Annotated in this window: 54 protein-coding genes and 1 pseudogene (2 of these 55 cut by a window edge); 34 read left to right on the forward strand and 21 right to left on the reverse strand. The window is 72.6% G+C overall.

The annotated features are described in order from the left end of the window. On the forward strand, positions 1-1,214 hold the 3' portion of the coding sequence (gene ptsP / locus LL648_RS29845; RefSeq protein WP_232666104.1) for a phosphoenolpyruvate--protein phosphotransferase. Its footprint begins 1,183 nt before the window's first position; 1,214 of the gene's 2,397 nt are visible here — the last part of the coding sequence; its start codon lies beyond the left edge, outside the window; its stop codon occupies positions 1,212-1,214. 21 nt (positions 1,215-1,235) lie between these two features. Here ptsP and LL648_RS29850 read toward each other — a convergent pair whose 3' ends face one another. Then, entirely contained in the window at positions 1,236-2,099 is an 864-nt protein-coding gene (locus tag LL648_RS29850) for a LysR family transcriptional regulator (RefSeq protein WP_308190417.1), read from the reverse strand. Positions 2,100-2,182: 83 nt separating this feature from the next. On the opposite strand from LL648_RS29850, the gene LL648_RS29860 reads away from it, so the two are divergent. Then, positions 2,183-3,058 (forward strand): TIGR03564 family F420-dependent LLM class oxidoreductase, encoded by an 876-nt coding sequence (locus LL648_RS29860; RefSeq protein ID WP_232666105.1) that lies wholly within the window; start codon positions 2,183-2,185, stop codon positions 3,056-3,058. Here LL648_RS29860 and LL648_RS29865 read toward each other — a convergent pair. Then, complete coding sequence (locus LL648_RS29865) at positions 3,047-4,312, reverse strand: amidohydrolase family protein (protein ID WP_232666106.1); 1,266 nt, start codon at positions 4,310-4,312, stop codon at positions 3,047-3,049. The two genes, LL648_RS29860 and LL648_RS29865, sit on opposite strands and share 12 nt — an antisense overlap. A 61-nt stretch (positions 4,313-4,373) precedes the next feature. On the opposite strand from LL648_RS29865, the gene LL648_RS29870 reads away from it, so the two are divergent. After that, a complete protein-coding gene (locus LL648_RS29870) occupies positions 4,374-4,874 on the forward strand; it encodes a MarR family winged helix-turn-helix transcriptional regulator (RefSeq protein ID WP_232666107.1) in 501 nt (166 codons plus the stop codon). 121 nt (positions 4,875-4,995) lie between these two features. Here LL648_RS29870 and LL648_RS29875 read toward each other — a convergent pair whose 3' ends face one another. Beyond that, on the reverse strand, positions 4,996-5,511 hold the full coding sequence (locus LL648_RS29875; protein ID WP_232666108.1) for a flavin reductase family protein: 516 nt from the start codon (positions 5,509-5,511) through the stop codon (positions 4,996-4,998). Between the two features lie 120 nt (positions 5,512-5,631). Between LL648_RS29875 and LL648_RS29880 the strand changes: the two genes are divergently transcribed. After that, positions 5,632-7,107 (forward strand): aldehyde dehydrogenase, encoded by a 1,476-nt coding sequence (locus LL648_RS29880; protein WP_232666109.1) that lies wholly within the window; start codon positions 5,632-5,634, stop codon positions 7,105-7,107. A 132-nt stretch (positions 7,108-7,239) separates the two neighbouring features. Here LL648_RS29880 and LL648_RS29885 read toward each other — a convergent pair whose 3' ends face one another. Beyond that, positions 7,240-8,325, reverse strand: coding sequence for a sigma-70 family RNA polymerase sigma factor (locus tag LL648_RS29885; protein ID WP_255686814.1), 1,086 nt, complete (start codon positions 8,323-8,325; stop codon positions 7,240-7,242). A gap of 212 nt (positions 8,326-8,537) precedes the next feature. Further along, the gene (locus tag LL648_RS29890; RefSeq protein WP_232666111.1) at positions 8,538-9,704 is read right to left on the reverse strand and encodes an alpha/beta fold hydrolase; all 1,167 of its coding nucleotides are present in this window, start codon (positions 9,702-9,704) and stop codon (positions 8,538-8,540) included. 164 nt (positions 9,705-9,868) lie between these two features. On the opposite strand from LL648_RS29890, the gene LL648_RS29895 reads away from it, so the two are divergent. The 3 genes from LL648_RS29895 to LL648_RS29905 are packed head-to-tail and all read left to right on the forward strand — an operon-like array spanning position 9,869 to position 12,254. Continuing rightward, positions 9,869-11,542 (forward strand): PHA/PHB synthase family protein, encoded by a 1,674-nt coding sequence (locus tag LL648_RS29895; protein WP_232666165.1) that lies wholly within the window; start codon positions 9,869-9,871, stop codon positions 11,540-11,542. Between the two features lie 7 nt (positions 11,543-11,549). Next, complete coding sequence (locus LL648_RS29900; protein WP_232666112.1) at positions 11,550-11,939, forward strand: helix-turn-helix domain-containing protein; 390 nt, start codon at positions 11,550-11,552, stop codon at positions 11,937-11,939. Positions 11,940-11,996: 57 nt separating this feature from the next. Beyond that, on the forward strand, positions 11,997-12,254 hold the full coding sequence (locus tag LL648_RS29905; RefSeq protein ID WP_232666113.1) for a hypothetical protein: 258 nt from the start codon (positions 11,997-11,999) through the stop codon (positions 12,252-12,254). Positions 12,255-12,434: 180 nt separating this feature from the next. Here the strand turns inward: LL648_RS29905 and dtd are convergent, their stop codons facing one another. Further along, positions 12,435-12,860 (reverse strand): D-aminoacyl-tRNA deacylase, encoded by a 426-nt coding sequence (dtd, locus tag LL648_RS29910; RefSeq protein ID WP_232666114.1) that lies wholly within the window; start codon positions 12,858-12,860, stop codon positions 12,435-12,437. After that, positions 12,857-14,341 (reverse strand): annotated as a pseudogene (locus tag LL648_RS29915) (DUF7782 domain-containing protein). Before LL648_RS29915 ends, dtd begins: the two are co-directional and overlap by 4 nt. 64 nt (positions 14,342-14,405) lie before the next feature. Here LL648_RS29915 and LL648_RS29920 point away from each other — a divergent pair. Both LL648_RS29920 and LL648_RS29925 read left to right on the forward strand, forming a co-directional pair. Next, positions 14,406-14,933 (forward strand): DUF3592 domain-containing protein, encoded by a 528-nt coding sequence (locus LL648_RS29920; RefSeq protein WP_232666115.1) that lies wholly within the window; start codon positions 14,406-14,408, stop codon positions 14,931-14,933. Then, positions 14,930-15,514 (forward strand): HhH-GPD-type base excision DNA repair protein, encoded by a 585-nt coding sequence (locus LL648_RS29925; RefSeq protein WP_232666116.1) that lies wholly within the window; start codon positions 14,930-14,932, stop codon positions 15,512-15,514. Before LL648_RS29920 ends, LL648_RS29925 begins: the two co-directional genes overlap by 4 nt. 38 nt (positions 15,515-15,552) lie before the next feature. On the opposite strand, the gene LL648_RS29930 is transcribed toward LL648_RS29925, so the two are convergent. Beyond that, positions 15,553-16,068 carry an SRPBCC family protein gene (locus LL648_RS29930; protein WP_232666117.1) on the reverse strand — a complete coding sequence of 172 codons (516 nt, stop codon included), beginning with the start codon at positions 16,066-16,068 and terminating at the stop codon, positions 15,553-15,555. A 114-nt stretch (positions 16,069-16,182) separates the two neighbouring features. Here LL648_RS29930 and LL648_RS29935 point away from each other — a divergent pair, with 114 nt between their 5' ends. Both LL648_RS29935 and LL648_RS29940 read left to right on the forward strand, forming a co-directional pair. After that, positions 16,183-16,581 (forward strand): ArsR/SmtB family transcription factor, encoded by a 399-nt coding sequence (locus tag LL648_RS29935; RefSeq protein WP_232666118.1) that lies wholly within the window; start codon positions 16,183-16,185, stop codon positions 16,579-16,581. 50 nt (positions 16,582-16,631) lie between these two features. Then, a complete protein-coding gene (locus LL648_RS29940) occupies positions 16,632-16,955 on the forward strand; it encodes a DUF3099 domain-containing protein (protein WP_232666119.1) in 324 nt (107 codons plus the stop codon). 47 nt (positions 16,956-17,002) lie between these two features. Here the strand turns inward: LL648_RS29940 and LL648_RS29945 are convergent, their stop codons facing one another. Both LL648_RS29945 and LL648_RS29950 read right to left on the reverse strand, forming a co-directional pair. Beyond that, positions 17,003-17,839: a carbohydrate kinase family protein gene (locus tag LL648_RS29945; protein WP_232666120.1), complete on the reverse strand. Its 837-nt coding sequence runs from the start codon at positions 17,837-17,839 to the stop codon at positions 17,003-17,005. Further along, entirely contained in the window at positions 17,836-18,771 is a 936-nt protein-coding gene (locus LL648_RS29950) for a pseudouridine-5'-phosphate glycosidase (protein WP_232666166.1), read from the reverse strand. The genes LL648_RS29945 and LL648_RS29950 overlap by 4 nt, the downstream gene beginning before the upstream one ends. A 10-nt stretch (positions 18,772-18,781) precedes the next feature. Between LL648_RS29950 and LL648_RS29955 the strand changes: the two genes are divergently transcribed. The 4 genes from LL648_RS29955 to LL648_RS29970 all read left to right on the forward strand — a co-directional run bounded on the left by LL648_RS29955 (position 18,782) and on the right by LL648_RS29970 (position 21,722). After that, positions 18,782-19,030, forward strand: a complete 249-nt coding sequence (locus LL648_RS29955; RefSeq protein ID WP_232666121.1) for a DUF3039 domain-containing protein — start codon at positions 18,782-18,784, stop codon at positions 19,028-19,030. 14 nt (positions 19,031-19,044) lie between these two features. Then, positions 19,045-19,704 carry a class I SAM-dependent methyltransferase gene (locus tag LL648_RS29960; protein WP_232666122.1) on the forward strand — a complete coding sequence of 220 codons (660 nt, stop codon included), beginning with the start codon at positions 19,045-19,047 and terminating at the stop codon, positions 19,702-19,704. A gap of 101 nt (positions 19,705-19,805) precedes the next feature. Continuing rightward, the gene (locus LL648_RS29965) at positions 19,806-20,813 is read left to right on the forward strand and encodes a polyprenyl synthetase family protein (protein ID WP_232666123.1); all 1,008 of its coding nucleotides are present in this window, start codon (positions 19,806-19,808) and stop codon (positions 20,811-20,813) included. A 39-nt stretch (positions 20,814-20,852) separates the two neighbouring features. Continuing rightward, a complete protein-coding gene (locus LL648_RS29970; protein WP_232666124.1) occupies positions 20,853-21,722 on the forward strand; it encodes an SAM-dependent methyltransferase in 870 nt (289 codons plus the stop codon). A gap of 100 nt (positions 21,723-21,822) precedes the next feature. Here LL648_RS29970 and LL648_RS29975 read toward each other — a convergent pair whose 3' ends face one another. Together LL648_RS29975 and LL648_RS29980 are read right to left on the reverse strand one after the other, a co-directional pair. After that, on the reverse strand, positions 21,823-23,430 hold the full coding sequence (locus LL648_RS29975; protein ID WP_232666125.1) for a PHA/PHB synthase family protein: 1,608 nt from the start codon (positions 23,428-23,430) through the stop codon (positions 21,823-21,825). Then, positions 23,427-24,371: a YihY/virulence factor BrkB family protein gene (locus LL648_RS29980; protein WP_232666126.1), complete on the reverse strand. Its 945-nt coding sequence runs from the start codon at positions 24,369-24,371 to the stop codon at positions 23,427-23,429. The genes LL648_RS29975 and LL648_RS29980 overlap by 4 nt, the downstream gene beginning before the upstream one ends. 69 nt (positions 24,372-24,440) lie before the next feature. Here LL648_RS29980 and LL648_RS29985 point away from each other — a divergent pair, with 69 nt between their 5' ends. Next, positions 24,441-26,285, forward strand: coding sequence for a DEAD/DEAH box helicase (locus tag LL648_RS29985; RefSeq protein ID WP_232666127.1), 1,845 nt, complete (start codon positions 24,441-24,443; stop codon positions 26,283-26,285). 312 nt (positions 26,286-26,597) lie between these two features. On the opposite strand, the gene LL648_RS29990 is transcribed toward LL648_RS29985, so the two are convergent. Beyond that, positions 26,598-26,783, reverse strand: coding sequence for a DUF7455 domain-containing protein (locus tag LL648_RS29990; RefSeq protein WP_232666128.1), 186 nt, complete (start codon positions 26,781-26,783; stop codon positions 26,598-26,600). Positions 26,784-27,219: 436 nt separating this feature from the next. On the opposite strand from LL648_RS29990, the gene LL648_RS29995 reads away from it, so the two are divergent. Then, positions 27,220-27,939: an EamA family transporter gene (locus LL648_RS29995; RefSeq protein ID WP_232666129.1), complete on the forward strand. Its 720-nt coding sequence runs from the start codon at positions 27,220-27,222 to the stop codon at positions 27,937-27,939. Between the two features lie 110 nt (positions 27,940-28,049). Here LL648_RS29995 and ppk2 read toward each other — a convergent pair whose 3' ends face one another. Next, positions 28,050-28,931, reverse strand: a complete 882-nt coding sequence (ppk2, locus tag LL648_RS30000) for a polyphosphate kinase 2 (protein ID WP_232666167.1) — start codon at positions 28,929-28,931, stop codon at positions 28,050-28,052. Between the two features lie 299 nt (positions 28,932-29,230). On the opposite strand from ppk2, the gene LL648_RS30005 reads away from it, so the two are divergent. The 7 genes from LL648_RS30005 to LL648_RS30035 all read left to right on the forward strand — a co-directional run bounded on the left by LL648_RS30005 (position 29,231) and on the right by LL648_RS30035 (position 36,935). Further along, positions 29,231-30,349, forward strand: coding sequence for a sugar ABC transporter substrate-binding protein (locus LL648_RS30005; RefSeq protein WP_232666130.1), 1,119 nt, complete (start codon positions 29,231-29,233; stop codon positions 30,347-30,349). Positions 30,350-30,429: 80 nt separating this feature from the next. After that, on the forward strand, positions 30,430-31,203 hold the full coding sequence (locus tag LL648_RS30010; protein ID WP_232666131.1) for an ATP-binding cassette domain-containing protein: 774 nt from the start codon (positions 30,430-30,432) through the stop codon (positions 31,201-31,203). Next, complete coding sequence (locus LL648_RS30015; protein ID WP_232666132.1) at positions 31,203-32,687, forward strand: sugar ABC transporter permease; 1,485 nt, start codon at positions 31,203-31,205, stop codon at positions 32,685-32,687. The genes LL648_RS30010 and LL648_RS30015 overlap by 1 nt, the downstream gene beginning before the upstream one ends. A gap of 244 nt (positions 32,688-32,931) precedes the next feature. Next, the gene (locus LL648_RS30020) at positions 32,932-34,119 is read left to right on the forward strand and encodes an ROK family protein (RefSeq protein WP_232666133.1); all 1,188 of its coding nucleotides are present in this window, start codon (positions 32,932-32,934) and stop codon (positions 34,117-34,119) included. 272 nt (positions 34,120-34,391) lie between these two features. After that, positions 34,392-35,417, forward strand: a complete 1,026-nt coding sequence (locus LL648_RS30025; RefSeq protein WP_232666134.1) for an ABC transporter substrate-binding protein — start codon at positions 34,392-34,394, stop codon at positions 35,415-35,417. Further along, entirely contained in the window at positions 35,414-36,172 is a 759-nt protein-coding gene (locus LL648_RS30030; protein ID WP_232666135.1) for an ABC transporter permease, read from the forward strand. Before LL648_RS30025 ends, LL648_RS30030 begins: the two co-directional genes overlap by 4 nt. Continuing rightward, positions 36,165-36,935 carry an ABC transporter ATP-binding protein gene (locus LL648_RS30035; protein ID WP_232666136.1) on the forward strand — a complete coding sequence of 257 codons (771 nt, stop codon included), beginning with the start codon at positions 36,165-36,167 and terminating at the stop codon, positions 36,933-36,935. Before LL648_RS30030 ends, LL648_RS30035 begins: the two co-directional genes overlap by 8 nt. Positions 36,936-37,006: 71 nt before the next feature. On the opposite strand, the gene LL648_RS30040 is transcribed toward LL648_RS30035, so the two are convergent. After that, positions 37,007-37,492 (reverse strand): hypothetical protein, encoded by a 486-nt coding sequence (locus LL648_RS30040; RefSeq protein WP_232666137.1) that lies wholly within the window; start codon positions 37,490-37,492, stop codon positions 37,007-37,009. 90 nt (positions 37,493-37,582) lie between these two features. Further along, positions 37,583-38,347: a tetratricopeptide repeat protein gene (locus LL648_RS30045; protein ID WP_232666138.1), complete on the reverse strand. Its 765-nt coding sequence runs from the start codon at positions 38,345-38,347 to the stop codon at positions 37,583-37,585. Between the two features lie 161 nt (positions 38,348-38,508). Between LL648_RS30045 and LL648_RS30050 the strand changes: the two genes are divergently transcribed. Beyond that, positions 38,509-38,739: a hypothetical protein gene (locus LL648_RS30050; RefSeq protein ID WP_232666139.1), complete on the forward strand. Its 231-nt coding sequence runs from the start codon at positions 38,509-38,511 to the stop codon at positions 38,737-38,739. Here the strand turns inward: LL648_RS30050 and LL648_RS30055 are convergent. Beyond that, on the reverse strand, positions 38,736-39,737 hold the full coding sequence (locus LL648_RS30055) for a LacI family DNA-binding transcriptional regulator (protein WP_232666168.1): 1,002 nt from the start codon (positions 39,735-39,737) through the stop codon (positions 38,736-38,738). The two genes, LL648_RS30050 and LL648_RS30055, sit on opposite strands and share 4 nt — an antisense overlap. Before the next feature lie 244 nt (positions 39,738-39,981). On the opposite strand from LL648_RS30055, the gene LL648_RS30060 reads away from it, so the two are divergent. Genes LL648_RS30060 through LL648_RS30070 form a run of 3 tightly spaced genes read left to right on the forward strand, consistent with a single transcriptional unit; the run spans position 39,982 to position 45,973 of the window. Beyond that, positions 39,982-42,783, forward strand: a complete 2,802-nt coding sequence (locus tag LL648_RS30060) for a family 78 glycoside hydrolase catalytic domain (protein ID WP_232666140.1) — start codon at positions 39,982-39,984, stop codon at positions 42,781-42,783. Beyond that, positions 42,780-43,937: an L-rhamnose isomerase gene (gene rhaI / locus LL648_RS30065; RefSeq protein WP_232666141.1), complete on the forward strand. Its 1,158-nt coding sequence runs from the start codon at positions 42,780-42,782 to the stop codon at positions 43,935-43,937. Before LL648_RS30060 ends, rhaI begins: the two co-directional genes overlap by 4 nt. Further along, complete coding sequence (locus tag LL648_RS30070; protein WP_255686819.1) at positions 43,925-45,973, forward strand: bifunctional aldolase/short-chain dehydrogenase; 2,049 nt, start codon at positions 43,925-43,927, stop codon at positions 45,971-45,973. Before rhaI ends, LL648_RS30070 begins: the two co-directional genes overlap by 13 nt. A 318-nt stretch (positions 45,974-46,291) precedes the next feature. On the opposite strand, the gene LL648_RS30075 is transcribed toward LL648_RS30070, so the two are convergent. Beyond that, a complete protein-coding gene (locus LL648_RS30075) occupies positions 46,292-47,947 on the reverse strand; it encodes a CocE/NonD family hydrolase (RefSeq protein WP_232666142.1) in 1,656 nt (551 codons plus the stop codon). Between the two features lie 251 nt (positions 47,948-48,198). On the opposite strand from LL648_RS30075, the gene LL648_RS30080 reads away from it, so the two are divergent. From LL648_RS30080 to LL648_RS30095, 4 genes are all read left to right on the forward strand, one after another. Next, entirely contained in the window at positions 48,199-48,612 is a 414-nt protein-coding gene (locus LL648_RS30080) for a hypothetical protein (protein ID WP_232666143.1), read from the forward strand. Between the two features lie 74 nt (positions 48,613-48,686). Next, positions 48,687-49,871, forward strand: coding sequence for an acyl-CoA dehydrogenase family protein (locus tag LL648_RS30085; protein ID WP_232666144.1), 1,185 nt, complete (start codon positions 48,687-48,689; stop codon positions 49,869-49,871). Further along, positions 49,864-50,997 (forward strand): acyl-CoA dehydrogenase family protein, encoded by a 1,134-nt coding sequence (locus LL648_RS30090; protein WP_232666145.1) that lies wholly within the window; start codon positions 49,864-49,866, stop codon positions 50,995-50,997. Before LL648_RS30085 ends, LL648_RS30090 begins: the two co-directional genes overlap by 8 nt. A 156-nt stretch (positions 50,998-51,153) precedes the next feature. Then, entirely contained in the window at positions 51,154-52,284 is a 1,131-nt protein-coding gene (locus LL648_RS30095; RefSeq protein ID WP_232666146.1) for an ABC transporter ATP-binding protein, read from the forward strand. Here LL648_RS30095 and LL648_RS30100 read toward each other — a convergent pair. Both LL648_RS30100 and LL648_RS30105 read right to left on the reverse strand, forming a co-directional pair. Further along, positions 52,276-52,788, reverse strand: a complete 513-nt coding sequence (locus LL648_RS30100) for an O-acetyl-ADP-ribose deacetylase (protein WP_232666147.1) — start codon at positions 52,786-52,788, stop codon at positions 52,276-52,278. The genes LL648_RS30095 and LL648_RS30100 overlap by 9 nt on opposite strands. 116 nt (positions 52,789-52,904) lie before the next feature. Continuing rightward, positions 52,905-53,405, reverse strand: coding sequence for an Lrp/AsnC family transcriptional regulator (locus LL648_RS30105; RefSeq protein ID WP_232666148.1), 501 nt, complete (start codon positions 53,403-53,405; stop codon positions 52,905-52,907). Positions 53,406-53,464: 59 nt separating this feature from the next. Here LL648_RS30105 and LL648_RS30110 point away from each other — a divergent pair, with 59 nt between their 5' ends. Continuing rightward, positions 53,465-53,893: a DUF2000 domain-containing protein gene (locus LL648_RS30110; protein WP_232666149.1), complete on the forward strand. Its 429-nt coding sequence runs from the start codon at positions 53,465-53,467 to the stop codon at positions 53,891-53,893. Next, positions 53,890-54,501, forward strand: coding sequence for a LysE family translocator (locus LL648_RS30115; protein ID WP_232666150.1), 612 nt, complete (start codon positions 53,890-53,892; stop codon positions 54,499-54,501). The genes LL648_RS30110 and LL648_RS30115 overlap by 4 nt, the downstream gene beginning before the upstream one ends. A 7-nt stretch (positions 54,502-54,508) precedes the next feature. Here LL648_RS30115 and LL648_RS30120 read toward each other — a convergent pair whose 3' ends face one another. Next, a protein-coding gene (locus LL648_RS30120; protein ID WP_232666151.1) for a DUF3040 domain-containing protein crosses the window boundary here: on the reverse strand, positions 54,509-54,787 show its 3' portion. It continues 36 nt past the right edge of the window; 279 of the gene's 315 nt are visible here — the last part of the coding sequence; the start codon falls outside the window, past its right edge; its stop codon occupies positions 54,509-54,511.

Below are 54,787 nucleotides of genomic sequence, written 5' to 3' on the forward strand. Positions count from 1 at the left end.
CCGCGGACGTCCGCGCGGTCGGCACCCAGGTGCTCACGGCGCTCGCCGGGCCCGCAGCCGCTCCTGCGGTGCCCGCCGGTGCGGTGCTCGTCGCGCCCGACCTCACCCCCGCCCAGGCGGCCACACTCCCCGCCGTTGCCGGGGTGGTGCTCGGCGCCGGCAGCCCGACGTCGCACGCCGCGATCCTGCTGCGCGCCCGCGGCGTCCCGGCCGTGCTGGCCGCGCTCGATGTCGACGACGGGATCCTGCTCGCGTTCGACGGCGCCACCGGCGAGCTGGCCGTCGACCCGGCACCGGAGGTGCTCGCCCGCTTCCGCGAACGCGCGACCGACCAGCAGGAGCGACGCCACGCCGCGCTCGCCCGCGCCGCGGAAACGGCCGTGACCCGCAACGGCGTGCCCGTGCTGGTCGGTGCGAACGTCGGCTCGGCGGCGGACGCGACCGCGGCCGTCGGGGCCGACCTGGTAGGGCTGCTGCGCACCGAGTTCCTCTTCCTCGACCGCCCCGAAGCCCCCGGCGTCGACGAGCAGGAGGCCGCCTACCGCGCCGTCGCCGAGGCGATGGGCGGGCGGCGGGTCACGCTGCGCACGCTCGACGCGGGCGGCGACAAGCCGCTGCCGTACCTCGCGCTGCCGGCCGAGGCCAACCCGTTCCTCGGGCTGCGGGGGATCCGCCTGGCGGCCCGGTGGCCGCAGCTGCTCGCCGACCAGCTGCTCGCCGCCGTCCGGGTCGCGCACGACACGCCGCTCAGCATCATGTTCCCCATGGTCAGCGTGCTCGACGAGCTGCTGGACGCCCGCCGTGCGCTGGAGGAGGCGATCGCGGCGGAGGGCCGCGGCACCCCGCCCGAACTGCAGGTGGGGATCATGGTCGAGGTGCCGGCCGCCGCGCTGAAGGCCGAGCAGTTCGTCCCGCACCTCGACTTCCTCTCGATCGGCACCAACGACCTGACGCAGTACGCGCTCGCCGCCGAGCGCGGCAACGCCGCCGTCGCCGCGCTCGCCGATCCGCTCGACGCCGGCGTGCTGCGGCTCGTCGACGCCGTCTGCCGTGCAGCGGGCGACCGCGCGCTCGTTGCGGTCTGCGGTGAGGCGGCGGCGGACCCGAGCGCGGCGCAGCGGTTCGTCCGGCTCGGGGTGCGGGAGCTCAGCGTGGCGCCCGCGCTGGTCGCGGAGACGAAGCAGACCGTGCGCGGGCTCGACCTGCGGGAATGAGCTCCAGACAATAGGCGCAGGTCAAGCGAATGCGGCCTCGAGCTGGGCCATGCACGCCGGCTCGCCTGCGGAGGCGAGCACGACGAGCTGTCCCGGGACGCTCAGCGCCGGCTGCAGCGGCCGCACAGCCGCGACGTCGAGCACTGCGGCAGGAACACTGCCGTAGACCGCGGTCCACTCCGGCGCGCCGCTGCCGATCTCGACGACGGCGTCCTCGATCGACGTGATCGGGCGGCCCAGCTCCGGCGTGAAGCCGGCATCGCGGCACGCGGTGAGCACGGTGTCGTGCAGAGCGGGTTCGGCGCGGCGCGGCGGGAGCCGCAAGCGCAGCTCGGCGAGCTCGGCGATGGGCACGGCCGCCGCAGCACTCCGGTCGGGTGGCACGACGGCGACGAGCGGTTCCCGCCACAGCTCGGTGGCCCGCAGCCCGGCCCGTGGGCTCGCGCCGCGGACGAGCGCGGCGTCGAGCGCACCGGAGCGCACGGCCGTCAGGTGCTGTGCTGTCGTGCCGTCGACGAGCACCAGCCCGAGGTCCGGCGTGGTGGAGCGCAACGCGCCGATCGCCCGGTGCACGCGCTCGCCCATGCCGGGACCGGTGCCGAGCCGCAGGGTCGCGGCCCGTCCGGCGGCCAGGTCGGCGGCGACGACCGTGACGCGGTCGGCCGCGGCGAGCACCCGCCGCGCCTCGGTGAGGAGGCGGCTGCCGTCGCCGGTGAGCGTCACGCGGCGCGGGGTGCGGTGCAGCAGCCGCACGCCCAGCTCGCGTTCCAACCGTCCGATCTGCTGGCTGACGGCGGGCTGGACGATGTCGAGCCGCTGCGCGGCACGGCCGAAGTGCAGCTCCTCCGCGACTGCGACGAAGTAGCGCAGCTGGCGCAGCTCCACGGCCTGCTCCGATCACGATTCGTTATCGCTGCGCAGCGTAGTCGCTCATTGCTGACGCCGGCCCGGCGTCGTTGGCTGGGGACATGGAGATCGGATTGTGGGTCGACGAGAACCGGCCCTTGCCGGAGGTGCTCGCCGCCGTCGACGCCGTGGCGAGCAGCGGGGTGTCGAGGTTGTGGATCGCGCAGCGGTTCGGGTGGGACGCGCTGACGGTGCTCGCGGCCGTGGGCGGCCGGGCGCCGGGCGTCCAGCTGGGGACGTCGGTGGCGATGCTCTTCCCGAAGCACCCGATCACGCTCGCGCAGGAGGCGCTGACGGTGTCCGCAGCCACTGGGGGGCGCTTCACCCTCGGTATCGGGCCTGGTCATCGGCACGACATGGAGGGTGTCTACGGCTACCCGTGGGAGCGGCCCGCTGATCGCGTCCGGGAGCGCCTGCAGGTGCTCATGCCCTTGCTGCGCGGGGCGGGGGGCTCGGCGGTCGCGCAGCTCAGCACCCCGCAGGCGCCGCCGCCGCCCGTGCTGCTCTCGGCGCTGGGGCCGGTGATGCTGCGGATCGCGGGGGAGCTGGCCGACGGCACGATCACGGCGTGGGCCGGTCCGCGGGCCCTCGACGAGTACATCGTGCCGCGGCTGACCGCCGCCGCGGCCGGCCGGCCCACGCCGCAGGTGGTCGCCGGGATGTGCGTGTGCGTCACCGGCGATGCCGAGGGTGCGCGGCAGCGGCTGACCAGGCTGTTCGGCCGGGCGTCGGAACTGCCGAGCTACCGCGCGGTGCTCGACCGCAGTGGCTACGCCACCGCCGCCGACGCCGCGGTCGTCGGCGACGAGGAGACGGTGGCGCGCGAGCTGCGCCGCTACGTCGACGCGGGCGCGACGGAGGTGCAGGTCGCGATGGTCGGCTCGGCAGAGGAGAACGTCCGCACGCTCGTGCTGCTGGGCGACCTATCAGGGCGCTGAGAAGCGGGTGGCCGCTTCCCGTCCCGCGTCCAGCACATCTTTCAGGCCGCTGTGTACGAGCTTCCCGTCGCGCTTGGCGAACTCGCCGGCCACCAGCACCGTGTCGACGACACCCGGGTGCGCGTTGACGACGATCCCGACCGGGTCGTGCCCGCCGACGGTGCTGACCGTGTCGGTGCGCAGCAGCACGATGTCGGCCTGCTTGCCGACGCGCAGCGAGCCGATCCGGTCGGCCATCCCGAGCGCCGCGGCGCCGCCCATCGTCGCGGCGTGCAGGATGTCGGCGGCCGGCACACGGCCCTCGCCGCTCGCGTCGGTTGACATCAGCGCCGCCCGCATCACGGAGAACATGTCGCCGGGGGTGGACGTGACGACGTCCACGCCGAGCGCGGCGGGCACCCCGAGCCGGCGGACGCGTCCGAGCGTCGGACCGCCGACGTCCATGCGCGCCTCGATCGCGGGCGTGATCGACAGGGCGCCACCGGTGTCGGCGATCATCGTGAGCTCGTCGTCGGGCAGCGAGTTGCCGTGCACGTAGACGGTGCCCGGCCGCGCGAGCCCTTCGGCGTGCAGCGCGGCGATCGGGGTGGACGACTCCGGGCCGGCGCCGACGTGGACGGCGATCCGCAGGCCGAGCTCCTCGGCGAGCGCCCAGTCCTCCTTCACGGCCGGCATCGGGTGGTACGACGGGCCCATCGCCGCCAGCATCATCGTGACCAGCGCGTCGTCGGAGGGCAGGAGCTGCTCGCGCACCCGCCGGGCGTCGTCGTGGCGCCAGGGTTCGTCGGTGGCGAAGACGGGACGCCCGTACGCGACGGCGGCGCGCACGCCCGCGGCGGTGAGCCCGCCGATCACGGCATCCGCGTGGGCGGGGGAGTGCATGATGTGGGCGTAGTCCTGCAGGGTCGTGATGCCGGCGTCGAGGCACTCCAGCCCGGTCAGCTCAGCGGCCACGGCGAGGTCGGCGGCGCCGACCTGGTTCGCGAACCGGCCGTTGACCAGCTCCATGTAGCCCATGATGTCGACGTCCATCGCCACCGCCCGCAGGATCGACTGCCAGCCGTGGCGGTGCGTGTCGACGAATCCCGGCAGCACGATCCGGTCGGTCGCGTCGAGCACCTCGGCGCCGGTCGCATCCAGGTCGGGGCCGACGGCCACGATCCGGCCGTCCTCGATCAGCACGTCGGTGTTGCGGTGCACGGTCGGGTGCGGCTCGGTGTTGATGACACACCCGTGTCTGATCAGCAGCTTCACGATGACTCGCTTTCCAGGTTGCTTTTCAGAAAGCTATCACGACAGTGACTATCCTCGCACCATGAAGATCCGCACCGACCCCGTCGACGCCATCATCGCGGCGTGGACCGCCGAGCTGCCCGACGTGCTCGGCCCGGAATCGGAGCTGGTCAAGCGGGTGCTGCTGCTCTCGGGAGCGTTCGGGAACGCAACGGCGGCCCAGCTGCCGCGCCTCGGCCTCACGAGCGCCGAGCTCGACGTCCTCATCGCGCTGCGCCGCTGCGGGGCGCCGTACGCGCTCAAGGCGAACGAGCTCAGCAGATCGCTCCTGCTCTCCTCGGGGGGCACGAGCAACGTCGTCAACCGGCTCGTCGCGCGCAAGCTCGCCGAACGCCGCCCCGATCCCGACGACGGCCGCGGCACCCGGGTCGCGCTCACACCGGAGGGCGTCGAGCTGGCGGAACGGGCCGTGCGCGCGACCACACGCGCGCACTCCGAGGTGCTGCGGGGCGTGCCGCCGGAAGCGCTCACGGCGGCAGCGGATGCCCTACGAGCGGTCTTCGCAGCCCTCCCGGAGCGCTAGCCGTCGGGTGCCGCCGTCGGCGGGGAGGGCAGGAAAGCCACTTTCCTGCCCTGTGAGGGCCGGAAAGTGGCTTTCCTGCCCTCGCGTGGCGGGACGCCCGCCTCCCCGAGGGTGGTGCGGGTCAGTGCGGCTCGTCGCTCTCGGCCGTCACGCCGTACTGGCCGCGGTAGTACAGCAGCGGCGCGCGGCTCGGGTCGGCGCCGAGGTCGAGCACCTCGCCGACGGCGATCGTGTGGTCGCCGCCGTCGTGCTCACCCCACAGCCGGCAGTCGATCCACGCGCTCACGCCCTCCAGCACCGGCGCCCCCGACGGCGCGGGGCGCCAGTTGACGCCGGCGAACTTGTCGAGGTGGCCCGGCCGGGCGAAGCCGACGCTGACGTGCTCGTGGTCGGCCGCGAGCACGTTCACGCAGAACGCGCCGACCTTGCGGATCCGCGGCCACGTCGTGGACGAGCGCGCCGGGGCGAAGCTGATCAGCGGGGGGTCGAGCGAGAGCGACGCGAAGCTCTGGCACGTGAAGCCGAGCGGGCCGCCGTCGCCGCTCGCGGTGATCACCACGATGCCCGAGACGAAATGCCCGAGCACCTCGCGCATGACGGCGGGGGACACCGGGCCAGGAGGCGCGCTTCCCGTCATGCGTCGACCCTATGCACCACCACGGTCCCCCACCATTCCGGGCGGCCGCCGCGCGCATGGCGCTCGCCCACAGGCGCGGACGTAGCGTGCGGCGTACGTCGGACGTCAGGGAGGACGGCCATGGCGGACCTCGAACGCTTCTCGATGCTGATCGGCGGCAAGCCGGTCGACGCGCTGTCCGGGCGGACCTTCGAGTCGGAGAACCCCTACACAGGACGTCCGTGGGCGGTTGTCCCCGACGGTGGCCCCGAGGATGTCGACGCCGCCGTGGCGGCCGCGCGCGCCGCGCTGGAGGGGGAGTGGGGTGCGCTCACCGGGTTCGCGCGGGCGGCGCTCCTGCGCAGGCTCGGCGACCTGATCGGCGAGAACGCCGAGCGGCTCGCCCGGATGGAGGTGCGCGACTCCGGGAAGCTCTACCGGGAGATGATCGGCCAGCTGACCGGCCTCGGCGGCTGGTACCACTACTACGCGGGCCTCGCGGACAAGATCGAAGGCCGGCAGATCCCGACGCCGAACCCCGCTTACCTCGTCTACACGCGGCGCGAGCCGGTCGGCGTCGTCGCGGCCATCACGCCGTGGAACTCGCCGCTGTTGTTGATGACGTGGAAGCTGGCGCCGGCCCTCGCCGCGGGCTGCACGGTGGTCGTCAAGCCGTCCGAGCACTCCCCGGCGTCGACGCTGGCGTTCGCGGAACTGATCGAACGGGCAGGGTTTCCTGCCGGCGTCGTGAACGTCGTCACAGGGCTGTCCAGGGAGACGGGCGCCGCGCTCGCGGGGCACCCCGGCGTCGACAAGGTCGCGTTCACCGGCTCCACCGCAACGGGGCGGGCCGTGGCGAAGGCGGCTGCCGAGAACATCAACAAGGTGACGCTCGAGCTGGGCGGCAAGTCGCCGCAGATCGTGTTCCCCGACGCCGACCTGCCCGCCGCGGCCAACGGCATCGTCGCGGGTGTCTTTGCGGCCACCGGGCAGACCTGCATGGCCGGCTCCCGGCTGATCGTCCACGCCGACGTGCACGACGAGCTGGTCGCGCTGGTGAGCGAGCGGGCCGCCCGGATCACGCTCGGCGACCCGGAGGACGCGGCGACGGAGATGGGGCCGGTGGCGAACCGGCCGCAGTACGAGAAGGTGCTCGGCTACCTGTCCACCGCGCGCGAGGAGGGCGCGCAGGTGGCCACCGGCGGCGGCGCCGACGAGGGCCTCGGCGGCTACTTCGTGCGCCCGACCGTGCTCACCGGCGTGGACGTCGACGCGACGGTCGTGCGCGAGGAGGTCTTCGGGCCGGTGCTCGCCGCGCTGACCTTCACCAGCGAGGACGAGGCGCTGAAGATCGCCAACGACACGCCGTACGGACTTGCGGGCGCCGTCTGGACGAAGGACGTGCACCGCGCCCACCGGGTGGCGGCGAAGCTGCGCACCGGCACGGTCTGGATCAACGCCTACCGCGTGGTCGGGCCCAGCGTGCCGTTCGGCGGCGTCGGCGCGAGCGGCAGCGGGCGCGAGAACGGCATGGACGCGATCGGCGAGTACTTGGAGAACAAGTCGGTCTGGGTGGAGCTGACCGGCGGCACGAGGGACCCGTTCACGTTGGGGTGAAAACACCGCGAACCCGGCCGGTCGGGTTCCGTCGCCCTAGCGGCAACCGGTAGACAAGGCGACGACCGGCGCCGTCCGTGCTCACGGGGAGCCCAACGAACGGCGCCGGTCAGGCCAGCGTTGTCGATTTCCTTACGACGCGTAGGCGCGCAGCCGGTCGGCCCGCTCGCCGATCCGCAGCTTGCCCATCACCTCGCGCTCGATCTGGCGCACCCGCTCGCGGGAGAGCCCGAAGCGGCGCCCGATCTGGTCGAGCGTGCACGGCTGTCCGTCGTCGAGGCCGTAGCGCATCCGGATCACCAGCTGCTCCCGCTCCTCGAGGGTGGCCAGCACCCTGCGCAGGTCGTCGTGCAGCAGCCGCGAGATCACGGTGGTCTCGGCGTCGGTCGCCTCGCCGTCCTCGATGAAGTCGCCCAGCGGCGCCTCCTCCTCGGACCCGACCGGCATGTCGAGGCTCACCGGGTCGCGGGCGTGGTCGAGCAGGTCGGCGATCTTCTCCTCGGGGATGCCCGACTCGGTCGCCAGCTCCTCGTGGGTCGCGTCGCGGCCCAGCTTCTGGTGCAGGTCGCGCTTGATCCGCGCCAGCTTGTTCACCTGCTCCACGAGGTGGACGGGGAGCCGGATCGTGCGGGCCTGGTCGGCCATGCCGCGTGTGATCGCCTGCCGGATCCACCACGTGGCGTACGTGGAGAACTTAAATCCCTTGGAGTAGTCGAACTTCTCCACCGCGCGGATCAGACCGAGGTTGCCCTCCTGGATGAGATCCAGCAGTGGCATCCCGCGGCCCGTGTAGCGCTTGGCGAGCGAGACGACCAGCCGGAGGTTCGCCTCCAGCAGGTGGTTGCGCGAACGCCGGCCGTCGCGGACGACGGCCCGCAGGTCGGCCGCGTACTGCCGCTCCAGCTCGCGTCCCTCGGTGGCCGCGGTGTCGATCACGTGCTGCGCGAAGACGCCCGCCTCGATGCGCTTGGCCAGATCGACCTCCTGCGCGGCCGTGAGCAGCGCGGTCTTGCCTATGCCGTTCAAGTACACGCGGACGAGGTCGGCCGCAGGGCTCTGCGCGTCGAGGTCCTCCGCAGACGGCTCGGGCGTGCTGGCGGTGGAAGTGGCGTCCCAGACGTCGGACTCGGTACGCTGGCCAGGGATGGCCGGCACCGGCGCCTTGCTGGATGAAGCCTTGGTCGGGCGGCTGGCCGAGGACTGGTCAGCAGGGGTCATCGACCTGGACGGGGCGATGATGGTCGGCGCTGTCATCTGTATTCGTTCCCTCCCTGCGCGACCCGGGCGGGGCGCTGAGGCCTAGCGCCGGGGTTCTCATGGGTTGAACGCCCCCTTTCCGCAGAACGTTCCCGAGGGTGGGCCGCGCCACCGGAACTCTCAGGGTCTCCTCAGGTCCGGGTACGTCCTTCGTGGTCTGGGACCCGCGCGGCTCAGGTGTCCGAGAAGGCCCGAACCGCGCCCATCAGCGCAGGCCAGTCGTCCCGCAACGCGTCGCGGCCCATGAACAAACCGAGGTGCCCGCCCGCCGCTGTGCGCCGCGTCACGAGCCCCGGCGGGGTGCCGACGACCGCCGCCGCGGCGAACAGCTGTGCGGCCGGGGTGATGTGGTCGGTCGCGCCGGCGAGGAGGAACAGCGGGCACGTGATGGCGCTCATGTCGACGCGCCGGTCGCCGACCTGCAACGTGCCTGCGACCAGCTCGTTGCCGTGGAACAGGTGCTCCACGAGCCACAGGTAGAACGCGCCGGGGATGTCCTGCGTGTGCTTGAACCAGTCCTCGAACGCCCGGTAGCGGGCGACGTGCGCGGTGTCGGTGATGTTCAGCAGCAGGTCCAGCTGGCGCGACACCTCCGCCTGCGGCTGGATCGCGATGAAGTTGGCCAGCGCGGCGGCGCCCGGCATCGTGCCGCCGTTCAGCGCGACGAGCGTGCGGTAGGGGGCGAGGCCGAGCGCGCCGGTGAGCACGCGGGTCGAGGAGGCGACGACGGACTCACCGGCATGGAAGTCGATCGGCGCGCCCGCCAGCGTCAACGTGTGCACGCGCTCGGGGTGCAGCGCGGCGTAGACGGCGGCGAGCCACCCGCCCTGGCAGTCGCCTACGAGGTTGGCGCGCCCGCCCATGTGCCGGACGGCCCGGTCGACGACCTCGACGTAGTCGGTGATCGTGACGTCCCGGGTCGCGGTGGTCGCCGCTCGCCACTCCAGGACGTACAACCTGGTCAGCCCGGCGGCCGCGATCGTGCGCAGCTGGCTCTGCGCCGGCGCGAAGTCCACGACGTGGCTGGAGTGGCCGGCCTGCGGCGGCAGCACGAGCGTCGGGACGACGGCCGCGTCGGCGTCCCCTGGCGCGGTGACGTCGCGGAGGTGCGCGAACGGGGTGGTGAGCACGGTCTCGGCCGGCGTGTGCCAGCGCGGCGGCCGGCGGTCCAGGACGGTGTTCCACCAGAGCAGTCCTCGAGCGGCGCCGGCGGCCGGAGGGGTGCTGAGCGCTTGCGCGAGGAGCGCCCCGGAGCGTTCCGCGAACGCGGTGGCCGCGCGGGCCGCCGCCTCGGTGGTGTAGCCCGCGAGGTGGACCAGCGGGGCGTCGAGATCGGCCAATGCGGGTCTCCCTCCCGGCGGGACCACCCGACGGTAATCGCCGCTCGATATACCGAGCAAGCGGATCGGGATGGCGAGCGCCGGCACAACCGGCACCCGAGTGAGCTGCGCCCTCCCATGCTGTCTACCGGTAGGTAGGCAGTCACGATGGGTGCGTGACCCGGATGGTGTTCGATCTCGAAGCGGTGGCCGCGCGCCTCGACCCGGTCGGCTTCACCGGTGCCCTCACGGCGGCGGCTGCGGCGCTGGCGCGCGACCCGCTGCCGGCCGTGCGGGGCGCGGCCGAGCTCGCCGCGGGGAACGGGCGGGCCACGGTCGCCGCGCTCGTGCGGGCTGCTGGCGGGACCGCGACGGGACCGGCCGAGCTGCCCGCGAAGGACCGCCGCTACGCCGACCCGGCATGGGAGGCGAACGCCTTCTACTACCTCCTGCGCCAGCAGCACTCGCTGTTCGCCGAGCACCTGCGCGCGGCCGCGGCCGGGCTCGAGCTCGACGCGCCGGCCCGCGGCAAGGTCGACTTCCTCGTCCAGCAGGTGGTCGAGGCGGCGGCACCGGTCAACTGGCCGTGGTCGAACCCCAGGATGCTCACGAAGGCGTTCGAGACCGGCGGGCTCAGCCTCGTCCGCGGCGCGCGCAACGTGCTGCGCGACGCCGTCACCAACCGCGGCATGCCGCGCAAGACCGTGGAGGGGCGGTTCACGCCGGGTGTCGAGCTCGCGGTGACGCCCGGCACGGTCGTCTTCCGCAACCGGCTCATCGAGCTGATCCAGTACGCGCCGCAGACCGACGAGGTCTTCGAGACGCCGCTGCTGCTCTCGCCGCCGTGGATCAACAAGTTCTACGTGATGGATCTTGCACCGGGTAAGAGCCTCGTCGAGTGGGCGGTCCGGCACGGCCACACCGTCTTCATGATCAGTTACCGCAACCCGGACGCCGACCTGCGGGACGTCACGATGAGCGACTACCTGCGCGAGGGGCCGCTCGCGGCGCTGGACGTCGTGCAGGAGATCACCGGAGCGGACCGCGTCAACATGGGCGCGCTGTGCCTGGGCGGGACGCTCGCGACGGCGGCGACGGCGTGGCTCGCGGCCCGCGGCGACGACCGGGTCGGTTCGTTGACGCTGATGAACACGCTGCTCGACTACGCCGAACCGGGCCGGCTGGGCGTCTTCACGGACGAGGCCACGATCGCGCGGCTTGAGCGCGCCATGCGCCGCGACGGCTACCTCCCGGCGCAGAGCATGGCCACTACGTTCGACCTGCTGCGTGCGACCGACCTGATCTGGAACTACGTCGTCACCACGTGGCTGCTGGGGGAGGACCCCGCGCCGTTCGACATCCTCGCCTGGAACGCCGACTCCACGCGGATGCCCGCCGCGATGCAATCGGAGTACCTGCGCGCGCTCTACCTGCGCAACAGCTTCGCCGAGGGCACGTTCGAGCTGGCCGGCGAGCACCTCGACCTCGCGGCCGTGCGCCAGGACGCCTACGTCGTGAGCGCCGAGGCCGACCACATCGCGCCGTGGGCGTCGGTGTACTCCGGGGCGGCCCGGCTGGGCGGGACGGTGCGCTTCGTCCTTTCCAATGCCGGGCACATCGCCGGAGTCGTCAACCCGCCGTCGGCGAAGTCGCGGCACTGGTACGGCGAGTCCGGGCAGCTGCCGGGCGACGCTGCGCAGTGGCGCGCCGCCGCGGGCGAGCACCGCGCGAGCTGGTGGGAGGACTGGACACCGTGGATCGAGGCCCGGGCCGGCGCCCGGCGCACCCCGCCGCCCACCGGCAGCGCCGCGCACCCGCCGCTGCAGGCCGCGCCGGGCAGTTACGTTCTGGAGGCATGATGGTCCGATGACAGCCCGCCCCTCCGAGCCTGCCGACTCCGGCTGGTCGGCCTCGATGAACGTGCTCGGCGACTTCATCCGCGCACAGCGCCAGCTCGCCAAGATGTCGCTGCGCGAGATGGCGGCGATGTCGAACGTCTCGAACGCCTACCTCAGCCAGGTGGAGCGCGGGCTGCACCAGCCGTCGCTCAAGGTGCTGCAGTCGATCGCCGACGCACTGCAGCTCTCGACCGACCAGCTGCTCAAGCAGGCCGGGTGGAGCACGTCGGCGGGCAGCGACGGTGCGGGGCCGGTGGCGCAGAGCACCGAGGACGCGATCAAGGCCGACCCCCGGCTCTCGCCGGAGCAGCGCACGGCGCTGCTCGGGGTGTACCGCAGCTTCGTCGGGACTGCTTGACATAGTTAATGCAGATGCTCAGTATGGGTAGCAAGTTCCACTCCAGGAGGACCCGTCATGAGCGCACCGACCGACCAGTTCACCGAGACCGTGACCCGCGCGCAGGAGGCGGTCACCGCCGCCGTCCGCACGTGGACCGACACCGTGCTCTCCAGCCTGTCGGGCGTGCAGGCGCTCCCCGACGCCACGGCCGTCGTCGACCGCTACTTCGAGATCGCGCAGCAGGTGCTCGACACGCAGCGCGAGTTCGCCCACTCCGTGCTCGCGGCAGGAGTGCTCAAGGCCGACGCGACGCCCGCGTCGAAGGAGGGCTGACCGCCCGCACGGCGCGGCCCCTACTCGCCCACGGCGTGGCCCCGACTCGCCCACGGTGACACCCCGACTCGCGCACGGCGCGGCCCCGACTCGCGGGTACGCGGCGAGTCGGGGTGTGCGTGCGCGCGAGTCGGGGTGTGGGTGTGGGTGAGTCGGGGTGTCCGAGTGGGCGAGTCGGGGTCAGACCTCGATGATCAGCGTGAACGGGCCGTCGTTCACGCTCTCGACCTCCATCTGCGCGCCGAAGACCCCGGTCTCGACGGTCGCGCCGCGCTCGCGCAGAGCCGCGACGACGGCGTCGACCACCGGCTCGGCCTGGCCCGGCGGCGCCGCGGCCGACCACGACGGGCGCCGGCCCTTGCGGATATCGCCGTAGAGCGTGAACTGGCTGACCACCAGCAGCGGCGCGCCCAGCTCCGCACACGACCGCTCGCCGGGCAGTATCCGCAGCTCGTGCAGCTTGCGGGCCATCGTGGGCACGGCGTCGGCGGTGTCGTCGCGATGCACGCCGAGCAGCACCAGCAGCCCGGGCCCCTCGATCGCGCCGACCACCTCCCCGGCGACGCGGACGGCTGCGCGCGATACGCGTGCCGCAACGGCTCTCACGGTGCTGGCACCAGCAACCCGTGCCGGATGAACTCCCGCACGGCCGGCAGGGTCGCCGCGACCAGCTCGTCGGCCGGCCGGTCGTGCGCGAACGCCAGCAGCTCCACCAGCTCGCCCATCGCGAGATCGCCGCGGCAGCCGGCGAGCAGCGCGGCGGCGGGCTCGTCCACCTCGTGCCGCCACCGCGGCCCGTCGAGGCGCGCGACAGCGGCCCCGACCTCGGCCCAGCCGTCGCCGTCGGCCGTCCCGGGCTCCGCGAAGCGTTCCAGCACCACCGACGGTGCGACGGCGAGCCGGGCGCCGAGCAGCGTGTCGTCGCTCTCGTGCGAGCGCAGCCAGTCGACCCGGTCGAGCCAGCCCTCCACCTCGGGGCCGAGCGGGTCGTCGACGGCGCCGGTGAGGTCCTCGAACACCACCGTGCCCGGTCCGTCGGTGCGGCGCAGCGTGATCAGGCCGAACCCGATGGCCTCGACGCGTTCGCGCTCCAGCCAGTCCAGCCACGCGCCCGCTTGCGCCCGTGCGGCCGGCGAGGCCAGCTCGAGGCCCGCGTCGCGCTGCCAGGTGCCGACGTGCAGCGCCGGGTCGGCGACCTCGCGCTGCAGCACCCACGCGTCGACGCCCTCCGGCAGTCACGAGCGGACCCGGTCGGGCCAGTCCTCGTCGCGCACGTGCAGCCACGAGCCGAGCAGCTGCGCGACCCCGCCGGGCTCCAGATGTGCGGGCAGGGCCCGGACCAGCGCGCCGAGCGCGTCGTCGCCGCCCTGTCCCGAGTCGCGGTAGACGTAGTCGACCCGGGCCGGGCCGGGCACGAACGGCGGGTTGGACACGATCTGGTCGAACCGGCGTCCCGCCACCGGCTCCAGCCACGGCCCGGCGAGCAGCTCCACGTCGAGGTCGTTCAACGTGAACGTGGCGCGGGCCATCGCGAGCGCGCGCGGCGCGAGGTCGGTACCGGTGACGGCGCCGGCGTGCCGGGTGGCGTGCAGCGCCTGCACGCCGCACCCGGTGCCGAGGTCGAGCAGGGTCTGCACGGGCCGCCGGACGGTCGCCGCGGCCAGCGTGAGCGACGCGGCGCCGACGCCGGTGACGTGCTCGCGGTCCTGCCGGCGCAGGTCGAGGTCCGACAGGACCCACCAGTCCCGCTCCTCGTCGCCGTAGGGGCGCAGGTCGAGCGTGGCCGCCCAGCCGCCGTCGGCCGCCCGCAACAGCCCGGCCGCGGCGGCCTCCGCGGGGGTGAGCGGGGCGAGCGCGGCCTCGACGGCTGCGGCGGGTTCGACGGCGTCGAGCAGGAACATCCGGACGAGCACGCCCAGCTCGCCGGCATCGGCCGTGGCGCGGAACGCGGGCTCGACCTCACCCCGGCCGAGCGCGGCGTGCGCGGCGGGCCCGAGCAGCTCGCGGACGCCGTCGGTGCTGAACCGGGCCCGCTGCAGAGCGGTGCGCAGCGCGTCCGCGGCGGCGGGGGAGAGGTGCGGGTGCATCCGACGATGATCCCGCGCCGGCTTTCCGACAGCGTCGCCGCACCCGGCGTGCTTCCATGAGGTGGTGCGGTGGTGGAGGGCGTTCTCCCGGCTCGGGGTCCTGCTCGACGTCGCGTTCGCGCTGGTCTTCGTGCTGGTCCCGGTGGGGATCGGACTCGTGGGACTGCGGATGGTCGGCGACGCCGGCGTGCTGGAGGAGCGCGGCGCGACGGCGCCCGGCCGCGTGGTCGAGCTGCGCGTGTCCCGTGACTACTCGCAGAACCCGCCCTCGATCGACGAGGAGAACGTGTTCGCGTTCGTCGTCGACGGGCGGGAGCACACGTTCGTCGAGGGCGGCGACAAGGCCGTCGGCACACCCGTCACCGTCTGGTTCGACCCGCGCGACCCCGCGACCGTCGCGACGACGAACCCGCCGGGTACCCACCGGGTGATCGGGTACGTGCTGGTGGTCGCCGCGGCGCTGTTCCTCTGCGGGGCGCTCTGGGTGGGCGGGCGGATCGTCGTCGAGTGGATGAGCGCGGTGCCCCGTAGGCGGAAAGCGCGCCGCGCGCAGGCCCGATTCCGCCGGAACATGCCAGGATCAGGCCCATGACCCGCACGTTGTCGCTCTCCCAGATCCCCGAGGCCGACGCGATGCTCGACCGCGACCCGCTCGCGCTGCTCATCGGCATGCTGCTGGACCAGCAGGTGGCGATGGAGCACGCCTTCGGCGCGCCGGTGCGACTTGCCGAGCGGCTCGGCCGCGACCACCTCGACGCCCGCGAGCTCGCCGGCTACGACCCCGAAGCGCTCGTCACGATCTTCGCGACGCCGCGCGCGCTGCACCGCTACCCGAAGTCGATGGCGGGCCGGGTGCAGGCGCTGTGCGCGGCGATCGTCGAGCTGTACGACGGGGACGTCACGCAGCTGTGGAGCGACGTCCCCGACGGCAAGGAGCTGTACGCGCGCCTCCTCTCGCTGCCGGGCTTCGGCAAGCAGAAGGCGCAGATCTTCGTCGCGCTGCTGGGCAAGCAGCGCGGGGTCACCCCGCCCGGCTGGCGCGAGGCTGCCGGCGGCTACGGCGAGGAGGGCGTGCACAAGTCGGTCGCGGACGTCGTCGACGCCGAGTCGCTCACCCGCGTCCGCGAGTTCAAGCAGGCCGCGAAGGCGGCGGCGAAGGCCGGCAACGCGTAGGGCCGGAAAGTGGCTTTCCTGCCCTCGCGTGTCAGCCGTCAGCCGGCCGACGGGATGGGCGCACCCGAGGGCATGCCGGCCGCGACGTAGGCGTCGTACACCGGCTGCCACGGCAGCGCCGACGAGCTGTGCGGCCCCTCGGCGGGCTCGCCGTCGACGTGCTTGTCCAGCTCGGCGAGGCACACCTGCCAGCCGGCGGCGGTGCGCGCCGCCGCGTTCTCCGCGCCGAGCACGTGCACGAACGTGAGGACGCATCCGGCGTCCGTCGGGGCCAGCTCGAAGATCAGCTCGTCGGTCTCCCACGTGTAGGCGAGGCGGCGCGGCGGGTCGAACGCGAGCACGGTGCCGGAGGTGGCGGCGGGGATGTTGGGGTCGTCGGTGAACTCGATCCGGCCGCCGACCACCTGCTCCATGCGCACGCTCGACGGGAACCAGTGCCGCAGGTCCTCCGTCTCGGTGATCGCGGCCCAGACCCGTTCGACCGGGTGGCCGAACGTGCGCCGGAACCGCACCGCGGGGCGGCCGTCGTGCTGGACGAACGTCGCCTGCTCCATGTCGTCTCCTCCGTGATCGGTTTCTGTCTCGAACATGCCCTAGCAAGTATATAGCTGTCAAGGCATGGAGTTGGGTTGCCGACCTCCCGCCGGCTGAACGGCTAGGGTCGGTTCGTGCACCAGGTCCCCGCGGCACGACGCGACGTCCGCGTCATCGACCCTGACCAGGTGTGCGACGCCACGGCCGTGCTCGCCGACGGCGAGCAGGTGCGCCGGTCGGCCGCGGTGCTCGACGCGTTGGGCGACGTCAACCGCCTGTCGATCCTGCTGGCCCTGCATCACGCCGGCGACCTTTGCGTCTCCGACCTGGCGTTCGCCGTCGGGATGAGCGACAGCGCCGTCTCGCACGCCCTGCGGCTGCTGCGCGCGCACGGCATGGTCAGCGCGCACCGGGAGGGGCGGCTGGTGCGTTACCGCGTCACCGGCGACCTCACGAGGCGGCTGCTGGACGTGGTCTCCGAGGGTGTGGTCGGCGACATCGCGCTGCACGCCGACGACACCGCCCGGCACTGAGCGGAAACAGGGGCCGGGTCGGCGCGCGGTTCACGCTTGCGAGTGGCACGATGGAGCAAGTGAGCGACGCCGAACGACCTGCGGAACCGGTCCTGATCACCGATGCTGCGCGCTCGTACGAAGACGATCTTGCGGCGCGCAAGCGCCGCTACAAGATCATGATGGGGATGCGCATCCCGTTCATGATCATGGCGGCGGCCTGCTACCAGATCCCGTGGCTCGCCGTCGGGCTGCTCGTCCTCTCGATCCCGCTGCCGTGGATGGCGGTGCTGATCGCGAACGACCGCCTGCCCAAGAAGCGCGAGGAGGTCAACCGCTACCGCGGCGACCGCCGCGCCGTCGAGGGCCGCGAGCACCCCGTCATCGAGGGTTAAGGGTCATCGAGGGGTAAGGGTCATCGAGGGGTAAGGGTCATCGAGGGCTAGGGTCTCGGCCGCGCGCCCAGCTGCCCGACGGCCGCGGCCCCGGATCCGCACCCCGCCCGCAGCGCCTCCGCGGGTTCCGCGCCGCCCAGCCATGCCACCAGCAGCCCGGCGTTGAAAGCGTCGCCGGCGCCGGTCGGGTCGACGACCTGCGACTCCGGTGGCGACACCTGCCATCCGCCTGATCGATCGGTCCACGTAGCCGCTCCCGGTCCTGCCGTAGCCGCCACCGCGCCGACGTCGGCGAGCAGCCGCTCGGTGGCGCCGAGCGCGCGCCGCCCGTCGGCGTTGGGCAGGAGCAGGTCGACACCGCGCACCCAGGTCATGAATTCGGCGGTGATCGCCGACGCGGGCGGCGGGTCGACCGACGTGCTCAGCCCGGCTGTCCGGGCCGCCCCCAGCGCCGCCAGGCCGGCCGGCCGGGACGCGGCGTCGAGCAGCACGTACCCGGAAACGTGCAGGTGTGACGCGCCACCAAAGGGCGGCAGGTCGGCGGGGGACAGGCGCGCGGCCGCGCCGCGGTCGGAGAACATCGTGCGCTCGTTGCCGTCGAGCAGCGCGACGACCGTGCAGGTCGGCAGGTCGGGGTCGACCGTGACGTGCAGTCCGACACCCGCCGCGGCGAGATCTGCATGGGCCGCGCGGCCCGCGGGGTCGTCGCCGACCCGCGCCACGAGCGTCACGGCCGCGCCGAGATGTGCCATCCAGGCCGCGGTGTTCGCGGCAGCGCCGCCGGCGCGCATGCGGATCGTCGCCGGCACGTCGGCGCCCGCCACGGCCGGCGTGTGCGGCGCGACCAGCACGTCGACGGCCACATCGCCCAGTACGACGATCATCCGGCCAGCGATCGTTCGGTCAGCGCCACCGCGACCCGTGCGGCCAGCTCCACGTTGGCCTTGACCAGCGCGAGGTTGGTGCGCAGGCTCGCGCCGCCGCTGCCGGAGTGGAAGTGCTCCAGCAGCGCGGGTGTGACGTCCTTGCCCGTGATGCCGCGCTCCTCCAGCAGCGCAAGCCCCTCCGCGAGCAGCCGGTCGTGCAGCTGCGCGTCCAGCTCGTCCGCGGCCGGCACAGGCTGCGCGAGCACCATCCCCGCGCGCGAGCCGAGCGCGCGGTGCGCACGCCAGACCGCGGCGGCCTGCTCGGGAGTGTCGACGCGCCACGGCACGGGGTGGCCGGAGTCTCGCCGGTAGAACCCGGGGAAAGTGTCGGTGCCGTGGCCGAGCACGGGCACCGACTCGGTCTCCAGCACCTCCAGCGTCGCGGCTACGTCCAGGATCGATTTCACCCCGGAGCAGACGACGAGCGACGCGGTGCCGGCGAGCGCGGCGAGATCGGCGGAGACGTCCCACGTGTCGCGCGCGCCGCGGTGCACCCCGCCCAGCCCGCCCGTCGCGAAGAGCGCGATGCCGGCGGCTGCGGCCAGGGTTGCCGTCGCCGCGACGGTGGTTGCGCCATCGAGGCCCAGGCCGACGGCGACCCCGAGGTCGCGGGCGGAGAGCTTGGCCAGCTCGCCGTCGCACACGCGGTCGAGCTCGGCGGCGCTCAGCCCGACCTTCGGCACGCCGTCGAGCACGGCGATCGTCGCCGGGACGCCGCCCTGTGCGCGGACGGCCGCCTCGAGCTCGTCGGCCGCGGTGCGGTTCTGCGGCGCGGGAAGGCCGTGCGCCAGGATCGTGCTCTCCAGCGCGACGACGGGGCGCCCGTCGGCGAGCGCCCCTGCAACCTCGTCGGAACATGTCGGGAAGACGGAATCGGACACGTGGGGCATCATGGTCTGCATGCCTACCCAGGTGCTGCCCGACGTCGAAACCCGCCCAGAGGGCACCGACACCTCGGGCACCGACGAGCCCAAGATGTTCCACTACGTCAAGAAGAACAAGATTGCCGAGAGCGCGGTGCTCGGTAACCTTGTCCAAGCGCTTTGCGGCGAGACCTTCCCGGTCACTCGCGCGCCGAAGCCGGGCTCACCGGTGTGCCCCGACTGCAAGAAGATCTTCGAGTCGTTGCCGAAGGGCGGCGAGTCCTAGCAGCAGAGGTGCTGATGCCGGAACAACCGCTCCCGCCACAGTCCGGCTCCGCCGTGCCGCCTCGCCGTGAGCTGCGGGGATGGGTCTACGACCGGTTCGTGGCCGGCATGACGACCGACTGGTACCGCGAGGTGCTGAACCGGCTGCCGTCAGGGGCGCACATGCTCGACGTCGGCATCGGCACGGGCGCCGCGCTGGCCCGCTGCGCCGAGCAGGTGCGGGCCAAGAACCTGACCGTCACCGGTCTCGACATCGACGCCGACTACTTCGAGCGGTGCGTGCGCGAGGTCGCGAAGGCCGGGCTGGTCGACCGGGTCACCCCGCTGCTCGCCTCCGTGTACGACCACCACGGCGGCCCGTACGAGGCCGTTTACTTCAGCGCGAGCCTGATGCTCCTGCCCGACCCGGTCGCGGCGATCAAGCACGTCGCGGCACAGCTGCGACCCGGTGGCCGGATCTACGCCACGCAGACGTTCCAGCACCGCAGGTCGCCGTTGCTGGAGCGGGTCAAGCCGTTGGCCAAGCGGGTCACGACGATCGAGTTCGGGCGCGTCACCTACGAGGACGAGTTCCGCCGCACGTTCGCCGATGCCGGCGTGGAGCTCGTCGAGTTGCACACGATGAGCCGCAACCGAAGCAACTCGTTCCGGCTGGCCGTCACCGCCCCCGCGTAGCCGTCGGGGCGCTCGCCGCGCGTTAAACACGCGCTTCCGTTTAGCAACCTGCGCAGCCCGATCGGCTGCTGGGCGTACCCGAACGTGGGTCTACTGGGGCCATGCCTGCGATCGGGATCCACGCCGGGACACGCTCCGAGCCTGCAACCGCGCGGGCTGTCGTCACGCCGGTGCTGCGGCGCGCGCTCGACGCGCTGGAGCCGGTGGTGGGTGCGGTCGGCCGGTACCACCTCGGTTTCGCCGACGCCCGCGGTGAGCCCATCGACGATCCCGGCGGCAAGCTGATCAGGGCGAACCTGATGATGACCGTGGCGGCCGGGATCGGGCTGCCGCCCGCCGACCTGGGGACGCCGGGGGCCGCGGTCGAGCTGCTGCACAACTCGACGCTCCTGCACGACGACATCATCGACCGCGACGACCTGCGGCGCGGCCGACCGGCGGCGTGGCGGGTCTTCGGGACGGAGCTCGCGATACTCGCCGGCGACGGGCTGCAGGTGGCGGCACTGGGCATGGTCGCCGGTGAGCGGCAGTCGGTCCGGTTCGCCGACGCCATCGGCCGCGTCCTCGCCGGCCAGGCCCTCGAGCTGCGCTTCCCCTCGGTTCCCGAGCCCACCGTCGCGGAGTACGAGCGGATCGCGACCGAGAAGACCGGCGCGTTGCTCGGCTGCGCCCTCGCGTGGCCCGCGGTGCTCGCCCGCGAGCCGGACCCCGCCGTGCGCGCGCTGGAACGGGCGGGCAAGCACCTGGGGATCGCGTGGCAGGCCAGCAACGACGTCGAGGACATCTGGGGCGACCCCGCCGTGACCGGGAAGCCGCTGCGCGGTGACCTGCGACGCCGCGGGCTGACCGCGCCCGTGCTCGCCACGCTGCGCGCCGGCGGCCACGCGGCCGTGCGCTTCGGCCACCTGTGGCGCAGCGAGGAGAACGGGGACGAGCACCTCGGGTGGATGGCCGACCTGATCGAGGAAGCCGGCGGCCGCGCCGTCGCCGAGGACCTCGCGCGCCGCCATCTCGACCTCGCCACCGAGCAAGTCGCCGCCGCCGGCCTGGCGCCGGCCGCGGCCACCGACCTGACGGAGTTCTTCGACCACATCGTCTACCGCCACTGACACCACGAACCCACGTGGCGACTGGAAAGGATCGAACGGATGACCACCATTCAAGCGGCGACACGACCGGTCGCCCGCACCGAGTACGAGCGCCGTTCCCAGGCCGACTGGGACAGCAAGACCGACGACCCGATCAACCTCCTGCTCGGCCAGGAGGACGGGCTCTACCACCACCACTTCGGGATCGGTGATTACGACGCGTCCGTGCTCGACCTGGCCGAGCCGGAGCGCGAGGCGGCGATCCTCGCCGAAATGCACCGCATGGAGACGGCCGAGGTCGAGCTCATCCTGCGCGGTCTGCGCGGGCTGCCCTCCTCCGCGCGCGTCATGGACGGCGGGTCCGGGCGCGGCGGCACGTCGTTCATGGTCAACCGGCGGTTCGGCTGCTCCGTCGTCGGCATGAACTTCTGCCGCCACCACATCGCATTCGCCGAGCGGATCGCGCGCGAGCGCGGCTGGAGCAAGGACGTCGCGTTCCGGTTCGGCAACATGGTCGAGACCGGTCTGGAGGCCGGCTCGTTCGACGCCGTGGTCACCAACGAGACCACGATGTACATCGACCTGGACGAGGGCTTCCGCGAGTTCTCCCGGCTGCTGCGGCCGGGTGGTCGGTACGTCGGGGTCACCTGGTGCGCCAACGACGCCGTGGCCACCGACAGCGAGGCCGTGCGGCAGATCGACGAGCACTACGTCTGCCACATCCACCGCCGCAGCGCCTACTTCGCCGCGCTCGCGGCCAACGGGCTCTCCCCGATCTCCGTCACCGATCACACGTCGGCGGCCGTGCCCTACTGGGAGCTTCGGGAGGCCTCGCAGCTGCGCACCGGGGTGGAGGAGCCGTTCCTGAACGGCTACGCCTCGGGCGAGCTCAACTACCTGGTCATCGTGGCGGAGAAGCTCTGCCACTGAGTGGCCGGTGTCGGGGGTGGGCAGGAAAGCCACTTTCCGGCCCTCACAGGGCCTGAAAGTGGCTTTCCTGCCCTTGCCGAGCGCCGGTTGAGGTGCGGGCCTATCGGGCCAGCACGTACTGCCCCGGGGCGGGCGCCAGCGCGTGCAGGCCGCGCCCGCCCAGCTCGGGCGGGGCGTCGCGGTCCTCGCCGCTGCGGTCGGCGAGCCACGCCGCGTGGTCGCCCCACCATGTCCCCTGCTGCGACCGGACGGCCGCCAGCCGGCTCGGCGGCACCCCGAGGCCGGCGTCGAGCGCCCGGTACGACCGTTCGCCTTCGGCGAGGACGAACCGGCTCGGGCCGCCGAGCAGCTGCGTCGAGCGGTACGCCGGCTCCCAGCCGGTCACCGGGTCGTCCGTCGTGATCACGTAGCAGTCGCGGTCGACCTTCGACAGGTCGATCGCGGTGCCGAGCACGCTCATCGCGCCCGGTGCGACGAGCGGGTTGCGCGCCGCGACGTCGACGAGGTCGCGGTGCAGCCCGGCCGGGACGCGCGTGGCGTCGGCGCGCCAGAACAGCTCCGCCGACGGCTCGGCGGCCCGCCCGCACAGGTGCCCGCGCACCCAGTGCGGCCAGATCAGCTCGTCGGCCCGCAGCCAGGCGTCCACCTCGGCCAGCGTGGGCCCGTCGAGGTAGCCGACCGCTGCCGACGCAGAAGCGGCCGCCTCGGCGAACCCGGGCTCGAGCGGGCCGTCCCCGTGGTCGAGCGTCGTCGCCACCAGCGTGAGCGAAGCGACCCGGTCGGCGGCGGCGATCGCGGAGAGGTGCCCGGTGACCGTCGCGGCGATCAGTCCACCGGCGCCGAAGCCCATGAGCGACGTCGTCGGGGCGCGTGTGATGCGTTCGCACGCGTCCATCGCGTCGAGGACGGCCTGGCAGTAGGTGTCGAGGTCCCACGTGGCGTGGGTCCGGTCAGGGTTGCGCCACGAGATCGCGAACACCTGCTGCCCGCCCCTGACCAGCTGCTCGACGATGCTGTGGTCCGGGGCGAGGTCGGCGACGTAGAACCTGTTCGCGATCGGTGCGACGACGAGCAGCGGCACCGCCCGCACGACCTCGGTCTGCGGCAGGTACTGGATCAGCTCCATGGTGGGTGTGCGCAGCACGACGGCACCCGGTGTCGCGGCGACGTCGACACCGACCTCGCAGGCGTCCGCCTCGACGGCGGACGGCACCCGCGGCGCCGTGGACAGGTCGGCGGCCATCCGCATCGCCCCGCGGGCGAGGCTGCCACCACCGGTCGCCATCGCCGCCTGCAGCACCTCGGGGTGCAGCGGGCCGTTGCCCGGCGCGACCGCCGCGAGCGCTGCCCGCAGCGCCGCCGCGACGCGCTGGTGGTCGGCCGGGTCGAGCTCGGCGTCGGCGAGCAGGTCGGTGGCCGTGCGCGCGGTCGCCGCGTGCGCCTGCACGAGCCGGCGCAGCAGCGGGTTCGTCGTCCAGGCCGGATGGGTGTGGCGAGGGCCGCCGGGGGTGAATGGCGAGCGGCCGGCGGCCACCGCGAGGAGATCCGAGAGCAGCCCCGCACCCCGCCCGACGACGGTCACCGGCTGCGCGGCCAGCGCCGCGAGCAGCCGGAACCCGGCCCGGCCCGGCAGCACCGCGCGCAGCGGACCACGCGCCCCTCCCGCGAGCACCGCGTCCAGCCCCGGCGTGCCGCCTGCCCCGTTCATCGTGCCTCCTCCGCGCCACCACCAGAGTGGGCGGAGCCGACCAGCGAGGGCAAGTGCGCCGTCGCCCGTCCGGGGAGGTGTTTGGCGATCAGCTGCGGCCTCCGCGGGACGTGCCCCGACGGCCACTGCTCCTGGATCGCGTTGTTCAGGTGCGCGCCGAGCACGATCGAGAGGCCGAGGAGGAACGCGAACAGCAGGAACGCGATCGGCGTCGCGAGCGCGCCGTAGGTGTAGCCGGTGCTCGTCAGCACCGCGATGTAGATCCGCATGCCGGTCGTCGACGCGACGAAGACGACCATCGCGAGCAGCGCGCCCGGCAGCAACCGGCGCCACGGGAGGCCCCTCGGGAGCGCGACCTTGTAGAGCGTCGTGAGCACCGCCACGAGCAGCAGGCCGACGCCCGGGTAGTAGACGGCGATGATCACCTGCGTCGCTGCGGGGCGCCACGACGATGGCAGGGCGGCGGGCAGCAGGTCCGGCCCCAGCGCGATCGCCGGCAGCACGAAGATCGCCACGACCAGCGCGAACACGTAGACGAGCAGCGAGAACACGCGCTGCCACACCGGGTGGCGCACGAGCTTCTGGCCATGCGCGTGGGTGACCGAATCGACGAGCGACGCCACCGCGGACGAGCCCGCCCACAGCGCCACCACGAACCCGACGGAGACGACGTCGGCCCGGCCCTCTGTGAGAATGCTCTCCGCGGTCGGCGCGATGATCTGGTCGACGACCTCCGGGGTGAACACGTCCCTCGAGAACGCCACGACGAGGTTCTCGACCGTCCCGACGAGGCCGGGGTCGAACCAGCCGCCGACGAACCCGACCGAGCCCAGCAGCCCCAGCAGCAGCGGCGGCAGCGACAGTGCCTGCCAGAACGCCGCCTGCGCCGAGTGCGAGAAGACGTCGTCGTCCCAGGCCTTGCCGAGCGTTCGGCGGATCACCCTGCAGATCACCCTGCCGAGTGGACGTGCGTCCGAGGTCATCCTGCTCCCGGGTCGTGCTGGCGGGTCATGCCGCGCCTGCCGGCGGCGCCCGGTTACTCTGGTCGACGCCCCGAGCGCCGAGATCGCCGGGGTCGCAGCGCCCGGTGCAGGGCCGATCCTGAAGTCGAGATCGCAGGGAGTCGTGTGTCGTCGCAGGCCCAGCAGATCGCGCCCTCGTCCCGGCCGCTGCGGGCGTGGCAGCGCAGCGCGCTCGCCCGCTACCTCGCAGCCGCGCCGCAGGACTTCCTCGCGGTCGCGACGCCCGGTGCGGGCAAGACGGCGTTCGCGCTGCGGGTGGCGTCGGAGCTGCTGGCCGACGGCGTGATCAACGGCATCACCGTGGTGACGCCGACGGAGCACCTCAAGCACCAGTGGGCGGCCTCGGCGGCGAGCGTGGGCATCGCGATCGACCCCGACTTCCGCAACTCGACGGGCGCGACGTCGGCCGACTACCGCGGCATCGCGATCACCTACGCCGGCGTCGCCGCGCACCCGCTGCTGCACCGCGCCCGTACCGAGAACCGGCGCATGCTGGTGGTCCTCGACGAGATCCACCACGCCGGTGACGCGCGCACCTGGGGCGACGGCGTCAAGGAGGCGTTCGAGCACGCCACGCGCCGCCTGACGCTCACCGGGACGCCCTTCCGCAGCGACGACAACCCGATCCCCTTCGTCGACTACCTCCCCGACGGCGACGGGGCGCTGCGCAGCCGTGCCGACCACCTGTACGGCTACGCCGAGGCGCTCGCCGACGGCGTCGTCCGGCCCGTGGTGTTCCTGGCGTACTCGGGCATGTCGAGCTGGCGCACCAGCGCGGGCGAGGAGATCACCGCGCGGCTCGGCGAGCCGATGACGGCCGAGCAGACCGCACGGGCGTGGCGCACGGCGCTCGATCCCGGCGGCGAGTGGATCCCGGCGGTGCTGGAGGCCGCCGACCGGCGGCTCACCGGGCACCGCATGGGCGGGATGCCCGACGCCGGCGGGCTGGTGATCGCCTCCGACCAGACGACGGCCCGCGCGTACGCCGCGATCCTCACCGATGTCACCGGCACCCCGCCGACGCTCGTGCTCTCCGACGAGCCCGGGTCTTCGGCGCGGATCGATCGCTTCTCGGCGTCGGAAGACCGCTGGATGGTGGCCGTCCGGATGGTGTCCGAAGGCGTCGACGTGCCGCGTCTCGCCGTGGGCGTCTACGCCACCAGCGCGTCGACGCCGCTGTACTTCGCGCAGGCCATCGGGCGGTTCGTCCGGTCGAGGCGGCCGGGGGAGACGGCCTCGGTGTTCGTGCCGAGCGTGCCCGTGCTGCTGGGGCTGGCGAGCGAGCTGGAGGCGCAGCGCGACCACGTGCTGGGCAAGCCGCACCGCGCCGACGAGCAGTGGGACGACGAGCTGCTCGCGCAGGCCCAGCGCCAGGAGGACGAGCCTGGCGAGGACGAGAAGGCGTTCACGGCGCTGGAGGCGCACGCCGAGCTCGACCAGCTGATCTACGAGGGCACGTCGTTCTCCGCCGACGAGGAGGACTACCTCGGCCTGCCGGGGCTGCTGGAGCCCGACCAGGTGCGCACGCTGCTCAACCAGCGGCAGAAGGAGTGGCTCACGCGGTCGCAGCGCAAGGCCGCGGACTCCGGACCGGACGCCGCTCCTGCGGCACCGGCGCCGCCGCAGGAGCGCGTCCAGCTCTCGGTGCGCGAGCAGCTGGCGAAGCTGCGCAAAGAGCTCAACACGCTCGTGGCGTTGCACAACCATCGTACGAAGAAGCCGCACGGCAAGATCCACAACGAGCTGCGCGCCCTCTGCGGCGGCCCACCCACCGCGATGGCGACCATCGAGCAGCTCGAAGAGCGCATCGCCACCCTCCGCTCCTGGCGCTGACGCACCCGAACGCAGCACTCACCCACCCAAACGCGGGACTCGCCGACCGAGACGCGGGACTCGCCCGCGAGAACGTGGGACTCGCCGACCAAGACGTGGGACTCGCCGGCGGCAACGTGGGACTCGCGGCGAGTCCCACGCCTCAGCGGGCGTGTGCCACGTTTCGGCGGGCGTGTCCCACGTTCGAGCGGGCGAGTGCCACGTTTCGGCGGGCGGGTGGCACGTTCCTGGGGCGGGAACGGCCGCGGGGCGGGGACCGATGGTCCCCGCCCCGCCGCGGTGTCCTAGGGAGCCGGCTGGATGCCGGCCCGGTCAACTGCCGGACTGCACCTCGACCTGGAGTTCGGCCAGCTTGTCGGCGTGTGCTCGCGCGTGGTGACCGCAGAACAGCAGTTCGCCTCCCGAGCGGAGGACGGCCCGGACCTTTGCGGCTGCTCCGCAACGGTCGCAGCGGTCGGCAAGGGTCAACTCGGGCCGGGTCAGGGTTCCTGGCTGCATAGCGGTCTCCCTCCGTGTCGGTCGCGGGTTCCCCCACGACCGCTTGCTGTGGCGACCGCTTGCGCGGTGCGCCCACTCTCCCAGACGTTCAGCACCCCTGCTTGTGTTCCCTGGTGATGCCGCGACGCCCGTCACGCAGCCCGTTCCGGCCACCTGCTGGACGCTGCGACGCCACCCTGTGCTACCGCAGATTCAGTTGACTACGTGTGAATGATGCGGTCCCGGGTGTGTCACCGCAAGGTGTGCTGCGTTAACTCTCTCGAAGGGTCGATTACGGTCTGCAGTTGTGACGTCGAGCGTGCGGAGCCGGGTTCCGGCTCCACTGCTGTTCGTGGTCGGTGCCCTTTCGTTATACATCGGCGCGGCCCTCGCTGTCGGCCTCTTCGACAGCCTGTCGCCGACAGCGATCGCAGTGTTACGGATGGTGGGCGCCGCGATGGTGTTGATCGCGTGGCGGCGGCCGCCGCTCGCGGCGTGGAACTGGTGCCGGCTGGCCCGCGCCACGGCCTTCGGCATGGCCACGGCCTGCATGAACATCGCCTTCTACGAGGCGATCGCCCGGCTGCCGCTCGGCACGGCCGTCGCGATCGAGTTCTGCGGCCCGGTTGCGGTCGCCGCCGTGGCCTCCCGCCGCCCGCGCGACGTCGCCGCGGTCGCCCTCGCCGCGTTCGGCGTGCTGCTCATTGCGGATGTCCGCTGGTCAGACAGCTACACGGGAGTGGTGTGGGCGCTGGTCGCGGCCGCGTTGTGGGCCGCGTACATCGTCCTCGGCAAGAAGGTCGCGACCGCCGGGAACGGCCTCGACGACATGGCTGTCGGGTTCGGGGTGGCCGCCGTCGTGCTCTCGCCGCTCCTGCTCATCGGCGGTGTCGACGGGCTCGCGGCGCTCGCGGATCCGCAGGTACTGCTCATCGCGCTGGGCGTGGGCCTGCTGTCCAGCGTCGTGCCGTACGTGCTCGACCAGATCGTGTTGCGACGGGTCGGGCAGGCCCGCTTCGCCGTGCTGCTGGCGTTGCTGCCCGCCACGGCGACCGTCGTCGGCCTCGCGGTGCTCGCGCAGATCCCGACGGTTGCCGAAGCGGTCGGAATTGCGGCCGTTGTCCTCGCCGTGATGCTGCGTTCGAAGGACGGCGACGCGCCCGCGCCGGTGGGCTGAACGTGATTTGGGTCACGCAGAGTGATCGCAAAATCTACAACGGACAGTAGTCGAAGAATCCCCGAAGGTGTGACGGTGTGGCGTCCAGGTGAACCGGTCGTCGCGATGTTTCAGCTCGTTCCGAGTGCCGGAAATGTCCCTTGTTGCTCACCGTGCTCGAAGAGCGACGCGGCCGGCCCGACGATCTGCGGGTCGGGGTCGACGGCGATGCCGAGGTCCTTGCCCGGGTAGTCGAAGAGGCGCAGCACGTGCCGCATCGCCTCGAGTCGGGCCCGCTTCTTGTCGTTGCTCTTGATCACCGTCCAGGGTGCGTCGGCGGTGTCGGTGTAGAAGAACATCGCCTCCTTCGCCTCGGTGTAGGCGTCCCACTTGTCGAGCGACGCGAGGTCCATCGGGCTGAGCTTCCACTGCCGCACCGGGTCGACCTGCCGGATCACGAACCGCGTGCGCTGCTCGTTGCGCGACACCGAGAACCAGAGCTTCACGAGGTGGATGCCGCTGCGCACGAACATGCGCTCCAGCTCGGGGGTCTCGCGGAGGAACTCCATGTAGTCGCGGGCCTCGGTGAACCCCATGACCCGCTCGACGCCGGCGCGGTTGTACCAGCTGCGGTCGAACAGGACGATCTCGCCGGCGGAGGGCAGGTGTGCGATGTAGCGCTGGAAGTACCACTGCGTGGACTCGCGCTCGCTCGGCTTCTCCAGTGCGACGACCCGTGCCCCGCGCGGGTTGAGGTGCTCCATGAAGCGCTTGATCGTGCCGCCCTTGCCGGCCGCGTCGCGCCCCTCGAAGAGGATCACGACCCGCTGTCCGGTGTCCTTGACCCAGTTCTGCAGCTTCAGCAGCTCGATCTGCAGGAGCCGCTTCACGCGGTCGTACTCCTCGCGCGGCAGGCGCTCGCCGTACGGGTAGCCCTCACGCCAGGTGTCGATGTGTGCGCCGTCGGGGCCGAGCAGCACCGGATCGTCGTCGTCGGAGTTGTCGACGTGCATCTCGGACTGATGGGCGAGCAGCTCGGGAAGGTCCACCGGCGCACGATGCTCGGTGCAGATGGCGGCAGCGTGAACGGCAGGTGGACCAGCCCGTGTGACGTATGCGTCATCGAGGTGTCGAGTACGTGCGGAAAACGGGGTCGTCGCAACAAATCCCGATCCGTGTGACCGAAATGTGACCCTCTGTCGGTGTCTTTACCGATTCAGTGTGCTTGGCGCCACTGGGTTGAGCGACATACGTTGTCCGCCACAACATTTCCCCCGCACCCGCGGGACCCCGACGATGTGGAAGGACGGCCATGCGCACGAGGAGAACAGCGGTTGCGTTCGCGGGGCTGGGGCTCGCCCTCACCCTGGCAGCCTGTGGGCAGAACGCCGCGGCGCCCAGCGCGCCCGCACCGACCGGGTCGGCGCCCGCCACCGGCGCGAAGGTCGGCGTGATCCTTCCCGAGACCGATTCCTCGGCGCGCTGGGAAGGCTTCGACAAGCCGCTGCTGACCAAGGCGATGGCGGCGGAGGGCCTGCAGGCCGACATCCAGAACGCGCAGGGCGACGAGCAGAAGTTCACGACCCTCGCCGACGGCATGATCTCCAGCGGCGTGAAGGTGCTGGTCATCGCCTCGATCAACAGCGAGTCGGGCGCTGCCGTCGCCGCGAAGGCCAAGGCACAGGGCATCCCGGTCATCGACTACGACCGCCTCAACCTCGGCGGCACGAGCGACTACTACGTCTCCTTCAACAACGTGAAGGTCGGCGAGCTGCAGGGCGAGGGCATGAAGCAGGCACTCGCGGGCAAGGCCGGCGCGGGCGTCGTCCAGATCGAGGGTGCCCCGACCGACAACAACGCCACTCTGTTCGCACAGGGCCAGGACAACATCCTCAAGCCGCTGTTCGACGCCGGCACGCTCACCCTCGTCCAGAGGCAGGCCATCGAGGACTGGGACAACCAGATCGGCGGCACGACCTTCGAGCAGATCCTGACCGCCAACCAGGGCAAGGTCCAGGGTGTGGTCGCGGCCAACGACGGGCTCGCCGGCGCGATCATCACCGTGCTCACCAAGAACGGCCTCAACGGCCAGGTGCCGGTGACCGGTCAGGACGCCACCCCGGACGGCCTGCAGGCGATCCTGCGCGGCGACCAGTACATGACGGTCGACAAGCCGATCGACCAGGAGGCCGGGGCCACCGCGAAGCTCGCCGCGGCGCTGGCCAAGGGTGACAAGGCGGCCGCTGACGCGATCGCGACGGCCACCGAGAAGGACCCGAAGGGCAACCGCGACGTCAAGTCCGTGCTGCTCACGCCGGTGCTGATCACCAAGGACAACGTGAAGTCGGTCGTCGACCGCGGCGCCGTGCCCGCGAAGGACATCTGCGTCAGCGCGACGCAGGCCGTCTGCGACCAGCTGGGCATCAAGTAGAACCCGACCCCATGTGCGCGGCTGCCGTCCCCGGGCGACCGGCGGGACGGCAGCTGCGCACGGGTACCGGAGGTACCACCATGACCGAGCCCATCCTGCAGCTGCGCGGGGTGAACAAGACCTTCGGCGCCGTCCAGGTGCTGCACGACGTGGATTTCACCGTCAAGGCCGGTGAGGTCACCGCGCTCGTCGGCGACAACGGTGCCGGCAAGTCGACGCTGGTGAAGTGCGTCGCGGGGATCCACCCCATCGACAGCGGCGAGGTGCTCTTCGACGGCGAGCCGGTGTCGATCACCGCGCCGACCGACGCCTCGCACCTCGGCATCGAGGTCGTCTACCAGGACCTCGCGCTCGCCGACAACCTCGACATCGTCCAGAACATGTTCCTCGGGCGGGAGCGCGGCAAGCCGTGGCTGCTCGACGAGGCCGACATGGAGCAGGCCGCCCGCAGGACGCTGGCGTCGCTCTCGGTGCGCACAGTCACGTCGGTGCGGATGCCGGTTGCCGCGCTCTCCGGTGGACAGCGCCAGACCGTCGCAATCGCCAAGGCCGTGCTGTGGGACTCGAAGGTCGTCATGCTCGACGAGCCGACCGCCGCGCTGGGCGTCGCGCAGACGCGGCAGGTGCTCGACCTCGTGCGCCGCCTCGCCGAGCAGGGCCTCGGTGTCGTGCTGATCAGCCACAACATGGCCGATGTCTTCGAGGTCTCCGACCGCATCGCCACCCTGTACCTCGGCCGGATGGTGGCCGAGGTGAACACCAAGGACGTCAGCCACGGCCAGGTGGTCGAGCTGATCACCGCGGGCCGCTCCGGTGAGCTGGGCCTGCAGCGACCCGAGAGCGTGACGATCTGATGGCAGCACCGACCGACAAGGACCCCGCGGACGGCGGCAAGGTGACCACCGCGAAGGAGCCGGCCACCGCGGCCGAGCGTGCCGCGCCCGCGTCCTCGCGCGCGGCCGACTTCGGCATCGACACCACCGCGCGCACCACCGGTGAGGCGATCCGCGGCTACCTCTCCGGGCTGCGCACCGGCGACCTCGGCGCGCTGCCCGCGCTGCTGGGCCTGCTCGCGCTGTTCATCCTCTTCACACTCCTCGACTCGGCGGGCGTCTTCCCGAGCCTGCTGAACCTCGCCAACCTGCTCCAGCAGGGCGCCGGGCGCACCATCATCGCGATGGGCCTGGTGTTCGTGCTGCTCACCGGCGAGATCGACCTGGCGGCCGGCACGGCGTCGGGCCTCACGGCCTCGGTGATGGCGCTGCACCTCGTGCGCGACGGCAACCTTCTCGGCTCGATGGGCACCACGGTGTTCGTGCTGTTCGCGGCCGTGATCGTGCTCGCGATCGTGCTGGCGGTGATCCTGCGGATCTGGACGGGTGTGGCATTCGCGGCGCTCGCGTTGCTCTTGCTGGTGATCGGGTTCCCACCGAATCCGTGGCTGGAGATGCTGCTGGCGATCTGCGTCGGTGTGGTGATCGGCTGCATCACCGGCTTCCTGGTCGCGAAGATCGGGATGCCGTCGTTCGTCGTGACGCTGGCGCTGTTCATCGCGTGGCAGGGGATCATCCTGCAGCTCATCGGCGACGGCGGGACGCTCGGCCTGCGCGACCCGGTGATCAACGCGGTGGCCAACGGCAGCCTCTCGACGCTGGGCAGCTGGATCCTGTTCGTCGTCGGTGCCGGCGGGTACGCGGCGGTGCTGCTCAACCGGCAGGTGTCGCGGCGCAAGCTGGGCCTGGTCGCGCAGCCGACCGGGCTGGTGCTGATCAAGATCGGCGCGGTGGTGCTGCTCGCCGCGGTCGCGACGTACCTGCTCACACTCAACCGCTCGGCGGGCACCCTGGAGATCTCCGGTGTGCCGTACGTGGTGCCGATCGTGCTCGCGCTGCTGATCGCAGGCACGTACGTGCTCGACCGCACGCGGTTCGGCCGGCACATCTACGCGGTCGGCGGCAACCGTGAGGCGGCCCGGCGCGCCGGCATCGACGTCGTGCGGATCAGGGCGACGGTGTTCGTGATCGCCTCGGCGCTCGCGGCGATCGGCGCGATCGTGTACTCGTCGAAGGTCGGCTCGGTCTCGCCGAGCTCCGGTGGCGGCAACACGCTGCTGTTCGCGGTGGGTGCCGCGGTCATCGGCGGGACGTCGCTCTTCGGCGGTCGCGGCCGCGTGAGCAACGCCGTGATCGGCGGCGCGGTGCTCGCGACCGTCGAGAACGGGCTCGGCCTGCTCGGCCAGCCCGCGGCGGTCGTGTTCGTCGTGACCGGGCTCGTGCTGCTGCTCGCCGCCGGCGTCGACGTGCTGTCGCGACGCCGGTCGGCCACCGCAACGAGATAGGCCGTGTTCAGGAGGTCAGGGTCGATGCTCTTCGTGATCCAGATTGTCGCTGGCAAGGCGCCGCCGCGATCCGTCGTGCAGAGACATGCACTGCGTACCCGGTCGTGGCGGCTGTGCTGCGTCCGAGCCGCCAGCGGCGATCTGGGCGCGAAGAGCGCGATCAGGACCTTCTAAGCACGGCCTATGTGGCCCGGTTACGCGGGCGAGCGGATGCGGAGCCGGCTGAACGGATCGGGGGTCCTTGGTGAGTCGGGCATGGGGGGTCGACGGCGGCCAGTCCGCCGGGGCCCGGCCTGACGAGGCCAGGCGGCACAACCGGGCGGCGCTGCTGCGTCGCCTGCACGTCGACGGACCGTGCACCCGGGCGACCCTGGCCACCGAGCTGGGGCTCAACCGGAGCACGATCAAGGCGGTGGTGGACGGTCTCGCGGACGCCGGTGTGGTGACCGAGGCCGTCCCCGCGCAGCGCACAGGTGCGGGGCGGCCGTCGCTGATGGTGCTGCCGGAGCCGGAGGCCGCGGTAGTGCTGGCCGTGGACGTCTGGGTCGAGCAGGTCGCGATGGCGATGGTCGGCATCGGTGGGCAGGTGCTGGGCCGGCACAGCTGGAACCTGCACCACCGCACCCGCACCCCGGGTGAGGTGATCACCCACGTCGCGGAGTCGGCGCAGCTGCTCGCCGACGAGCTGGCCGTCACGGCGCAGGGCGCGGCGGTGTCGGTGCCCGGTGTCGTCCGGCGCGACGACGGCTTCGTGCACGAAGCGCCCAACCTCGGGTGGCGCGACATCGCGCTGGGCGCCCGGCTGGGCTCCGTGCTGAAGATCCCGGTGCAGGTCGCGAACGACGCGGAGCTGGGCGCGCTCGCCGAGCACGTCCGCGGCGTCGCACGGGCCTCGACCGACCTGGTGTACGTCTCCGCCGACCGCGGTGTCGGCGGCGGCGTGATCTCGGAGGGCCGGCCGCTGCGCGGGGCCCGCGGGTACGTGGGCGAGCTGGGGCACCTCGTGGTGCGGCCCGGTGGCCGGCCCTGCTACTGCGGGTCGCGCGGCTGCTGGGAGACCGAGGTGGGTGAGGCGGCGCTGTGCCGCGCGCTGGGCCTGCCCGAGGACGCGAAGCGCGGCGTCGTCGTCTCGGAGCTGCGCTCGCTCGCGACCCGGCCCGCGCCGGGGCCGCTGGACGAGTTCGCGGAGTGGCTCGCCGTCGGGCTGGTGACGGTGGTGAACATGATGGCGCCGGAGCTCGTCGTGCTCGGCGACCTGTTCGCCGCGCTGCCAACCGGGGTCGTCGACCACGTGCGCGGCCTCGTCCAGGAGCGCAGCCTCGTCAGCCGGGCGACCGGCGGCGTGCGCATCGAGACGAGCCCGCTGGGCCGCGACGCGAAGCTGGTGGGCGCGGCGGAGCTGGCGTTCGAGCCGGTGCTGGTGGCGGTGTAGCCGGCAGGGCGGATACCCCGAGGCGCCCTGGGGAGGGCAGGAAAGCCACTTTCCGGCCCTGTGGGGGCAGGAAAGTGGCTTTCCTGCCCTCGCATGCGGGCACACGATGCCGGGCGAGGCGTACCCCACAGCGCTGGTGCATGCCGTGAACACGCCGCGTATTGTCGAACCGACCCGCGGGAACCTCACGTACCGAGGCTGAGATGGCGGCAGGACCGGCCGCTGACCGTTAGCACCTGACCCGGCTCGTACCGGCGTAGGGAGGAAGCCTCGTGATCGGCGTACCCCGGAAGATCCTGATCCTGCTAGCCGCGCTGGCGTTCGTGCTTGCCGGCTGTGGCGGCGGCCAGCCGGCAGGCGGGGGCCCGGCCCCGCAGAAGATCAGGTTCGCGCTCGACTGGACGCCCAACACCAACCACACGGGCCTGTTCGTCGCGCAGCAGGAGGGCTGGTTCCGCGACGCCGGGCTCAACGTCGAGATCGTGCCCTACAGCCAGGCGAGCGCCGACACGCTCGTCTCGGCGGGGTCGGCGGAGTTCGGCATCTCGTTCCAGGACGGCTTCACGTTCTCGAAGGCGGCGGGCGCGGACATCACGTCGGTGATGGCGGTGCTGCAGCACTGGGCGTCGGAGATAGCGGTGCTCGCCGACCGCACCGACATCACCTCCCCGAAGGACCTCGACGGCAAGCTCTACGGCGGCTTCGGCTCGGCGTCGGAGGAGCCGAAGATGCGCTCGGTGATCAGGAATGCCGGGGGAGCGGGCACGTTCCAGAACGTCGTGCTCGACACCGGCGCCTACGAGGCGCTGTACGCGCGTCGGGTCGACTTCACCGAGCCGTTCGTGGCGTGGGAGGGCATCGAGGCGCAGCTGCGCGGCGTGCCGCTCAAGACGTTCGCGTACACCGACTACGGCCTGCCCGATGCGTACAGCGTGATCATCTCGGGCAACAGCACGTGGTTGCAGGCGAACCCGGCAGCGGCGAAGGCGTTCGTCCAGGCGCTGCAGCGGGGCTACCAGCTCGCGGCCGACGACCCCGCCCGTGCCGGGCAGCTGCTGATGGACGCCAATCCCGGCGCGTTCACCGAGCCGGAGCTGGTGAGCCGCAGCCAGCGGCTGCTGAGCGAGAAGTACATGCGGGACGCAGCGGGCAAGGTCGGCACGCAGACGCTGGAGCGCTGGTCGGCCTACTCGGGGTGGCTCGCCGATTCCGGTGTGCTGAGCGGGCCGGACGGCGAGCCGGTCAAGGGGCGGCCCGATTTCGCGACCTGGTTCACCAACGACTACATCACCCCATGAGCAAGGCGGTGGTCGTCAAGCTGTGGCCGGCCACGCTGCTCGTCGCCGCCGGCCTGGTGCTGTGGCAGGTGCTGGTGACGGTCAGCGGGGTGCGGCCGCAGGTGCTGCCCTCGCCGCTGCGGGTGGTCGAGCAGGGGTGGGCGTTCCGGGCGCAGATCTGGACGAACACAATGCCGACCCTGCAGGTCACGGCCGTCGGGTTCGCGGTGTCGCTGGTGCTGGGCTGGACGCTCGCGATCGCGGTCGACTTCTCGCCGTGGCTGCGCAGGGCGCTCACGCCGCTCTTCGTCGCGTCGCAGGCGCTGCCGATCATCGTGATCGCCCCGCTAGTGATCATCTGGTTCGGGTTCGGGCTGCTGCCGAAGGTGCTGGTGATCGCGCTCGTGACGTTCTTCCCGGTGGCCGTCGGGCTGATCGAGGGGTTCGCCGCGACCGACCGGCAGGCGATCAACCTGCTGCGCAGCATGGGCGCGTCGCGGTGGAAGGTGTTCCGGTACGTGCGGCTGCCGGGCGCGATGCCGCGGTTCTTCACCGCGCTGCGCACCGGCATCACCTACGCCGTGACGGGCGCGATCTTCGCGGAGTACGTCGGCGCCACGGCCGGGCTGGGGATCTTCATGAACCAGCAGAAGAGCTCGTTCCGGACGGACCTGGTGCTGGCCGCCGTCCTCGTCACGGTCGTGCTGACGGTCGTGCTGTTCACCCTGACCTACCTGGTGGAGCGGCTCACGATCCCTTGGAGCCGGCATGGCTGAGATCAAGCTGATGGTCGACGGGCTGGTGAAGGCGTTCGGGCCGGAGCTCCCCGTGCTCGACGGGGTCTCGTTCGCGGTCGCGCCGGGGGAGTTCGTCTCGCTGGTCGGGCCGAGCGGGTGCGGCAAGTCGACGCTGTTCAACGTTATCGCCGGGTTGGAACCGCCCGACGGCGGCCGGGTGCTCGTCGAAGGTGACGACGCGACCGGCCGGGTCGACCCGTTTGCGTACATGCCTCAGCAGGACCTGCTGTTCCCGTGGCGAACGGTGATCGACAACGCCGCGCTCGGGCTGGAGGTCGCCGGGGTGCGGCGGCGGGAGGCGCGGGAGCGGGCGGCGGAGCTGTTCGAGCCGTTCGGGCTGGCCGGGTTCGAGCGGGCGCACCCGCGCGAGCTCTCGGGCGGGATGCGCCAGCGGGCGGCGCTGCTGCGCACGGTGGTGCAGGACCGGCCCGTCCTGCTGCTCGACGAGCCGTTCGGCGCGCTCGACTCGCTCACCCGCACCGACATGCAGACCTGGCTCGACGAGGTGCGCGCCCGGTACGACTGGACGGTCCTGATGATCACCCACGACGTCCGGGAGGCGATCTACCTCTCCGACCGGGTCGTCGTGCTGGCGCCGCGCCCGACGTCGGTGCACCGGGAGATCGCCGTCGACCTGCCACGCCCGCGCGACCTCGACATGATCACCTCGGCCCGCTTCGCCGAGCTGGAGGCGGAGCTGCTCGACGCCCTGCGGCGGCGGGGGAGCAACCGGGTCGGCTGACCGAACTTCCCCACCGTTTTGGGTGGATGCGCGCTCGCAGAGCGCGCAAGTGCACAAAACGGTGGGGAACTTCAGCTCACCTTCTTGGCGTCGAGGTCGTAGCCGCCGCCGGGCCACTGCCACTTCCCGCGGTAGCTCGTGCGGTCGGCGCCGAACGTGCCCCGGTAGAAGTTCTCCGAGTCCTTCTCACCGAACCAGATCGTGAAGCCGTCCTCGTCGATCTCGTAGGTGTAGGTGAAGTTGGCGCCGTGGTTGTCCATCAGGTGCGAGCGCAGGGTCTGAGTGTCCTCGTCGAAGCCGATGTACTCGACGGCCTTGATGCGCCGGTCGCCGGGCGTGTGGAAGTCGATGTGGTTGACCAGGAAGAAGCCGCCCTCCATCCACTCGGACGTGCTGGTGCCGGATGCGAGCGGGCCCGAGTCCTCCCAGCTGCCCACCATCCAGTCCAGCGTGCGCAGGGCCGGGTGCGGCGCCTTCGGCAGGTTGGCGGCTGCGGCGTTGTTGTTGTCGGCCATGGTGGTGCGCTCCCTCGTCGACGACGTGCTGACGGCAGCCATCCTCGAATCCGCCGCGCCCCGCGGGCATCCGTGCCGACCACGTGGGCGCCACCTGCCGACCACGTGTCTCCAGGAGGTCGCCAGTTGGGGCTACGCGACGACGGGGTCGGGGTCGCCGCGGGTCGACTCGTGCAGGTCGGCGAGGTCGCCGTAGAGCGCGAGCGTGTCGGGGTGGTGGGGCCCCAGCAGCCGTGACGAGTCGGTGGCCGCGCGTTCCAGCAACGTGATCGCCTGATCACAATTGCCGAGCTGCGCATGGCATTCGGCGGCCGCTGCGCGCAGGCAGATCACGTGGAGGTGCAGCGGTCCGTGCGCCTGCTCGGCGTCGTTCAACGCGGCTTGCAGCAGCGCGGCAGCCGATTCGACGTCGCCGTTCTCGGCCCGGGCGAGCGCCATTCCCAGCCGCGACGTCAACGTGTCCGGATGCGTCGGCCCGAGCACCTGTCGACGTTCGGTGCTGATCCGCCCGGAATGGATCAGCGCCTCCTCCGTGCGGCCGGCGAGGCGGCACGCGGTGGCGAGCGCGTCGCCGGCGGTGAGCGTACGCGGATCGGTCGCGCCGAGCAGCCGGGTGCGGTCGGCGACCGCCGCCTCCAGCTGCGCGATGCCTTCCTCCCACCGCTGCGCCGCGACCAGCGCGACCGCGAGGTTCCCGGCCACGGTGAGCGACCCGGGATCGGCGTGCCCGAGCAGCATCTGGCACTCGATCAGCGTCTCCTCGAACAGCATCGCCGCATGCTCGGGACGGTCGGCAGCCAGGTGCGCCGCCGCCATCGCATTGCGCTCGACGAGCGCGTTCAGCTCCTCCGTCGTGGTCAGGGCGTCGCGGCTGTTGCCGGCCGACCACCACGCCATGTCCGCGCTCCCCCCGCTCGGAATGTGGGAGCCAAAATAGCGAGAACCTGACCGCTCGTCGATGGGTCGTGACCGTTCGCAACGTTCCTTGCGGTGAATGCCCGCGGATTTAACCTGTCATACAGGAATGCTTACGGCAGGTCCGCCGATATGGTTGACGTGTGCGAATGACGCGCAACGCCCGCAAGCACGGCATCGATCCCGGCGATGTGCGCGCCGTCCTGACCGCACCGCTGCAGTCGATCATTCAGGACGATCTTGTGCTGCACATCGGGTTGAACCGCCACCGCGATCTCCTCGAGGTCGTCGTTGCGCCCGGCGACCCGGTGACCGTGGTGCACGCGATGCGGCTGCGCCCGGCCAACTACCCGCTGTTGCGCGCAGGTTCCTAGGACCGGGTGCGCAGGTTCGTCGAGGCGCGGACGACGAGCTCCGGGTCGAACACGACCTGGCGGTGGACGTGCTCTGCCGTGCCGCGCGACTCTTCGAGCAGCAGCTCCGCCGCGGTGCGGCCGAGCAGGTGCCGGGGCTGGCTCACGGAGGTGAGCGGCACGGCGGCGGCCTCGGCGTAGACGATGTCGTCGTACCCGACGATCGCGAGGTCGTCGGGCACCCGCAGGCCGAGCCGCACCATCTGCTGCAGCAGCCCGACCGCGAGCAGGTCGTTCGCGCAGAACGCCGCCGTCGGGCGGCGCGACGTCGGCAGCCCGGCGATCCGCTCACCGGCGCGACGGCCCTCCGCGACGTTGAGCGCGGCCGTCTCCAGCACGGTCAGCGGCTCGGTCCCGGCCCGCGCGATGGCCTGCTTCGCGCCCTCGATGCGGTCGGCGACCTGCCGGATCGACGGCGGCCCGCCGACGAACGCGATCCGCTCGTGCCCCGTCTCCAGCAGGTGGGTGGCGGCGAGGCTACCGCCGAGCACGTCGTCGACGGTCACCGAGCAGCGCTCGGGGCCGCCGCCGTGGTCGACGAGCACCACCGGGGTGCCGCGCGCGGCGAGCCGGGAGACGACCGCCAGGTCGTTGCCGACCGGGGTGATCAGCACGCCCTCGACCCGCTGCTGCTCCAGCAGGTCGAGGTAGAACGACTCGCGGACGCCGTCCTCGCCGCTGTTGCAGAGGTACAGGGCGAGCCCGGCGGCGTGCGCTGCCTCCTCGATGCCCGTGGCGACGTCGGTGAAGAACGGGTTGGCGGTGTCGAGCACGACATAGGCGAGCGTGCGGCTGCCACCTCCGCGCAGCTGGCGAGCCGGCTCGTTGCGGACGAAGCCCAGCGCGTCGATCGCCGACAGGACGCGCATCCGGTTGCGCTCGCTGACCAGCTCGGGCCGGTTGAGCACGTTCGACACGGTGCCGAGCGAAACACCTGCGCGGGCCGCGACGTCCTTCATGCTCGGCGCTCCAGGTACGGACACCGGCCTCCCTCCCTCGCTGGTGGATCGCCGCTGAACATCACCGCTGAAACGTCACCGGTCAGGGCGTCCTGGCTGGTCGGCGAGCCAGGTCGGCACAGGGTAGCGCTGCGCGTGCGCATGCCGTACAGAGTGGTGTGATGCGTATTGACGCACGGGAAAGCCGGGCCCTACTGTCGCCAGCGAACGTCCTTGAAACGTTTCATCAGCTGGCGGAGGCACAGTGACCCGGCCACGGCCAACCCCCATCCGCTTCGAGCACGCGGCCGATGGTTTCGGCATCGGAGTTGCCGAACCACGACTGTCCTGGACGGTCCCGGACGCCCCGGACGGCGCGGTCGCGACGTCATATGAGCTGGAGCTGGCCCGCGACGGGGTCGACGGGCCTGGGGAGACGGTGACCGTCGCCGGCCCGGATCAGGTGCTCGTCCCGTGGCCGTTCGCGCCGCTGGCCTCGCGGGCCGCCGGCGCCGTGCGGGTGCGGGTCACAGGCGGCGAGTGGATCTCCGAGTGGAGCGAGCCGGCCCGTTTCGAGACGACGCTGCTCGACCCGGCCGAGTGGACGTCCCGGTTCATCTCGCCGAGCGCGATCGGCGGGATCGGCGACCCGGCACCGGTCCTGCACGGCTCCGTGACGTTGCCGGGCGGCATCGTGGCGGCACGGCTGCACGTGACCGCGCACGGCTTGCACGTCACGTCGATCAACGGGCGGCGGGTCGGCGACGAGCACCTCGCGCCGGGCTGGACGTCCTACCCGAACCGGCTCGCGTTCCGCACCCACGACGTCACAGCGCTGGTCGCGGAGGGCACGAACACGATCGACGTGCTGCTGGGCAACGGCTGGTTCCGCGGCAGGCTCGGGTTCACCGGCCTGCGCGCCCGCTACGGCGACCGGCTCGCCGCGCTGGCGCAGCTGGAGGTCACCCACGCCGACGGCACCGTCACGACGTACGGCACGGGCCCCGACTGGAGCGCGTCGCCGAGCGGCGTGCTCGCCGACGACCTCTACGACGGCCAGATCACCGACCTGCGCCTGCGCGACGACGCGCCCCGCGACACCGTCGAGGTGGTCGCGGCCGAGCCGGCCGTGCTGTCCAGATTGGTCGCGCCGGAGGACCCACCGGTCCGCACGGTCGCGGTGGTGCCCGCGGTCGCCGTGACCTGCTCGCCCTCGGGCAAGCAGCTGGTCGACTTCGGCGAGAACGTCGTCGGGTGGGTGCGCCTGCGGGTGCGCGGGACATCGGGGCAGACCGTCACGATCCGCCACGCCGAGGTGCTCGAGCACGGCGAGCTCGGGGTGCGGCCGCTGCGCGGAGCCAAGGCCACCGACACCTACGTGCTGGCGGGCACCGGCGAGGAGGTGCTGGAGCCGTCGCTGACGTTCCACGGGTTCCGCTACGCCGAGGTCGATGGCATCGAGATCGACGTGGCGGCCGCCGAGGCCGTCGTGATCAGCTCGGACCTGCGCCGGACCGGTGAGTTCGGCTGCTCCGAGCCCGACGTGGAGACGCTGCACGCCAACGTCGAGCGCAGCATGCGCGGGAACTTCCTGACCGTGCCCACCGACTGTCCGCAGCGCGAGGAGCGGCTGGGCTGGACCGGCGACATCCAGGTGTTCGCGCCGACCGCGTCGTTCATCGGCGACGCCGCGGGCTTCCTGCGCGCGTGGCTGCGCGACCTCGCCGCCGAGCAGTTCGAGGACGGCTCGGTGCCGTTCGTGGTGCCCGACGTGCTGCACAACGCCGGCCCGGCCGCCGCGGCGTGGGGCGACGCCGCGACCGTCGTGCCCTGGACGCTCTACGAGCGCTACGGCGACGCGAAGGTGCTGGCCGAGCAGTACCCGAGCATGCGCGCGTGGGTGGACCGGCAGGCCGCGCTGGCCACCCCCGACGGGCTGTGGGCGGGTGGTTTCCAGTTCGGCGACTGGCTCGATCCCGCAGCGCCGCCGGACGACCCGTTCGCCGCGAAGGTCGACGCCGACATCGTCGCCACCGCGCACCTCGCGCGCTCCGCCGGCATCGTCGCGGCGACGGCCGAGGTGCTGGGGAAGGCCGACGACGCGCGCGAGTACACCGCGCTCGCCGCGCGGGCGCGGGCCGCGTTCGCGGACGAGTACGTCAGCCCGGCCGGGCGGATCGTCGGCGACGCGCCGACCGCGTACGCGATGGCGCTGGTCTGGGACCTGCTCTCCGACGAGCGGCAGCGCACCGGTGCCGGTCGCCGGCTCGCCGACCTGGTCAGAGCCGGCGGCTTCCGCGTGGCGACCGGCTTCGTCGGGACACCGCTGATCACCGACGCGCTGACGATCATCGGTGAACCGGAGCTCGCCTACCGGCTGCTGCTGGAGCGCGGCTGCCCGTCGTGGCTGTACCCGGTGTCGATGGGCGCGACGACCATCTGGGAGCGCTGGGACAGCATGCTCCCCGACGGCACGATCAACCCCGGCGAGATGACGTCGTTCAACCACTACGCGCTCGGCGCGGTCGCCGACTGGTTGCACCGCGTCGTCGCCGGGCTCGCGCCGGCTGCGCCGGGCTACCGGGAGGTGCTGGTGCGGCCGCTGCCGGGCGGCGGGCTGACGCACGCGTCGGCGCGGCTCGACACGCCCTACGGCCGCACGTCGGTCGCGTGGCGGCGGGCGTCCGGGCGGTTCGTGCTCGACGTCGAGGTGCCGTTCGGCGCCTCCGCCGCGGTCCACGTCCCGGGCATCGACGAGCCGCAACGGGTCGGGCCGGGCACGCACCACTGGGACGTCGCGGAGCAGGCGACGCCGCAAAGGCGGCTCGACACCGTCCGCGACCTGCTGGACGACCGGGCGGCGTGGGCCGACATCGTGGCGGCCGCCGCGGAGCTCGACATCGCCGACGACGCCGCGGTGCTCGCGGGCAAGCTGGGCCGCTACCTCGACCACCCCGTCGACGCGCTGCCGGAGGCACTCGTCATCGGCTTCCTGCCCGAAGCCGGCGAGGCGCACCCGCGGCTGCGGAAGATCATCGCCCACCACCGGGAAACGGAGCGAGCATGACCGACGCTGCAGCTGCGCTGCGCGCGCAACGGATCGAGACCCCGTCGTGGGCCTACGCCAACTCGGGCACGCGGTTCAAGGTGTTCGCGCAGGCCGGCGTGCCGCGCACGCCACAGGAGAAGATCGCCGACGCGGGCGTGGTGCACCGGCTGACCGGGGTGGCGCCGACCGTCGCGCTGCACATCCCGTGGGACAAGGTCGACGACTACGCCGCGCTGGCCGCGCACGCCGCCGAGCAGGGTGTGGGTATCGGGGCGATCAACTCCAACGTCTTCCAGGACGACGACTACAAGCTCGGCAGCGTCACCAACCCGGACCCGCGGGTGCGCCGCAAGGCGACCGACCACCTGCTGGAATGCGTCGACATCATGGACGCGACCGGCTCGCGCGACCTCAAGCTGTGGTTCTCCGACGGCACCAACTACCCGGGGCAGGACTCGATCCGGGCCAGGCAGGACCGGCTCGCCGAGGCGCTCGCCGAGGTCTACGCGCGGCTGGGCGACGACCAGCGGATGCTGCTGGAGTACAAGCTGTTCGAGCCGGCGTTCTACACCACCGACGTGCCGGACTGGGGCACCGCGTTCGCGCACTGCATCGAGCTCGGCCCGAAGGCGCAGGTGTGCATCGACACCGGCCACCACGCGCCGGGCACCAACATCGAGTTCATCGTGGCGTTCCTGCTGCGCGCTGGGAAGCTGGGCGCGTTCGACTTCAACTCCCGCTTCTACGCCGACGACGACCTCATGGTCGGCGCGGCCGACCCGTTCCAGCTGTTCCGGATCATGTTCGAGATCGTCGCCGCCGACGCGCTGGGCGAGGCGGCCGGGATCGCGTTCATGCTCGACCAGTGCCACAACATCGAGGCCAAGATCCCCGCGATCATCCGGTCGGTGCTCAACGTGCAGGAGGCGACGGCCAAGGCGCTCATCGTCGACGCCGCCGCGCTGGCCGCCGCGCAGCGCGCCGGTGACGTGCTCGGCGCCAATGCCGTGCTGATGGACGCGTTCTCCACCGACGTGCGCCCGATGCTGCGCGACCTGCGCGCGGACATGGGGATCGACCCCGACCCGGTGGCGGCCTACCACCGGTCGGGCTACCAGAAGCAGATCGAGGCCGACCGGGTGGGCGGCGAGCAGGCAGGCTGGGGGGCGTGACGGTGAACTCCCCGGTGCGCGAGCTGATCACGCGCAGCAACAGGCTCGGTGCCGACCCGACGACGACCAACTACGCCGGTGGCAACACCTCGGCGAAGGGCACCGCGCCCGACCCCGCCACCGGCGCCGACGTGCAGTTGATGTGGGTGAAGGGCTCCGGTGGCGACCTCGGCACGCTCACCGAGCAGGGCCTCGCGGTGCTGCGGCTCGACCGGCTGCGCGGGCTCGCGGACGTCTACCCCGGCGTCGAGCGCGAGGACGAGATGGTCGCCGCGTTCGACTACTGCCTGCACGGGCGCGGCGGCGCGGCACCGTCGATCGACACGGCGATGCACGGGCTCGTCGAGGCGCCGCACGTCGACCACCTGCACCCCGACGCCGGCATCGCGATCGCCACGGCGGCCGACGGGGAGGCGCTCACCAAGGAGATCTTCGGCGGCCGCGTGGCGTGGGTGCCGTGGCGGCGGCCCGGGTTCCAGCTGGGGCTCGACATCGCGGCGGTCGCGGCGGCGAACCCGGGCGCGATCGGCGTGATCCTCGGCGGGCACGGCATCACCGCGTGGGGCGCGACGAGCGAGGAGTGCGAGCGGAACTCACGCACGATCATCGAGACCGCGCAGCGCTACATCGACGCGAAGGGTGTCGCCGAGCCGTTCGGGCCGGTGCGCGAGGGCTTCGCGGCCTTGCCGGACGGGGAGCGGCACGCACGGGCGGCCGCGCTCGCGCCCGTCGTGCGCGGGCTGGCGTCGACCGACCGGAGGCAGGTCGGGCACTTCACCGACACGCCCCTGGTGCTGGACTTCCTCGCCCGTGAGAAATTGGGCGCGCTCGCCGAGCTGGGCACGTCCTGCCCCGATCACTTCCTGCGGACGAAGGTCGCGCCGATGGTGCTCGACCTGCCGCCGACGGCCCCGCTCGACGAGGTTGTCGCCCGGCTGCGCACGCTGCACGCGGAATACCGCGAGTCGTACGCGGCCTACTACGAGCGGCACGCGACGCCCGACTCGCCCGCGATGCGCGGCGCCGACCCGGCGATCGTGCTGGTGCCCGGGGTCGGGATGTTCAGCTTCGGCGCGAACAAGCAGACCGCGCGGGTGGCGGGCGAGTTCTACGTCAACGCGATCAACGTGATGCGCGGGGCCGAGGCGGTGTCGACGTACGCGCCGATCCCGGAGTCGGAGAAGTTCCGCATCGAGTACTGGGCGTTGGAGGAGGCAAAGCTCGCGCGGTTGCCGAAACCGAAGGCGCTGGCCGGGCGGGTGGCGCTGGTGACCGGCGGTGGGTCGGGCATCGGGCGGGCGATCGCGGGGCGGCTCGCGGCCGAAGGTGCGTGTGTGGTGGTCGCCGACCGCGACGGTCCGGCGGCCGCCGCCGTCGCGTCTGAGCTGGGCGGCAACGACGTCGCCGTGCCGGTGACGGTGGACGTGACCTCGGCCGACGCGATCGCGGCCGCGTTCGACGCCGCGGTGCTCGCGTTCGGCGGGGTCGACCTGGTCGTCAACAACGCCGGGCTCTCGATCTCCAAACCGCTGCTGGAGACGACCGAGGCCGACTGGGACGTCCAGCACGACGTGATGGCGCGCGGGTCGTTCCTGGTCTCGCGGTCGGCGGCGCGGGCGATGATCGCGCAGGGGATCGGCGGCGACATCGTCTACATCGCCAGCAAGAACGGGGTGTTCGCCGGCCCGAACAACGTCGCGTACGGGGCGGCGAAGGCCGACCAGGCCCACCAGGTGCGGCTGCTCGCGGCCGAGCTGGGGGAGCACGGGATCCGCGTCAACGGCGTGAACCCCGACGGCGTGGTGCGCGGCTCCGGGATCTTCGCGGGCGGGTGGGGCGCGCAGCGCGCCGCCGTCTACGGGGTGCCGGAGGAGGAGCTGGGCGCCTTCTACGCGCAGCGCACGCTCCTCAAGAAGGAGGTGCTGCCCGAGCACGTCGCGGCCGCGGTGTTCACCCTGACCGCCGGCGACCTCGCGCACACCACGGGCCTGCACATCCCCGTCGACGCCGGGGTGGCCGCCGCCTTCCTCCGCTAGCACGCGAGTCGCGCATCCCAGAGCGGTGAGTCGCCACATTCAGCACGGTGAGTCGACACCTCCGGCCCGGTGAGTCGACACCTCCGGCACGGTGAGTCGACACTTTCGGCCCGGTGAGTCGACACTTTTGGCACGGTGAGTCGTCACTTTTGACACGGTGAGTCGACACCTCCGGCATGGCGAGTCGCCCGAAACTGGCCGCGTCGGCGTGCCGGAACGCGCGACTCACCGTGCCCAAAGTGGCGACTCACCGTGCTAGAAGTGGCGACTCACCTACCGAAATGTGGGACTCGCCCGTCGGAACGTGGGACTCGCGTCTTACGGGGTGGTGGGGAGGTCGAGGCGGCCGGCGTGGATCGTCTGGTTGGAGGGGCGGAGGGTGGTGGCGTCGGCGGGGGGTTCGCCGGTGCCGGTGTTGCGGGCCCAGCGCGGGTGCGAGCCGCCCGCGACGAGCAGCCGCATGCGGTGGCCCGGCTGGAACCGGTGGGCGCACGGCCCGAGCTGGATCCGGACGGTCCGTCGCTCCCCCGCGGGATGTGCGGGGTCGAGCCGCAGCAGCGCGTCGCTGACGTTGCGGGATCGGCCGCTCACGTCGACGTCGCAGAGCCGCACGAACACGTCGGCGTAGGGGTTGTCGGTGCTGTGCTCCAGCTCGACGACCGGCGTGCCGATCACCTCGACGGCGGTGGCGAGCGGCTCGGTCGTGAACGCCACCACGTCGGGCCGGGCCTCCAGGGGTTTGTTGTCGCGCACGCCGGCTCCGCGGGCGAGCAGCGGCCCGCCGACGGTCGGGGTGGGGTCGGCCGGGTCGTAGTGGAACTGCGCCAGCGGCCCGGTCGCGTCAGCCGGCGCCGCCGTGCCCAGCGCGTGGTGGGGCCGCAGCCACCTGCTGGACGTCAGGGTCTCCGGCGGCCACGACGGCAGGTTGCGCCACTCCCCGGCGCCGGTGACGTGGATCCGCACCGGCGTCGGCCGGGTGCGCCCGGTCGCGCCTGCGAGGTGCTCGTCGAACCAGCCGAGGGTCTCGCGGGCCAGCATGCCGGCCGCCTTGGTCGCCGTGTCGATGTGCACCCACGGCCCGACCGTCATGGCGACGTCGACGCCGCGCTCGTGCAGGGTCGTGTACTGCTGCAACGTCTGCCGGATGAAGATGTCCTGCCAGCCGCCGACGAGCAGCACCGGCACGTCGGCCTTGTCCAGGGGCGCCCGCCGGGCCGTCCAGTACGGGTCGGCGAGCTCGGGGTGCGCGACCCACTCGCGGTACCAGGGCGCCTTGCCCTCCAGCGCCAGCTCGGCCGCACTGCCCAGCGGCAGCCCCGCGTACGCCGCGGTGAGCCGCTTGTTGCCGGCCATCGCCTGCAGCAGCCGGGTCGAGGTGCTCATCCCCTTCTGGTGGCTGATCAGGTCGGCCCAGGCGAGGAAGTCGTTCAGCGTGAACGCGCCGCTGCCGTAGACGACGTCGGCGAAGTCGTGCGGCCCGACGACCACGACCGCGGCGCGCAGCTCCGGCGGCGGGTCGGCCATGAGCGCCCACTGCGTCCAACCGAGGTACGACGGACCGAGCGTGGCGAACCGGCCGTCGAACCACGGCTGTTCCCGCAGCCAGCCGACGGTGTCAGCGGCGTCTTCGGCATCGGCGGCCATGGGATCGAACTCGCCCCCGGAGTCGAACGTGCCGCGGCAGCTCTGCACGACGACGTGGTAGCCGCGTGCCGCCAGCATCCGGCCCGACGTCAGGTTGGTCGGCCCGGCGAGCCCGTACGGCGTGCGGATCAGGACCGTGCCGAGCGGGTGTGCGGTCTCCGGCGCGTAGTGGTGGGCGGCGAGCACCACCCCGTCGCGCATAGGCACCCGCTCGTCGGCGCGGGTGTACTCGGTCCGCGCCGCCGGTAACTTCAGCAAGCGGGTCATCAAGCGGTCGACGGCGCGGCCGGCGCCGGTCGGCGGCGTCGGGGTGATCGGGAGGGTGCTCATCCCGCAATCGAGCCACCTCGCGCGCCGGCCGTCAAGATCGCTGGTCAGGGGGTGCGCGTTCGCCCGTTCGGGGCATCTCGTACGGTCAACGCACCGCGGCGAGGAGGGGGACGCCGGGTCGGACCGGTCGCTGCGGCGAGCCGGGCGGCGGCGTGTTCCTCCGAGCCGCCCGATGACGACCACGACGACGACCACGACGATGGAGCGCCGCCCCGATCCCCAGCCGGCGCGGGCGCCCCCGAGGAGAACCCATGCGCCTTGCCAACCTCGCGATCCCGTTCGCCGGGCTCGCGGTCACAGCGCTCTCGGTCACTGCGCTCTCCGCGTGCGGCGCGGCGGTGAGCGGTGCGCCCGCCGCGGCCCCGCCCACCTGCGGTCAGCTGCCCGCGCACACCGTCGCGACGATCTCGATCATCACCGAGTTCAGCCAGGACCCGAAGAAGCTGGCCGCCGGCGGCGACGCCACGCTGGAGCGGATCAACAAGGCGAAGGCCGACCTCGAGGCCGACCTCGCGACCGTGCCGCCCGCCGCCTCGCCGCTGATCGTGACGATGGCGAAGACGCTCAAGCAGCTCCACGACGGCATCGACCAGGGCAAGAAGGTCGACCTCGACCTGAAGGCGTTCCGCGAGGCCGGCTCGAAGGTCACCGAGGTGTGCAAGTAGACGCTTCCCCCTGGGCGTTCCCTCTCGTACGGTCGACATACGGTCAGTGCTGACCGGATGGAGATGGAGGGCGCATGGACGATCACGGCGAGCTCGTCGACAAGACCGCCAGGCAACTGGTGGAGGCACACGACCCGCGCACCACCCCCCACCGCGAGCTGCTCGGCGCGATCTTCGACGCCGGGTTGGCATGGGTGCACTTCCCGGTCGGGCTCGGCGGGCTCGCGGTCTCCCGCGGCCTGCAGGCCCGTGCCGACGCGATCCTCCAGGGTGCCGGCGCGCCCAACCCGTTCGCGCTGAACCCCATCGGCCACGGCATGGCCGCGCCCACCGTCCTGGAGCACGGATCGCCCGAGCTCGCCGCCGAGCTGCTGCGCCCGCTCGCGAGCACCGAGCACATCTGGTGCCAGCTGTTCTCCGAGCCCGGCGCCGGCTCCGACCTCGCGGGGCTCGCGACGTCGGCCGTCCGCGACGGGGACGAGTGGGTGGTCAACGGGCAGAAGGTGTGGACGAGCCTTGCCCACCGCGCCCGCTACGCGCTGCTGCTCGCCCGCACCGACCCCGACCAGCCCAAGCACAAGGGGCTGACCTACTTCGTCCTCGACATGCAGGCGCCGGGCGTCGAGACCAGGCCGCTGCGGCAGATGACGGGCCAGGCCGAGTTCAACGAGGTGTACCTCTCCGACGCGCGCATCCCCGACCGGCTCCGGCTCGGCGCCGTCGGCAACGGGTGGCGGGTCGCGATGACCACGCTCATGAACGAGCGCTCCGCGATCGGCGGGACGTCGTCGGTCCGCGGCGCCGGAGCCGTCGCCGATGCCGTCGAGCTGTGGGCCAGGCGCCCCGACCTGCACACCCCCGCGCTGCGCGACGCGCTCGCCGACCTGTGGACGCGGGCGGAGGCGCAACGGCTCACCGACGAGCGGGCGCGCCGCGCGGCCGGCTCCGGATCGCCGGGCCCGGAAGGCTCGATCGCGAAGCTGGTGACCGCCGAGCTCAACCAGGACGTCTACGAGTTCTGCATGGAGCTCCTCGGGCCGGAGGCGACGCTCTACGGCGACTACACCCAACGCGACATCCAGCGCTTCGAGGAGTACCGCGGGCCCGTGCAGCAGCGGTTCCTGCGCTCGCGCGCCAACACCATCGAGGGCGGCACGTCCGAGGTGCTGCGCAACATCCTCGGCGAGCGTGTGCTCGGGCTGCCGGGCGACCTGCGTGCCGACACGGGCAAGGCGTGGAAGGAGATCCCGCGTGGCTGAGTACCTGTTCACCGAGGAACAGCAGGACCTCCGCCGCGGCATCCGCCAGTTCTGCGCGGAGCACGCGTCCGAGCAGGCGGTGCGGACGCTCATGGAGTCCGACACCGGGTACGACCCCGCGGTGTGGGCGCGACTGGGTGGCGAGCTGGGTGTGCTCGGCCTCGCGGTGCCCGAGTCGATGGGCGGCGCGGGTGGCGGTCTCGTCGACCAGGCCGTCGTTGCGGAGGAGTTCGGCGCGGCGCTGCTGCCGGGGCCGGTGTTCGGGACCGTCGGGCTCGCCATCCCTGCGCTCGTGGCCCTGGGCGGCGACGAGCAGGGTGGCGACGAGCTGCTGTCGGATCTCGTCGAGGGCCGGCGGACGGCCGGGTTCGCCGTGCCCGACCGCGGCGGGCGGTTCGACCCGGCGCTGGTCACGGTGACGGCCTCCGGCGGCGCGCTGACCGGCGAGCTCGCGCAGGTCGTCGACGGCAGCGCGGACGTGCTGCTGGTGGCCGCCTGCGACGGTGCGGAGATCGGCCTCTACGCCACCGACGCCGGCACCCGCACCCCGCTCTCGACGTTGGACAGCACCCGCCGGCAGTCCCATGTGCGGTTCGACGGCACCCCGGCGCGGCTGCTGGCGAGCGGTGCGGCGGCCGCCGATGCGATCACCAGCGCCTTCCACACCGGCGCGGCGCTGCTGGCCGCCGAGCAGGTGGGCGGCGCGCAGCGGCTGCTCGACACGACCGTCGCCTACGCGGGCACGCGGCTGCAGTTCGGCCGGCCGATCGGCTCGTTCCAGGCCGTCAAGCACACGTGCGCGGACATGCTGGTGCTGGTCGAGCACGCCCGCTCGGTCGCCTACCACGCGGCGTGGGCGCTGCAGGACGGATCCGACGACCCGGGCCTCGCGGTGAGCGTCGCGCAGGCCGTGTGCTCGCACGCGTACCAGCGCGTCGCGACCGACACCGTCCAGATGCTCGGCGGCATCGGGTTCACCTGGGAACACCCCGCGCACCTCTACCTCAAGCGTGCCATGACCGACGCCGCGCTGCTGGGGAGCGCGGCGGCGCACCGCGAGCACGTCGCGGCGCTCGTGCTCGACACGGCGACGTCGAACGGGGTGCTGGCGGTGGCTGCGGGCTAGCCGCCCGGGCGTCTCTCCCGCCTCCGGCGGGAGGGCAGCAAAGCCACTTTCCGGCCCTCACAGGGCAGGAAAGTGGCTTTCCTGCCCTCCCCACCAGCACATCGGGGGCCCGAGAATCCGGTTCGTTATGTCGGTCTCGGGCGTTACCGTCGTCTTGTGCTTCCAGTCGGGTGCGGCACGGGTCTCGAGGGCGTCACCGTCGGTTTCGGCGACGGCCCCGCGGTGCTGCGCGACGTCACGCTGCTCGCAGGGCCGGGTGAGGTGCTCGCGGTGGTCGGCCCGTCCGGCTGTGGAAAGACGACGGCGCTGCGGGCGGTCGCGGGGCTGCAGGCCGTCCGGGCGGGCACGGTGCGGGTCGGCGGCCGCGACGTCACGCGGATCCCGACGCCGCACCGCAACGTCGCGATGGTGTTCCAGGAGACGGCGCTGATCCCGTTCCTCGACGTCGCGACGAACATGGCGACGGCGTCGGCGACGAAGGTCTCGCCCGACGTCGCGTCGCGGGTGGTGGAGCGCGGGCGGCGGCTGGGCATCGGGCGGCTCATGTCGCGGATGCCGCGCACGCTCTCCCCTGGGGAGTCGGGGCTCGCCGGGGTCGGCCGGGCGCTGGTGCGCAAGCCGGAGGTGTTCCTCTTCGACGAGCCGCTGGCGCACCTCGACGCCGGGCACCGCATCCGCACGCGCCGCACGATCGTCGAGTTCGTGAAGCGCACCGGCGTGGCCGCGATCTACGTCACGCACGACCAGGCGGAGGCGATGGCGGTCGCCGACCGGCTCGCCGTGCTCCGCGAGGGTGCCGTGGTGCAGGTCGGGGCGCCGCGAGCGGTGTACTCCCGCCCGGTCGACACGTTCGTCGCCGGGTTCGTCGGCAGCCCGGAGATCGGCATGCTCCCGGCGACCGTGGTGATCACCGAGACGGGCGCGGGGTTCCGCGTGGGCGGGCGCACGGTCCCGCTGTGGGACGTCGTGCCCGAGGGGGTGGGCGACGGGCAGCCGGTGCTGCTGGGTCTGCGCCCCGAGGACGTCAGCGAGGCCGTGAGCGGCGCCGATCCCGCCGCGGTCGCGATCCCGGCGGTCGTGCAGAGCGTCGAGCGGATCGGTCGCACCGCCGTCATCCGCGCGGCCGTCGCCGTGCCCGGCGAGGGTGATGGCGCGGTGCTCACCGCCCGCATGGATGCCGCGTCGAGCGTCGAGCGCGGCCAGCGCGTCGAGCTGGCGGTCGACGGCCGCCGCGCCCACGTGTTCGACCCGGTCAGCGGTGTGGCGATCGCGCACCCGTCAGCCTGAGCGCACCCGCTCGAACGCGGCCAAGGCCTCGTCGTTGAAGAGCACGAAGCGGGCTTCCCGCACGTCCGTCGGCGTCGCGGCAACGGTGGAGATCGCGATCCGCGCGGCATCGTCCATCGGCCAGCCGTAGATGCCCGCCGAGACCGCGGGGAACGCGACGGTCGCCGCACCCAGCTCGTCCGCGACCCGCAGCGACTCGCGGTAGCAGGAGGCGAGCAGCGCGGAGCGGTCCTCGCGCTGGGTGAAGACGGGCCCGACGGTGTGGATCACCCAGCGGGCGGGCAGGTCACCGGCGGTCGTGGCGACCGCCTGCCCGGTGGGGAGCCCGTCGGGGTAGCGGGTGGCGCGCAGCTCGCGGCACTCGGCGAGGATCGTGGGCCCGCCGCGCCGGTGGATGGCGCCGTCCACGCCGCCGCCGCCGAGCAGGCTCGAGTTGGCCGCGTTGACGACGGCGTCGACGTCGGCCTCGGTGATGTCGCCCCGCACGAGCACGATGTCGGTCACCCGCTCATCCTCTCTGGTGCGAGCGTTCGCCGCCGGGCAACCTGCCCACCGTTTTGCCAACCTGCACGCCCTGCGGGGTCTGCAGGTTGGCAAAACGGTGGGGAACTTCGGGCGGGTTACGGCCGGCGGGTAGGGGGTTGGTCGGCGGTCGTCGGCCGGATCGGGCTCAGGTGCGGGCGGTCGAAGATCAGGTAGGTCTGGGCGTGGCCGACTTCTTGCCGGCTGACGAGGTGGTCGACGATCAGCCGTTGCAGCTCGCCGCTGTCGCGGACCGCGACGTGCACGAAGTAGTCCTCCGGCCCCGAGACGTTGTAGAGGGCGAGCGTCTCGGGCAGCGCGAGCGCGGCGGCGATGAACGACTCGACCAGGTCGCGCCGGTGCGGGCGCAGCTGCACGGCGATGAACGCGTGCAGGCCGCGGCCCAGCCGCGCCGGGTCGACCACCGCCCGCACCCCCGAGATCACACCGAGCGAGCGCAGCCGCCGCACCCGCTCGTGGCACGACGAGGTGGCGAGACCGACCCGGGCCGCCAGCTCCTTGTTGGTGATCGACGCGTCGTCCTGCAGCTGGTCGAGAATCCGCCAGTCAACCGGATCGAGATGCACTTCTTCGGCCATGTGCCGGACGATATCCGGATCGGTTTGCACGAACCCGGACATCCCACGAGATTAGGTGCATGGTTGCGCGTTGCGTTCTCGTTCTCGACCCCGACGCCCCGCGATGGCTGATCGCGAACACCGCCGCCGTGCTCGGCGCGTCGATGGGCGTGCGCGGCCTCGTCCCGCTCGGCCCCGACCTCACCGACGCCGACGGCGCCCGCTGGGCCGGCACCGCCGAGGTCGTCGTGCCCGTGCTCGCCGGAACACCCGACCAGCTTGTCACCCTCCACACCGAGGCGACCGCGGCGGGTCTCACGGTCGTGGCCTTCCCCGACACCGCCCAGCGTTCGCCCACCTATGCCGACTTCGCCGCCGCCATGAGCGCCACCCCGACCGCCGACGTGCGCATCCACGGGCTCGCGCTGATCGGCGCCGGCAACGCAGTCCGGCGGCTCACCCGCACGTTCGCCCCGCTCGGCGAGCCCGTCCCGACCCCGGTGCCATGACGCTCGACCGCTGGCTCGCGTTCCTCGGCGTGCTCGTCGTGGTGTTGTGCACGCCCGGGCCCGACTTCGCCGTCGTGCTGCGGCACGCCCTGCGCAGCCCGCGCCGCGGCGCGCTGGCGGCCGCGGGTGTCGTGTGCGGCCTCGGCGTGCACACGACGGCCGCCGGGCTCGGGCTGTCCGCGCTGGTCACGGCGCATCCCGACGTGCTCGTGGTGATCCGCTACGCCGGCGCCGCCTACCTCGTGTGGCTGGGTGTGCAGGCGATCCGCGCCGCGATCGCCGCCTGTGGGGAGCCGACCGAGGACCCGCCGGGCTCGGCCCGCCCGTTCGTCGACGGCTTCGCCGGCAACCTGCTCAACCCGAAGGCGCTGCTGTTCTTCCTCGGCCTCATCCCGCAGTTCGTCGTGCCGGGGCCCGCCGTGACCGCCCAGATCCTCGTGCTCGCCGGCTCGACGGTGGCCGCATCCGTCGTGTGGTGGAGCGTGGTCGTGCTGCTCGCCGCGCAAGGCAGGGCCGCGATGCGACGCCGACCCGTCCGCCGCTCGGTCGACGGGATCGCGGGCACGGCGCTGATCGGCGTGGCGATCGGAGTCGCAACAGCGGCCTAATGGTGCCTCAGCGGAGCTCCCGCACCACGCGGCGGCCGACCCAGCAGGCTCCGGCCGTCACGAGGAGCGTCGCCGCCATCGCGAGCCCACCGCCGGCGCCGCCGATCGCCATGGCGAGCGCGACGAGGAGCAGCGCGGCGAGCACCACCCCGCCGAGCACGGCGCGGGACTGCTGGTCCAGCCGTGGCACGCCGCGTTGCAGCATCGTGGCGAGCGCCGGGTCCTCGGCGTCGAGCTGGCGTTCCAGCGCGTCGAGCCGGGTCCGTTCGGCCTCGGTCAGCCGGCG

This window comes from Pseudonocardia sp. TRM90224, assembly GCF_021245725.1.
Taxonomy (GTDB): Bacteria; Actinomycetota; Actinomycetes; order Mycobacteriales; family Pseudonocardiaceae; genus Pseudonocardia.

Excerpts from the sequence above, each read along its gene's own strand:
- LL648_RS30080 (WP_232666143.1), top strand. The coding sequence starts at position 48,199 with ATGCGCCTTGCCAACCTCGCGATCCCGTTCGCCGGGCTCGCGGTCACA.
- LL648_RS29860 (WP_232666105.1), top strand. The coding sequence starts at position 2,183 with ATGGAGATCGGATTGTGGGTCGACGAGAACCGGCCCTTGCCGGAGGTG.
- LL648_RS30105 (WP_232666148.1), bottom strand. The coding sequence starts at position 53,405 with ATGGCCGAAGAAGTGCATCTCGATCCGGTTGACTGGCGGATTCTCGAC.
- LL648_RS30015 (WP_232666132.1), top strand. The coding sequence starts at position 31,203 with ATGGCAGCACCGACCGACAAGGACCCCGCGGACGGCGGCAAGGTGACC.
- LL648_RS30055 (WP_232666168.1), bottom strand. The coding sequence starts at position 39,737 with ATGAAGGACGTCGCGGCCCGCGCAGGTGTTTCGCTCGGCACCGTGTCG.
- LL648_RS29945 (WP_232666120.1), bottom strand. The coding sequence starts at position 17,839 with ATGATCGTCGTACTGGGCGATGTGGCCGTCGACGTGCTGGTCGCGCCG.
- LL648_RS29885 (WP_255686814.1), bottom strand. The coding sequence starts at position 8,325 with ATGACCCCTGCTGACCAGTCCTCGGCCAGCCGCCCGACCAAGGCTTCA.
- LL648_RS29880 (WP_232666109.1), top strand. The coding sequence starts at position 5,632 with ATGGCGGACCTCGAACGCTTCTCGATGCTGATCGGCGGCAAGCCGGTC.
- LL648_RS29925 (WP_232666116.1), top strand. The coding sequence starts at position 14,930 with ATGACCCGCACGTTGTCGCTCTCCCAGATCCCCGAGGCCGACGCGATG.
- LL648_RS30040 (WP_232666137.1), bottom strand. The coding sequence starts at position 37,492 with ATGGCTGCCGTCAGCACGTCGTCGACGAGGGAGCGCACCACCATGGCC.
- LL648_RS30115 (WP_232666150.1), top strand. The coding sequence starts at position 53,890 with ATGACGCTCGACCGCTGGCTCGCGTTCCTCGGCGTGCTCGTCGTGGTG.
- LL648_RS29970 (WP_232666124.1), top strand. The coding sequence starts at position 20,853 with ATGACCACCATTCAAGCGGCGACACGACCGGTCGCCCGCACCGAGTAC.
- LL648_RS29940 (WP_232666119.1), top strand. The coding sequence starts at position 16,632 with ATGGAGCAAGTGAGCGACGCCGAACGACCTGCGGAACCGGTCCTGATC.
- LL648_RS30075 (WP_232666142.1), bottom strand. The coding sequence starts at position 47,947 with ATGAGCACCCTCCCGATCACCCCGACGCCGCCGACCGGCGCCGGCCGC.
- LL648_RS29955 (WP_232666121.1), top strand. The coding sequence starts at position 18,782 with ATGCCTACCCAGGTGCTGCCCGACGTCGAAACCCGCCCAGAGGGCACC.
- LL648_RS29975 (WP_232666125.1), bottom strand. The coding sequence starts at position 23,430 with ATGAACGGGGCAGGCGGCACGCCGGGGCTGGACGCGGTGCTCGCGGGA.
- LL648_RS29870 (WP_232666107.1), top strand. The coding sequence starts at position 4,374 with ATGAAGATCCGCACCGACCCCGTCGACGCCATCATCGCGGCGTGGACC.
- LL648_RS30045 (WP_232666138.1), bottom strand. The coding sequence starts at position 38,347 with ATGGCGTGGTGGTCGGCCGGCAACAGCCGCGACGCCCTGACCACGACG.
- LL648_RS29895 (WP_232666165.1), top strand. The coding sequence starts at position 9,869 with ATGGTGTTCGATCTCGAAGCGGTGGCCGCGCGCCTCGACCCGGTCGGC.
- LL648_RS29900 (WP_232666112.1), top strand. The coding sequence starts at position 11,550 with ATGACAGCCCGCCCCTCCGAGCCTGCCGACTCCGGCTGGTCGGCCTCG.
- LL648_RS29985 (WP_232666127.1), top strand. The coding sequence starts at position 24,441 with ATGCCGCGCCTGCCGGCGGCGCCCGGTTACTCTGGTCGACGCCCCGAG.
- LL648_RS30085 (WP_232666144.1), top strand. The coding sequence starts at position 48,687 with ATGGACGATCACGGCGAGCTCGTCGACAAGACCGCCAGGCAACTGGTG.
- LL648_RS30110 (WP_232666149.1), top strand. The coding sequence starts at position 53,465 with ATGGTTGCGCGTTGCGTTCTCGTTCTCGACCCCGACGCCCCGCGATGG.
- LL648_RS29875 (WP_232666108.1), bottom strand. The coding sequence starts at position 5,511 with ATGACGGGAAGCGCGCCTCCTGGCCCGGTGTCCCCCGCCGTCATGCGC.
- LL648_RS29995 (WP_232666129.1), top strand. The coding sequence starts at position 27,220 with ATGGTGTTGATCGCGTGGCGGCGGCCGCCGCTCGCGGCGTGGAACTGG.
- LL648_RS29930 (WP_232666117.1), bottom strand. The coding sequence starts at position 16,068 with ATGGAGCAGGCGACGTTCGTCCAGCACGACGGCCGCCCCGCGGTGCGG.
- LL648_RS30030 (WP_232666135.1), top strand. The coding sequence starts at position 35,414 with ATGAGCAAGGCGGTGGTCGTCAAGCTGTGGCCGGCCACGCTGCTCGTC.
- rhaI (WP_232666141.1), top strand. The coding sequence starts at position 42,780 with ATGACCGACGCTGCAGCTGCGCTGCGCGCGCAACGGATCGAGACCCCG.
- LL648_RS29990 (WP_232666128.1), bottom strand. The coding sequence starts at position 26,783 with ATGCAGCCAGGAACCCTGACCCGGCCCGAGTTGACCCTTGCCGACCGC.
- LL648_RS29965 (WP_232666123.1), top strand. The coding sequence starts at position 19,806 with ATGCCTGCGATCGGGATCCACGCCGGGACACGCTCCGAGCCTGCAACC.
- ppk2 (WP_232666167.1), bottom strand. The coding sequence starts at position 28,931 with ATGCACGTCGACAACTCCGACGACGACGATCCGGTGCTGCTCGGCCCC.
- LL648_RS30005 (WP_232666130.1), top strand. The coding sequence starts at position 29,231 with ATGCGCACGAGGAGAACAGCGGTTGCGTTCGCGGGGCTGGGGCTCGCC.
- LL648_RS29950 (WP_232666166.1), bottom strand. The coding sequence starts at position 18,771 with ATGCCCCACGTGTCCGATTCCGTCTTCCCGACATGTTCCGACGAGGTT.
- LL648_RS29905 (WP_232666113.1), top strand. The coding sequence starts at position 11,997 with ATGAGCGCACCGACCGACCAGTTCACCGAGACCGTGACCCGCGCGCAG.
- LL648_RS29960 (WP_232666122.1), top strand. The coding sequence starts at position 19,045 with ATGCCGGAACAACCGCTCCCGCCACAGTCCGGCTCCGCCGTGCCGCCT.
- LL648_RS30010 (WP_232666131.1), top strand. The coding sequence starts at position 30,430 with ATGACCGAGCCCATCCTGCAGCTGCGCGGGGTGAACAAGACCTTCGGC.
- LL648_RS30035 (WP_232666136.1), top strand. The coding sequence starts at position 36,165 with ATGGCTGAGATCAAGCTGATGGTCGACGGGCTGGTGAAGGCGTTCGGG.